At 60.4% G+C, this 55537-nt stretch carries 58 protein-coding genes (1 of these 58 running past the window's edge); 24 read left to right on the top strand and 34 right to left on the bottom strand.

All coding sequences use genetic code 11. The features are described 5' to 3' along the window. Positions 1 to 153 precede the first annotated feature (153 nt). Positions 154 to 2037, top strand: coding sequence for a DEAD/DEAH box helicase (locus ACYZT0_RS27620; protein WP_462043855.1), 1884 nt, complete (start codon positions 154 to 156; stop codon positions 2035 to 2037). A gap of 67 nt (positions 2038 to 2104) precedes the next feature. On the opposite strand, the gene ACYZT0_RS27615 is transcribed toward ACYZT0_RS27620, so the two are convergent. The 3 genes from ACYZT0_RS27615 to ACYZT0_RS27605 all read right to left on the bottom strand — a co-directional run bounded on the left by ACYZT0_RS27615 (position 2105) and on the right by ACYZT0_RS27605 (position 5300). Next, positions 2105 to 2698: a YceI family protein gene (locus ACYZT0_RS27615; protein ID WP_462043854.1), complete on the bottom strand. Its 594-nt coding sequence runs from the start codon at positions 2696 to 2698 to the stop codon at positions 2105 to 2107. A 32-nt stretch (positions 2699 to 2730) separates the two neighbouring features. Further along, positions 2731 to 3282: a cytochrome b gene (locus ACYZT0_RS27610; RefSeq protein WP_462043853.1), complete on the bottom strand. Its 552-nt coding sequence runs from the start codon at positions 3280 to 3282 to the stop codon at positions 2731 to 2733. 260 nt (positions 3283 to 3542) lie between these two features. Continuing rightward, on the bottom strand, positions 3543 to 5300 hold the full coding sequence (locus ACYZT0_RS27605; RefSeq protein ID WP_462043852.1) for a flavin monoamine oxidase family protein: 1758 nt from the start codon (positions 5298 to 5300) through the stop codon (positions 3543 to 3545). A gap of 223 nt (positions 5301 to 5523) precedes the next feature. Here ACYZT0_RS27605 and ACYZT0_RS27600 point away from each other — a divergent pair, with 223 nt between their 5' ends. Both ACYZT0_RS27600 and ACYZT0_RS27595 read left to right on the top strand, forming a co-directional pair. Next, positions 5524 to 6930, top strand: coding sequence for an adenosylmethionine--8-amino-7-oxononanoate transaminase (locus ACYZT0_RS27600; protein WP_462043851.1), 1407 nt, complete (start codon positions 5524 to 5526; stop codon positions 6928 to 6930). Positions 6931 to 7076: 146 nt separating this feature from the next. Continuing rightward, a complete protein-coding gene (locus ACYZT0_RS27595; RefSeq protein ID WP_462043850.1) occupies positions 7077 to 7796 on the top strand; it encodes a 16S rRNA (uracil(1498)-N(3))-methyltransferase in 720 nt (239 codons plus the stop codon). Between the two features lie 75 nt (positions 7797 to 7871). Here ACYZT0_RS27595 and ACYZT0_RS27590 read toward each other — a convergent pair whose 3' ends face one another. Genes ACYZT0_RS27590 through ACYZT0_RS27580 form a run of 3 tightly spaced genes read right to left on the bottom strand, consistent with a single transcriptional unit; the run spans position 7872 to position 10412 of the window. Continuing rightward, positions 7872 to 8774, bottom strand: a complete 903-nt coding sequence (locus ACYZT0_RS27590) for a transporter substrate-binding domain-containing protein (RefSeq protein WP_462043849.1) — start codon at positions 8772 to 8774, stop codon at positions 7872 to 7874. A 27-nt stretch (positions 8775 to 8801) separates the two neighbouring features. Then, positions 8802 to 9152, bottom strand: coding sequence for a RidA family protein (locus tag ACYZT0_RS27585; RefSeq protein ID WP_462043848.1), 351 nt, complete (start codon positions 9150 to 9152; stop codon positions 8802 to 8804). Between the two features lie 18 nt (positions 9153 to 9170). After that, positions 9171 to 10412, bottom strand: a complete 1242-nt coding sequence (locus ACYZT0_RS27580) for a D-amino acid dehydrogenase (protein ID WP_462043847.1) — start codon at positions 10410 to 10412, stop codon at positions 9171 to 9173. 107 nt (positions 10413 to 10519) lie between these two features. Between ACYZT0_RS27580 and ACYZT0_RS27575 the strand changes: the two genes are divergently transcribed. Further along, positions 10520 to 11476: a LysR family transcriptional regulator gene (locus tag ACYZT0_RS27575; protein ID WP_462043846.1), complete on the top strand. Its 957-nt coding sequence runs from the start codon at positions 10520 to 10522 to the stop codon at positions 11474 to 11476. A 59-nt stretch (positions 11477 to 11535) separates the two neighbouring features. Here the strand turns inward: ACYZT0_RS27575 and trhA are convergent, their stop codons facing one another. After that, positions 11536 to 12153, bottom strand: a complete 618-nt coding sequence (gene trhA / locus ACYZT0_RS27570) for a PAQR family membrane homeostasis protein TrhA (RefSeq protein ID WP_282483202.1) — start codon at positions 12151 to 12153, stop codon at positions 11536 to 11538. A gap of 150 nt (positions 12154 to 12303) precedes the next feature. Here trhA and ACYZT0_RS27565 point away from each other — a divergent pair, with 150 nt between their 5' ends. Beyond that, positions 12304 to 13218, top strand: coding sequence for a LysR family transcriptional regulator (locus ACYZT0_RS27565; RefSeq protein ID WP_462043845.1), 915 nt, complete (start codon positions 12304 to 12306; stop codon positions 13216 to 13218). Between the two features lie 110 nt (positions 13219 to 13328). Here the strand turns inward: ACYZT0_RS27565 and madM are convergent, their stop codons facing one another. The 12 genes from madM to ACYZT0_RS27505 form a co-directional block, all read right to left on the bottom strand. Next, positions 13329 to 14093 carry a malonate transporter subunit MadM gene (gene madM / locus ACYZT0_RS27560; RefSeq protein ID WP_461956110.1) on the bottom strand — a complete coding sequence of 255 codons (765 nt, stop codon included), beginning with the start codon at positions 14091 to 14093 and terminating at the stop codon, positions 13329 to 13331. A 1-nt stretch (position 14094) separates the two neighbouring features. Beyond that, positions 14095 to 14511: a malonate transporter subunit MadL gene (gene madL, locus ACYZT0_RS27555; RefSeq protein ID WP_462043844.1), complete on the bottom strand. Its 417-nt coding sequence runs from the start codon at positions 14509 to 14511 to the stop codon at positions 14095 to 14097. Between the two features lie 62 nt (positions 14512 to 14573). Continuing rightward, positions 14574 to 15485, bottom strand: a complete 912-nt coding sequence (mdcH, locus tag ACYZT0_RS27550) for a malonate decarboxylase subunit epsilon (RefSeq protein ID WP_462043843.1) — start codon at positions 15483 to 15485, stop codon at positions 14574 to 14576. After that, positions 15482 to 16102 (bottom strand): malonate decarboxylase holo-ACP synthase, encoded by a 621-nt coding sequence (locus ACYZT0_RS27545; RefSeq protein ID WP_462043842.1) that lies wholly within the window; start codon positions 16100 to 16102, stop codon positions 15482 to 15484. The genes mdcH and ACYZT0_RS27545 overlap by 4 nt, the downstream gene beginning before the upstream one ends. Then, positions 16096 to 16899 (bottom strand): biotin-independent malonate decarboxylase subunit gamma, encoded by an 804-nt coding sequence (gene mdcE, locus ACYZT0_RS27540; protein WP_462043841.1) that lies wholly within the window; start codon positions 16897 to 16899, stop codon positions 16096 to 16098. Before mdcE ends, ACYZT0_RS27545 begins: the two co-directional genes overlap by 7 nt. Continuing rightward, complete coding sequence (locus ACYZT0_RS27535) at positions 16896 to 17747, bottom strand: biotin-independent malonate decarboxylase subunit beta (RefSeq protein ID WP_462043840.1); 852 nt, start codon at positions 17745 to 17747, stop codon at positions 16896 to 16898. The genes mdcE and ACYZT0_RS27535 overlap by 4 nt, the downstream gene beginning before the upstream one ends. Continuing rightward, positions 17740 to 18039: a malonate decarboxylase subunit delta gene (locus tag ACYZT0_RS27530; RefSeq protein ID WP_462043839.1), complete on the bottom strand. Its 300-nt coding sequence runs from the start codon at positions 18037 to 18039 to the stop codon at positions 17740 to 17742. The genes ACYZT0_RS27535 and ACYZT0_RS27530 overlap by 8 nt, the downstream gene beginning before the upstream one ends. Next, positions 18039 to 18914, bottom strand: coding sequence for a triphosphoribosyl-dephospho-CoA synthase (locus ACYZT0_RS27525; protein ID WP_462043838.1), 876 nt, complete (start codon positions 18912 to 18914; stop codon positions 18039 to 18041). The genes ACYZT0_RS27530 and ACYZT0_RS27525 overlap by 1 nt, the downstream gene beginning before the upstream one ends. Then, positions 18914 to 20584 (bottom strand): malonate decarboxylase subunit alpha, encoded by a 1671-nt coding sequence (gene mdcA, locus ACYZT0_RS27520; RefSeq protein ID WP_462043837.1) that lies wholly within the window; start codon positions 20582 to 20584, stop codon positions 18914 to 18916. Before mdcA ends, ACYZT0_RS27525 begins: the two co-directional genes overlap by 1 nt. A gap of 142 nt (positions 20585 to 20726) precedes the next feature. Next, complete coding sequence (locus tag ACYZT0_RS27515; RefSeq protein WP_462043836.1) at positions 20727 to 21167, bottom strand: hypothetical protein; 441 nt, start codon at positions 21165 to 21167, stop codon at positions 20727 to 20729. Next, positions 21130 to 21759 (bottom strand): transcriptional regulator, encoded by a 630-nt coding sequence (locus tag ACYZT0_RS27510; protein WP_462043835.1) that lies wholly within the window; start codon positions 21757 to 21759, stop codon positions 21130 to 21132. The genes ACYZT0_RS27515 and ACYZT0_RS27510 overlap by 38 nt, the downstream gene beginning before the upstream one ends. 487 nt (positions 21760 to 22246) lie before the next feature. After that, entirely contained in the window at positions 22247 to 23506 is a 1260-nt protein-coding gene (locus tag ACYZT0_RS27505) for an IS256 family transposase (RefSeq protein WP_462042814.1), read from the bottom strand. A 105-nt stretch (positions 23507 to 23611) separates the two neighbouring features. Here ACYZT0_RS27505 and ACYZT0_RS27500 point away from each other — a divergent pair, with 105 nt between their 5' ends. Beyond that, a complete protein-coding gene (locus ACYZT0_RS27500; RefSeq protein ID WP_462043834.1) occupies positions 23612 to 23986 on the top strand; it encodes a DUF6124 family protein in 375 nt (124 codons plus the stop codon). Between the two features lie 163 nt (positions 23987 to 24149). Here the strand turns inward: ACYZT0_RS27500 and ACYZT0_RS27495 are convergent, their stop codons facing one another. From ACYZT0_RS27495 to pilG, 6 genes are all read right to left on the bottom strand, one after another. Beyond that, complete coding sequence (locus tag ACYZT0_RS27495; protein WP_462043833.1) at positions 24150 to 24608, bottom strand: chemotaxis protein CheW; 459 nt, start codon at positions 24606 to 24608, stop codon at positions 24150 to 24152. Further along, a complete protein-coding gene (locus tag ACYZT0_RS27490; protein WP_462043832.1) occupies positions 24601 to 30507 on the bottom strand; it encodes an Hpt domain-containing protein in 5907 nt (1968 codons plus the stop codon). Before ACYZT0_RS27490 ends, ACYZT0_RS27495 begins: the two co-directional genes overlap by 8 nt. A gap of 51 nt (positions 30508 to 30558) precedes the next feature. Then, positions 30559 to 32616 (bottom strand): methyl-accepting chemotaxis protein, encoded by a 2058-nt coding sequence (locus ACYZT0_RS27485; protein ID WP_462043831.1) that lies wholly within the window; start codon positions 32614 to 32616, stop codon positions 30559 to 30561. Positions 32617 to 32779: 163 nt separating this feature from the next. Next, positions 32780 to 33328, bottom strand: a complete 549-nt coding sequence (locus ACYZT0_RS27480) for a chemotaxis protein CheW (RefSeq protein WP_462043830.1) — start codon at positions 33326 to 33328, stop codon at positions 32780 to 32782. 10 nt (positions 33329 to 33338) lie between these two features. Beyond that, positions 33339 to 33704 (bottom strand): twitching motility response regulator PilH, encoded by a 366-nt coding sequence (gene pilH, locus ACYZT0_RS27475; RefSeq protein ID WP_007897961.1) that lies wholly within the window; start codon positions 33702 to 33704, stop codon positions 33339 to 33341. A 57-nt stretch (positions 33705 to 33761) separates the two neighbouring features. Further along, positions 33762 to 34166 carry a twitching motility response regulator PilG gene (gene pilG, locus ACYZT0_RS27470; protein ID WP_282382370.1) on the bottom strand — a complete coding sequence of 135 codons (405 nt, stop codon included), beginning with the start codon at positions 34164 to 34166 and terminating at the stop codon, positions 33762 to 33764. A 234-nt stretch (positions 34167 to 34400) separates the two neighbouring features. Here pilG and gshB point away from each other — a divergent pair, with 234 nt between their 5' ends. From gshB to ACYZT0_RS27435, 7 genes are all read left to right on the top strand, one after another. After that, entirely contained in the window at positions 34401 to 35354 is a 954-nt protein-coding gene (gshB, locus tag ACYZT0_RS27465) for a glutathione synthase (protein WP_462043829.1), read from the top strand. A gap of 77 nt (positions 35355 to 35431) precedes the next feature. Continuing rightward, a complete protein-coding gene (locus tag ACYZT0_RS27460; RefSeq protein WP_462043828.1) occupies positions 35432 to 36331 on the top strand; it encodes an energy transducer TonB in 900 nt (299 codons plus the stop codon). Positions 36332 to 36585: 254 nt separating this feature from the next. Beyond that, positions 36586 to 37158, top strand: a complete 573-nt coding sequence (locus tag ACYZT0_RS27455; RefSeq protein ID WP_462043827.1) for a YqgE/AlgH family protein — start codon at positions 36586 to 36588, stop codon at positions 37156 to 37158. After that, the gene (gene ruvX, locus ACYZT0_RS27450; protein ID WP_003195067.1) at positions 37158 to 37595 is read left to right on the top strand and encodes a Holliday junction resolvase RuvX; all 438 of its coding nucleotides are present in this window, start codon (positions 37158 to 37160) and stop codon (positions 37593 to 37595) included. Before ACYZT0_RS27455 ends, ruvX begins: the two co-directional genes overlap by 1 nt. A 98-nt stretch (positions 37596 to 37693) precedes the next feature. Next, positions 37694 to 38197, top strand: coding sequence for a bifunctional pyr operon transcriptional regulator/uracil phosphoribosyltransferase PyrR (gene pyrR, locus ACYZT0_RS27445; protein WP_462043826.1), 504 nt, complete (start codon positions 37694 to 37696; stop codon positions 38195 to 38197). 27 nt (positions 38198 to 38224) lie between these two features. Beyond that, a complete protein-coding gene (locus ACYZT0_RS27440; protein WP_462043825.1) occupies positions 38225 to 39229 on the top strand; it encodes an aspartate carbamoyltransferase catalytic subunit in 1005 nt (334 codons plus the stop codon). After that, on the top strand, positions 39226 to 40497 hold the full coding sequence (locus tag ACYZT0_RS27435; RefSeq protein WP_462043824.1) for a dihydroorotase: 1272 nt from the start codon (positions 39226 to 39228) through the stop codon (positions 40495 to 40497). Before ACYZT0_RS27440 ends, ACYZT0_RS27435 begins: the two co-directional genes overlap by 4 nt. Before the next feature lie 32 nt (positions 40498 to 40529). Here ACYZT0_RS27435 and ACYZT0_RS27430 read toward each other — a convergent pair whose 3' ends face one another. Beyond that, positions 40530 to 40961 (bottom strand): NINE protein, encoded by a 432-nt coding sequence (locus ACYZT0_RS27430; RefSeq protein ID WP_462043823.1) that lies wholly within the window; start codon positions 40959 to 40961, stop codon positions 40530 to 40532. A gap of 249 nt (positions 40962 to 41210) precedes the next feature. Between ACYZT0_RS27430 and ACYZT0_RS27425 the strand changes: the two genes are divergently transcribed. Further along, positions 41211 to 41828: a C40 family peptidase gene (locus ACYZT0_RS27425; RefSeq protein ID WP_462043822.1), complete on the top strand. Its 618-nt coding sequence runs from the start codon at positions 41211 to 41213 to the stop codon at positions 41826 to 41828. Positions 41829 to 41974: 146 nt separating this feature from the next. Here the strand turns inward: ACYZT0_RS27425 and ACYZT0_RS27420 are convergent, their stop codons facing one another. After that, a complete protein-coding gene (locus tag ACYZT0_RS27420) occupies positions 41975 to 43009 on the bottom strand; it encodes a type IV pilus twitching motility protein PilT (RefSeq protein WP_462043821.1) in 1035 nt (344 codons plus the stop codon). Between the two features lie 57 nt (positions 43010 to 43066). On the opposite strand from ACYZT0_RS27420, the gene ACYZT0_RS27415 reads away from it, so the two are divergent. From ACYZT0_RS27415 to ACYZT0_RS27375, 9 genes are all read left to right on the top strand, one after another. Continuing rightward, positions 43067 to 43765 (top strand): YggS family pyridoxal phosphate-dependent enzyme, encoded by a 699-nt coding sequence (locus ACYZT0_RS27415; protein ID WP_462043820.1) that lies wholly within the window; start codon positions 43067 to 43069, stop codon positions 43763 to 43765. Positions 43766 to 43798: 33 nt separating this feature from the next. Continuing rightward, positions 43799 to 44617, top strand: coding sequence for a pyrroline-5-carboxylate reductase (gene proC, locus ACYZT0_RS27410; protein WP_462043819.1), 819 nt, complete (start codon positions 43799 to 43801; stop codon positions 44615 to 44617). A gap of 10 nt (positions 44618 to 44627) precedes the next feature. Further along, the gene (locus ACYZT0_RS27405; RefSeq protein WP_461966892.1) at positions 44628 to 45218 is read left to right on the top strand and encodes a YggT family protein; all 591 of its coding nucleotides are present in this window, start codon (positions 44628 to 44630) and stop codon (positions 45216 to 45218) included. Between the two features lie 192 nt (positions 45219 to 45410). Then, positions 45411 to 46553: a homoserine O-succinyltransferase MetX gene (metX, locus tag ACYZT0_RS27400; RefSeq protein ID WP_462043818.1), complete on the top strand. Its 1143-nt coding sequence runs from the start codon at positions 45411 to 45413 to the stop codon at positions 46551 to 46553. A gap of 40 nt (positions 46554 to 46593) precedes the next feature. Next, the gene (metW, locus tag ACYZT0_RS27395) at positions 46594 to 47214 is read left to right on the top strand and encodes a methionine biosynthesis protein MetW (protein ID WP_462043817.1); all 621 of its coding nucleotides are present in this window, start codon (positions 46594 to 46596) and stop codon (positions 47212 to 47214) included. 26 nt (positions 47215 to 47240) lie between these two features. Next, a complete protein-coding gene (locus ACYZT0_RS27390; RefSeq protein WP_462043816.1) occupies positions 47241 to 47675 on the top strand; it encodes a DUF4426 domain-containing protein in 435 nt (144 codons plus the stop codon). Next, positions 47672 to 48268, top strand: coding sequence for an RdgB/HAM1 family non-canonical purine NTP pyrophosphatase (gene rdgB / locus ACYZT0_RS27385; protein ID WP_462043815.1), 597 nt, complete (start codon positions 47672 to 47674; stop codon positions 48266 to 48268). Before ACYZT0_RS27390 ends, rdgB begins: the two co-directional genes overlap by 4 nt. Further along, positions 48265 to 49470 carry a radical SAM family heme chaperone HemW gene (gene hemW, locus ACYZT0_RS27380; RefSeq protein WP_462043814.1) on the top strand — a complete coding sequence of 402 codons (1206 nt, stop codon included), beginning with the start codon at positions 48265 to 48267 and terminating at the stop codon, positions 49468 to 49470. Before rdgB ends, hemW begins: the two co-directional genes overlap by 4 nt. Before the next feature lie 22 nt (positions 49471 to 49492). Continuing rightward, a complete protein-coding gene (locus ACYZT0_RS27375; RefSeq protein ID WP_090178584.1) occupies positions 49493 to 49816 on the top strand; it encodes a DUF3392 domain-containing protein in 324 nt (107 codons plus the stop codon). A gap of 124 nt (positions 49817 to 49940) precedes the next feature. Here ACYZT0_RS27375 and trmB read toward each other — a convergent pair whose 3' ends face one another. The 4 genes from trmB to ACYZT0_RS27355 all read right to left on the bottom strand — a co-directional run bounded on the left by trmB (position 49941) and on the right by ACYZT0_RS27355 (position 52193). Continuing rightward, entirely contained in the window at positions 49941 to 50666 is a 726-nt protein-coding gene (gene trmB, locus ACYZT0_RS27370; protein ID WP_462043813.1) for a tRNA (guanosine(46)-N7)-methyltransferase TrmB, read from the bottom strand. Between the two features lie 9 nt (positions 50667 to 50675). Continuing rightward, entirely contained in the window at positions 50676 to 51470 is a 795-nt protein-coding gene (locus ACYZT0_RS27365; RefSeq protein WP_007897902.1) for a thiazole synthase, read from the bottom strand. Positions 51471 to 51530: 60 nt separating this feature from the next. Beyond that, the gene (thiS, locus tag ACYZT0_RS27360; protein WP_167394879.1) at positions 51531 to 51731 is read right to left on the bottom strand and encodes a sulfur carrier protein ThiS; all 201 of its coding nucleotides are present in this window, start codon (positions 51729 to 51731) and stop codon (positions 51531 to 51533) included. Positions 51732 to 51821: 90 nt separating this feature from the next. Beyond that, positions 51822 to 52193 (bottom strand): DUF423 domain-containing protein, encoded by a 372-nt coding sequence (locus tag ACYZT0_RS27355; RefSeq protein ID WP_462043812.1) that lies wholly within the window; start codon positions 52191 to 52193, stop codon positions 51822 to 51824. Between the two features lie 74 nt (positions 52194 to 52267). Between ACYZT0_RS27355 and mtgA the strand changes: the two genes are divergently transcribed. Beyond that, the gene (gene mtgA / locus ACYZT0_RS27350; protein ID WP_462043811.1) at positions 52268 to 52990 is read left to right on the top strand and encodes a monofunctional biosynthetic peptidoglycan transglycosylase; all 723 of its coding nucleotides are present in this window, start codon (positions 52268 to 52270) and stop codon (positions 52988 to 52990) included. A gap of 111 nt (positions 52991 to 53101) precedes the next feature. Here the strand turns inward: mtgA and rpoH are convergent, their stop codons facing one another. From rpoH to ftsE, 3 genes are all read right to left on the bottom strand, one after another. Next, positions 53102 to 53956, bottom strand: a complete 855-nt coding sequence (rpoH, locus tag ACYZT0_RS27345; protein ID WP_462043810.1) for an RNA polymerase sigma factor RpoH — start codon at positions 53954 to 53956, stop codon at positions 53102 to 53104. Positions 53957 to 54069: 113 nt separating this feature from the next. Further along, positions 54070 to 55092: a permease-like cell division protein FtsX gene (gene ftsX, locus ACYZT0_RS27340; protein ID WP_462043809.1), complete on the bottom strand. Its 1023-nt coding sequence runs from the start codon at positions 55090 to 55092 to the stop codon at positions 54070 to 54072. After that, positions 55089 to 55537: the 3' portion of a cell division ATP-binding protein FtsE gene (ftsE, locus tag ACYZT0_RS27335; RefSeq protein ID WP_008152655.1), read on the bottom strand. It continues 223 nt past the right edge of the window; the window shows 449 of its 672 coding nt (coding positions 224-672); the start codon falls outside the window, past its right edge; its stop codon occupies positions 55089 to 55091. The genes ftsX and ftsE overlap by 4 nt, the downstream gene beginning before the upstream one ends.

Raw genomic sequence — 55537 nt, 5'->3', positions numbered from 1 at the left:
ACACCGCTACAGCGCAGCTTTTCAGCCCGCGCGAGCACTCCAGATGAGCCTTCGAGGCCCAGCAGGACCGGACGGGATTGCGTTCTTCTTAAACGCCATTCGCGCCAGGCAAGACTCCCATTGGGCCAAGCCCTAACTAAAACAGGATTACTCATGTCCTTTGCTTCCCTCGGTCTCTCCGAGGCTTTAGTCCGCGCCATCGAGGCAGCGGGCTATACCGAGCCTACTCCGGTGCAACAGCGGGCCATTCCCGCCGTGTTGCAAGGTCGCGACCTGATGGTCGCGGCTCAGACAGGTACTGGTAAAACCGGCGGCTTCGCCCTTCCGATTCTGGAGCGGTTGTTCCCCAACGGTCACCCGGACAAATCCCAGCGTCACGGCCCGCGCCAACCGCGAGTACTGGTCCTGACCCCTACTCGCGAACTCGCCGCTCAAGTTCACGAAAGCTTCAAGGTTTATGCCCGTGACCTGAAGTTCGTCAGCGCCTGCATCTTCGGCGGCGTCGGCATGAACCCACAGGTTCAGGCCATGTCCCGTGGTGTTGACGTGCTGGTGGCCTGCCCTGGCCGCCTGCTCGACCTTGCCGGGCAAGGCAGCGTCGACCTGTCCCACGTAGAAATCCTCGTGCTGGACGAAGCCGACCGCATGCTCGACATGGGCTTTGTCCATGACGTGAAAAAGGTCCTTGCCCGTCTGCCGAGCAAACGCCAGAACCTGCTGTTCTCGGCGACCTTCTCCAAAGACATCACCGACCTCGCCGGCAAGCTGCTGCACAACCCGGAACGCATCGAAGTCACGCCGCCGAACACCACGGTCGAGCGCATCGAACAGCGCGTCTTCCGCCTGGCTGCCAGCCACAAGCGTTCGCTGTTGGCGCACCTGATTACCGCTGGCGCCTGGGAACAGGTTCTGGTTTTCACCCGTACCAAGCACGGCGCCAACCGCCTGGCCGAGTACCTGGACAAACACGGCCTCAGCGCCGTCGCAATCCACGGTAACAAGAGCCAGAACGCTCGCACCAAAGCCCTGGCCGACTTCAAGGCTGGTGAAGTGCGCATCCTGGTAGCGACCGACATCGCCGCTCGCGGCCTCGACATCGATCAGTTGCCACACGTGGTCAACTTCGAACTGCCGAACGTCGACGAAGACTACGTGCACCGTATCGGCCGTACTGGCCGTGCCGGTCGTTCGGGCGAGGCGATCTCGCTGGTGGCTCCGGACGAAGAAAAGCTGCTGAAAAGCATCGAGCGCATGACCAGGCAGAAAATTGCCGACGGCAATCTGATGGGCTTCGATTCCAGCGCTGTAGAAGCCGAGAAACCAGAAGTTCGCGAGCGTCCGGATGTGCGTAACCCGCGCAACCCACGTGGCCCGCGCGGCGATGGTCCGAACGGCACTGGCGGTGGCGGCGGCCGTAAAGACAAAGGCAAGGACAAGGGCGGCAAGGAAAAACCTGCAGCCACTGGCCGTGGAGATCGCCCGGCGCGTGAACACAAGCCACGCGAAGGCACCCCGGCTCGCGAGCAACAGCGCCCGGCACCTCGCGCCGCCGCTGATCGTGCACCGGACGAGTTCCTGGACGACGATGTCGATAACTTCGGTAACCGCGCCGACTACGTGCCGCAGGCCAAACCCGCTCAAGGCCGTGTTCGCCGTCCGGGTGCTCCGGCACAAGGCTCGACCGCAGGCGCCGGCGCAGGTGCTCCGCGCCCTACCGGCAAGCCACAGGGTCGTCAAAGCGGCCCGCGCAGCAGCGATGGTGCCACCACCGGCACGCCGCCGGCCAAGCGCAGCGGCCCACGCAACGGTGCTCCACGTGACGGCCAGGCCCGTCGCGACGAGACCCGCGACCGCCGCCCGGCTCGCACCGACGATCAGCCACGTTCGGAACCGGCCGTGCAAAACCCGCGCGGTCCGGCACCGAAGATCATTCACAAGGAGTCGAAAACCGATCGGTTCCCGACTCCTGAGCAACTGGATCAACTGCCAGGCCGTCCTCGCGGTGAGAAACCAGCCTTGCTGACCCGCAATCGCTAATTTAACGCCGCCATAAAAAATGCCCCTGATCGCGAGATCAGGGGCATTTTTGTTTTAGCGGCGAAAATTACTTCGCTTTGACACCTTCAAACGAAACATACAACTCTACCGCGTCTGACTGTGGGCCCAGGTCTTTCTGCTTGCCGAAATCAGAGCGCTTGATGCTGGTGGTGCCTTCGAAGCCGGCACGGTAGCCGCCCCATGGATCCTTGCCTTCACCCAGGAAAGTGGCTTTGACCACGATTGGCTTGGTCACGCCCAACAGGGTCAGGTCGCCGGTTACGTCGGCAGTGTCTTTGCCAGCGGCGTTTTTGCCGGTGGATTTGACGCTGGTGGAGACGAACTTGGCGTCCGCGAATTTGCTCACGTCCAGGAAGTCACCGCTGGCGATGTGCTTGTCACGTTCAGCGTGGTTGGTGAACACGCTGGCGGTTTTGACATTGAACTCGATCTTGCTGTCTTCTGGCTTGGCAGCGTCGAAGCTGAACTTGCCGTCGATGTCCTTGAAGGTACCGGTGATGAAGCTGTAGCCCAAGTGGCTGATCTTGAAGTCAACGAAGGCATGTTGGCCTTCTTTGTCGACGACGTAGTCAGCCGCCATTACGTTGGCGGACAGCAGGGCCGAACCGATGGCCAGAGCAGCGAGGGTCTTTTTCAACATGCTTTCTATTCCTATGGAGTCGAGGTTGAACTTCATGCTTTGCGGCCCAGCATTCGCGCCAAGGTCGCATCACGATCGATAAAGTGGTGTTTCAGTGCTGCCAACGCATGGAGGCCGGAAAAAATTACCAGCACCCACGCCAGATACAGATGAATCACACCAGCGGTGTCTGCCTGGTCCGGTAGTCCGGAAACCAATGCAGGGACTTCAAACAGGCCAAACACCGGGATCCCGACACCTTCTGCGGTGGAAATCAGGTAACCGGTAATCATCACAGCGAACAGAGCGAGGTACAGAAACGAATGGCCTAACTTGGCGCCAATGCGCGTCATGCGGCTATAGCTTTGCAGTGCCGGCGGTGGCGGGCTGATAAAGCGCCATAAAACCCGTAGAGCCATGACAGCTAACAGCACCAGACCAATACTTTTGTGCAAGTCCGGCGCGTCTTTGCGCCAGACGCTGTAATAGTCGAGACCGACCATCCACAAGCCCAACGCAAACAGACCGAAGACCGCCATCGCCACGCCCCAGTGCATGAAAATGCTGACCCAACCGTAGCGCGAAGAAGAGTTACGTAGCTGCATTGCCAAATCCTGTGAGAACTGCGACCAAGACTATCGAGTTATCTATCGAATTAAAGCGGAAAATTTCGCTTTGAAATATCGAGAAATACGATCAAGAGTCTGAAATGGATGAGTTAAGGAAAGATTAAAGACCCCTGTGTAAACGAAAGAACTCCAACTAAAGAACACCTCCGCCATAAGGTTTATTCGAATCTTAATATTGGTTTTCTTCAGGCATAAAAAAACGCGGCATTTCTGCCGCGTTTTTTTAATCCCAAAGCTTACTGCGCTTTGGTATCAGTTGCCGGAGTCGTAGTGGGTTTGGCCGCTGGTTTCTTCGCTGGCTCAGCCTTCTTCGCGGGCGCTTTTGCCGGAGCCTTTTTGGCCTCGGTTTTGGCAGCAGGCTTTTTCGCCGGGGCTTTTTTGGCCGGCTCGGCTTTCACCGGTGCCGCTGGTTTCGGTGCTTCGACCGGAGCTGGCGCTGGGGTCGGGACTGGCGTTGGAGCCGGTGCAAGAGCAACCTGAGCCACTGGCTCTGGCGCCTTGACCGGTTCCGGTTTGTCGTCAGAACCACCAAACAGGTTGGTGAAGAAGTTACCTTTCTTCGCCACCGCTGCGCCGGCCACCGCAGCGGTCGCCGCCGAAACAACCTTCACAGGTTCAAACGACTTGCCGGCCGCCAGATCTTCTACCTGACTGGCTGCACGCTGACCGGTGCGAAGTGCGCCTTCCAGCGTGCCTGGGTACAACGTGTCAGTGTGTTCACCGGCAAAGGCTACACGCTGAATCGGACGTTCCCACAGGCGCCAGTACTTGCTGATCTGGCCAGGGCCGAACGCCAGGTAAGCGCCGCCCATGGAAGGGTCGGTGCTGTAGCGGCGGATTTCATAACCGGTGAACGCACCACGTGCCTGTGGATAAAAGGCGTGCAGACGGATCAGCACCTGATCGACCATCTGCTTGTCGCCGAAGGCCTGCATCACGCGTGCGTTGTCACCGGACAGGTTGATCACCACGTTGGCGCCGCCCTTCAAAGCCGGCTCAACCCACAACATGCCCAGACCGGTGTTGCTGTAAATCTCACCGGTCATGCGCGCCTTGCTTTCCCATACCGGAGTCTTGAACTTCAGCATGATCTGGTCGCGCCAACCGTAGTTGGTGCCCTTGATCGCGCCCATGTGCTGGGTGTCCAGCGACGGGGTCATCTGGATCTTGTTCAGTGCGCGTAATGGCACGGCCACGACGACGTAGTCCGCCTGATAGCCAACGCTGCCGACTTTGACAGTGACGCCGTCCTTGTCCTGGGTGATAGCCGAGACCGGGGAGCTAGTCTTGATGGTTTTCAGCTGTTTGACGAAGGCCTGAGCCAACACCGGGCTACCGCCGAGCAGACGCGAAGCGCGCAGGTCACGGTCGGCAACGCCACGATAAACGCGGCTTTGCTGTGCGAAGTACAGCAGCGACAGGCGCGATGGTTCGTCATAACGGGTACGAATCTGCTGATTCACCAGCTGACGTGCCGTGGCCGGCAAATTCAGACGGTCGAGCCAGTTGGCCACGTTGATCTGGTCCAGCGCGAACAGCGTACTGTTGGCCGCCGGGTTCTGCGGGTCTTCGATCGAGCGCGCCAGATCGTCCAGGGTCTTTTCGTAGCGCTTGAGCGCGTCGCTGGTGGCCGGTTGCTTGGTTGCCAGATCGGCGGCAGTGAAATACTCACCGTCAATCAGATAGCCCGGGGTCCGCACGAACTCAGGGGCTAACGTGGTGCTCAACTTGAAGGTCGAGACGTACTTGTTCAGAACCGGTTGGGTCTTATCGTTGCCGATCCACTCACTGGTGGCCATGCCGGAGCGACCGCCCATGCTCGGCTTGGCTTCCAGCAGGGTCACCTGCCAGCCTTTGTTTTGCAGTTCGTAAGCAGCGGTGAGGCCAGCCAGCCCTCCCCCGATCACGATCGCCGTTTTATCCTTGGCCAGCGCAGACACGCTGAACAGCCCTAACATCACCAGCGCACAGGCGCGCAGCCAACCAGCAGACATTCAGCGAACTCCGGAAATACAAGTAGGAAAAAGCGGTTTTGCGAGTCAGACGACTCAAAGAACCGCGAAGAATACGTCAGCCATCAAAAGGCCGCCAGCGACGTCTATCCACCTATACAAAGTAGCTCAATCGACACAATGGGTTGTCCCCACGCCACGCATTGCATAGGCTTGCGCGATTGTTTGCCCGCGCACCAAGCGAGCCGCCTCGAGGAGACTGAAAATGGGCCTGAATAATCAGTGGATGCAACGCGATCTCGCGGTGTTGTGGCATCCCTGCACCCAGATGAAAGACCACGAACAGCTGCCGCTGATCCCGATCAAACGCGGTGAAGGCGTGTGGCTGGAAGACTTCGAAGGCAAACGCTACCTCGACGCCGTCAGTTCCTGGTGGGTCAATGTGTTCGGCCACGCCAACCCGCGGATCAACCAGCGCATCAAGGATCAGGTGGATCAGCTGGAACACGTGATTCTCGCCGGTTTCAGCCATCAGCCAGTGATCGAGTTGTCCGAGCGCCTGGTGAAGATGACGCCGGAAGGTCTGACCCGGTGCTTCTACGCCGATAACGGCTCGTCCTGCATCGAAGTCGCGCTGAAAATGAGCTTTCACTACTGGCTCAACCGCGGCCAGCCGAACAAGAAGCGCTTTGTCACCCTGACCAACAGCTACCACGGCGAGACCATGGCAGCGATGTCGGTGGGCGACGTGCCGCTGTTCACCGAAACCTACAAGGCCCTGCTGCTGGACACCATCAAGGTGCCGAGCCCCGATTGCTACCATCGTCCCGAGGGCATGAGCTGGGAAGAACACTCGCGCAACCTGTTCGCAGCCATGGAACAGACCCTGGCCGAGCACCACGACACCGTGGCCGCGGTGATCGTCGAGCCATTGATCCAGGGCGCCGGCGGCATGCGCATGTACCACCCGGTGTATCTCAAACTGCTGCGCGAAGCCTGCGACCGCTACGGCGTGCACTTGATCCACGACGAAATTGCCGTCGGCTTCGGCCGCACCGGGACGATGTTCGCCTGCGAACAGGCAGGCATCCGCCCGGACTTCCTCTGCCTGTCCAAGGCCTTGACCGGTGGTTATCTGCCGTTGGCGGCTTGCGTCACCACCGAAGATGTCTACAGCGCGTTCTACGACGACTACCCGACCCTGCGCGCCTTCCTGCATTCCCACAGCTACACCGGTAACCCTCTGGCGTGCGCGGCGGCATTGGCGACTTTGGATATCTTCGAAGAAGACAACGTCATCGAGAACAACAAGGCCCTGTCTCAGCGCATGGCCACCGCCACTGCGCACCTGGCCGATCACCCGAACGTTTCGGAAGTGCGTCAGACCGGTATGGTACTGGCCATCGAGATGGTCAAGGACAAGGCCACCAAGGAAGCCTATCCGTGGCAGGAACGTCGCGGCTTGAAAGTGTTCCAGCATGCGTTGGAGCGTGGTGCTTTACTTCGACCGCTGGGCAGCGTGGTGTACTTCCTGCCACCGTACGTGATCACCCCGGAGCAGATCGACTTTCTGGCCGAGGTGGCCAGCGAAGGCATCGACATCGCGACCCGTGACAGCGTCAGCGTATCGGTACCAAAAGACTTTCATCCGGGTTTCCGCGATCCGGGCTGATTGAATAGCGCTCGTTCCCACGCTCCGCGTGGGAATGCATCCCGTGACGCTCTGCGTCACATCAAGAGCTGACGCGGAGCGTCCGTGGCGGCATTCCCACGCAGAGCGTGGGAACGATCAAACATCAGATTCAGTAGAGACCCAGCATGAGACTGTCCCGCTTCTTTATCGACGCCCCCTTGAGCACTGGCGAACACGAGTTGCCCGAGGCCCAGGCCCATTACATCAGCCGCGTGCTGCGCATGGCCGAGGGCGATGCGCTGCAACTGTTCGACGGTTCGGGCCATGAGTTTCGCGCCACGCTGGTGGAGGTCGGCAAGAAGCGCGTCGTCGTGCAGATTGATGAAAGCTTTGCCGGGCAGGTCGAGTCGCCATTGTCGATCCATCTCGGCCAGGGCTTGTCCCGTGGCGAGCGGATGGATTGGGCGATTCAGAAAGCCACTGAACTGGGCGTCACTGAAATCACCCCGATCTTCAGCGACCGCTGTGAAGTCCGCCTCAAGGACGAACGCGCCGACAAACGCCTGATGCACTGGCGCCAGGTTGCGATCAGCGCGTGCGAGCAATGCGGGCGTTCACGGGTGCCGGTGATTCACCCGCCGCTGCTGTTGGCGGACTGGTTGAAGCAGACTCAAGCAGAATTGAAGTTGGTGCTGCATCCGGTGGCCGAGCCGCTGGTGAGTCACGCCAAGCCTGCGACTTTGGCTTTTTTGATCGGACCGGAAGGCGGGTTGTCGGAGGCTGAAGTGGATCAGGCCAAGGGCGCTGGTTTCCATGCTGCTCGGCTGGGTCCGCGAGTGTTGCGGACAGAGACCGCGCCGGTGGTTGCGCTTGCGGTTGCCCAACAGTTGTGGGGTGACTTCTAGGTCCCTATCGCGAGCAAGCTCGCTCCCACAGGGGTATGCATTCCAAAGTGGGAGCGTGCAAGGATCAAGAGGCGATTACTTCACCGGATCACTTACCGGTTTGGCGATGATTGCCTTCAGCTCGCTGGTCATCGGGAATTCCAGGTTCAGCCCTTTGGGTGGAATCGGTTGCTCGAACCAGCGCTGATAGATGCCGTTGATCTCGCCCGAGCTGTACAGATCGGCGAGGGTCGAGTTTACCAACTCGAGAAACTGCGGATCGCCCTTGCGCACCATGCAGCTGTAGATTTCCCGCGATTGCTCCTCGCCCACCACGACCCAATTATGCGGATCGCGGGCCTTGGCGCGTTCGCCGTAAAGCAACGCGTCGTCCATATAGAACGCCGCCGCCCGACCTGACTGCAACATCTGAAAGGCTTCGCCGTGGTCCTTGGCGCTAATCACGAACATATCGATCTTGTGATCGAGGTTGTAGCTCTTCAGAAATCGCTCGTTGGTGGTCCCGGCGGTGGTCACGACGTTCTTGCCGCGCAAGTCGGCGAAACTCTTGATGCCGCTGTCCTTCGCCGTGAGCAACTGCCCCTTCACGTAGATAAACCCGTAGGAAAACGCCACTTGCTGCATGCGCTCGGCGGTCACGCCGGTGGAGCCGCACTCAAGGTCAACCGTGCCGTTCTGCACCAGTGGAATGCGTGTTTGCGAGGTCACCAGGTTGTACTTCACCTGCAGATCCGGCAGTTCAAGCTTTTGCTTGATGCGCTCGACAATCTTGCTCGCCAGGTCCACCGAATAGCCCATCGGCTGCCCCGTGTGATCACCCACGTAGGAGAACGGCACCGACGCGTCGCGATAGCCCAGCGTGATGCTCTTGGCATTGGCAACCTTGTTCAGCGTACCGGTCAGCGGTGCTTCATTGGCCTGGACCTGGCTGGCGAGCAGCAGGCCGAGGGTGCAGCCGATCAACGTGATTTTTTGCATTGTTATTCTCCGTTGTGGGTTAAGCGATTAGCGGCGGGCGGCGATCACGGTGATTTCCACCAGAACCTCTGGACGGGCCAGTTGCGCCTGCACAGTGGTGCGGGTCGGTGCCTTGCCCGGTGACAACCACTGCGACCAGACCTCGTTCATGGCGGCAAAGTCGCGGCCAATGTCGTTCAGGTAAATGGTCGCGTTGAGCAGATGATCCTTGTCGCTGCCAGCCTCGGCCAACAACGCATCGATTTTTGCCAGCACCTCGGCGGTTTGGCCGGTGACGTCGGGGCTGTCACCCGGAACCTGCCCCGAGAGAAACACCAGATCGCCAAAGGTCACCGCACCCGAGAGTCGGCTGTTGCTGTTGATTCGGTTGATGTTCATCCGTTCTTCCTTTTCAAGTCAGGCGACGCGAGGTGCGAGGCCGTGCATTTCAATCGACGGTGCGCGCCCGGCGATCAACTCGCTGAGCAATCGGGCGCTGCCACAGGCCAGGGTAAAACCCAGGGCGCCATGGCCGAGGTTGAGCCAGAGATTGCCGTACGCCGTGGCCCCAATCAACGGCACGCCGCTGGGGGTGGCCGGGCGCATGCCGGCCCATTCAATGGCGGCGTCGTAATCGCCGGCATTAGGCAAGGTTTCCTGCGCCTGGCGCTTGATCAGCGCCAGACGTTTGGGGTCGAGCGCCGAGTCGAAGCCGACAATGTCGACCATCGCCGCCACGCGCAGTTGTTCACCGATGCGGGCATAAACGATCTTGCGGTTGTAATCGGTGATGCTCAGGTCTGGCGCGCGATGTTCGGCGCGGATGGGCAACGTCAGGCTATAGCCCTTGAGCGGATACAGCGGCAGGTTCATGCCCGGCAATGCCAGCGCCGGACTGCGATGACCGGCAGCAATCACCAGTTGCTCGACCGGCAGCACCTGTGAACCCATCTCTATGGCCTGCACCGCGCCGTCCGCGTGGCGAATGCCGGTGACCTTGCGGCCGAGCAAAAACTCGCAACGGCCCGACGCTAGGAGTCGAGCCAGCAATTGCTGGCAGAAACCATGGCAATCGGCGACTTCTTCATCAGGGGTATAAATCGCGCCCACAAACGGCGCCTCGGCGAGAGCAGGCTCCAGCTGTGCGCATTCGGCCCGCGACAGCACTTGCTGCTGTCGAGGATCAGCGAGGCCATGGCGAGCATGCTCGAAACTCGCGGCTTCACGAAACGTCACCAGTTTGCCGTTGCGCCGCCAGTCGAAACCGTCGAGGCGGTCTTCGTCGCGCCAGCCTTGCAGCGTGGACTGGCTCAGCAGCGCCAGGCGCAACAGGTGAGCGCCGTTACGCTGATTCACCGAACGACGGCAGGCCGCCAGGAAGGACGCCATCCAGCGCCACTGCGCCGGGTCCAGGCGCGGACGCAGCTTCAACGGCGAGTCACCGCGCAACATCCAGCCAAGCGCCTGCAACGGTACGCCGGCATCGGCCAGTGGCGCGACGTAACGGTAGGACAACTGGCCGCCGTTGGCGAAACTGGTTTCGCTGCCCAGCGAATCCCGGGCCTCGATCAGCGACACGTCAATGCCCTCGCGAACCAGTGCGTAAGCCGTCGTCAGTCCGATGACGCCGCCACCGATGATGCAAACCCGCTGAGCCATGTCTGTCCTTAACCGTTGTAGAAACAGGCTTCAGGTTAGGACCAGGTGACAGACGTTGAACAATGCATAAAGATGCCTACCCCATAAACAAAGGTTATGGACTTGCCATGCGACTGCGACACATCGAGATTTTCCAGGCCATTCGCCAGACCGGCTCGGTCAGTGGCGCCGCACAGTTGCTGCACGTATCGCAACCAGCGGTGAGCAAAGTGCTGCAACACGCCGAGCAGCAACTGGGCTTTGCGTTATTCCTGCGGGTGCGCGGTAAATTGCAGGCCACGCCCGAAGCCCTGGAGCTTGAGCGCGAAGTCGATAAGGTTACCGAAAGCTTGCAAGGCGTGCGACGTCTGGCCCAGAGCCTGCGCCGCGAGCCGGGTCACAGCGTACGGATCGGCGCGATCCCGGCGCTGGCCTTGTCGCTGCTGCCGCCGGCAATCAACGAGTGGACGCAACGCTACCCGGACATTGTCTGCGAGCTGTCCAGCGCCCACAGCCGTGAGCTAATGCAGAATTTGTTGATGCGCGAAGTGGATGTCGCTCTGACCTTGCAACCGCCGGATCACCCGGGCCTGAAGGCGCAGGCCCTGGCCTGCGGGATGCTGGTGGCGCTGGCACCGACAGCTTACTGGGCCGCCGACACTCTGGGCCAACCGTTGCCGTTGAGCGAACTGGCGGGTGCGCCGCTGATCGGTCTGTCCAGCGCCGACCCGCTGGCGGCCAGACTCGACAGCTACCTTGAGGCGGTCGATCCGCCGCCACGAGTACGCATCGCCGTGCAGACCTATTCGCTGGCGCGGGCGATGGTTGAATCCGGTGCCGGGCTGGCGGTGATCGATCCGTTTACCGCGCTCGGCGCGTCCCCCGCCACCACGGCGATTCGACCTCTGGCACCTGCATTACCGATCACGTTGTATGCGGTCACCCGCGCCGACGAACCGCCGCCCCATACCTTGAACGACTTGCTGCAGGTGTTCAGCCGACGGGCGCAGTCACAACTGGATCGCCTGTGTGGGAGCGAGCCTGCTCGCGAAAGCGTCAGGTCAGTTGACATCATCGCTGACTGATCCACCGCATTCGCGAGCAGGCTCGCTCCCACAGGTTTTTCAAATAGCTGCAGTGCAATCTACAAAACATAAAACAGGATCGCCACAAAGTGCAGCAAACTCCCGGCGATCACGAACAGATGCCAGATCCCGTGGGCATGGCGCAATCGATGATCGAGGGCAAAAAAGACAATCCCCACGGTGTACAACACACCGCCCGACGCCAGCCAGGCGAAACCTGTACTGCCCAACGCCGCCAGTAACGGTTTGACCGCCACCAGTACGATCCAGCCCATCACCGCGTAGATCACGATCGACAGAATCCGTGCTTCCGACCGCGGCTTGATCTCTTGCAGGATGCCGATCAGCGCCAACCCCCAGACAATCCCGAACAACGTCCACCCCCACGGCCCGCGTAGCGTCACGAGACAGAATGGCGTGTAGCTGCCGGCAATCAGCAGGTAGATCGAAAAGTGATCGACCTTCTGCATGATCGCTTTCTTGCGCCCACGCACGCTGTGGTAAACGGTCGACGCGCTGTAAAGCACCAGCAAGGTGAACCCGTAAATCGCCACGCTGACGATCTTCCACGGGCTGCCGTCCATGCCGGCGATCACCAGCATCCACACCACCCCGACAACCGCTGCCACCGCCCCGACCAAATGCGTCCAGGCGTTCAATCTTTCCCCGTGATACATGGGTTACTCACCTCAACATTCGTTACAACATTCGTTACAACATTGCGCAAGGCTCAGGCCTTGAGATTAAAAGCGCAATGTTTCAGAACACAAATCCCCCAAGAACCTACATACGTGCACAATCGAGCCATTCGAATAAGAGCCACGCCCATGCTGATCGATGAAGAGTTGACCCTGAAAAAACTCGAGGTGTTCCTGGCCTTCATGCGCACCGGCAACCTGGCCCGGGCTGCCGCCGAGTTGCAGACCAGCAACGTCAGCGTGCACCGGGCGATCCATTCCCTGGAGAGCGCCCTGCGCTGCCCCCTGTTCAAGCACGAAGGCCGCAATCTCACGCCGCTGGAAAGCGCTTATGTGCTGGAAGAACGAGCGCAGAAGCTGATTCAGGACGTGGTCGAAACCGTGCGCCTGACCCGCGAAGCCGCCGGGTTCTCCGCCGAGCGCTTCAAACTCGGTTCGTTGTATTCGCTGACGGTGAAGACCGTGCCGCAGCTGATCATGGGCCTGAAGATCCGCCGCAGCGAGCTCAATATCGACTTGATCCTCGGCTCGAACTTTGACCTGCTGTACAAGCTCAAGAACATGGAAGTCGACGCGATCCTGGTGTCCCTGGACGACAGCGTCAACGACCCGGACTGCGAGCAAATTCAGCTGTTTTCCGACGACATCTTTCTCGCCACACCGGCTGATTCAAAGTTTGCCCAACGGACCGAAGTCGACCTTGCCGAAGTGCGCGATGAGACCTTCATTACGCTGACTCAGGGCTTTGCCACGCACCAGGACGGTAAACGGGTGTTCAAGCAGGCGGGGTTCGAACCGAAGGTGGCGATGCAGGTCAACGACATCTTCACCCTGCTGAGCATGGTCAGTTCGGGCGTAGGTTATGCGTTGCTGCCGGGGCGAATTGCGGCGGTGTATGAGAACCGGGTGAAGCTGATTCCGTTGCAGGAACGGTATCGGTTGCAGCAGCACATTGGGGTGGTGTTTTTGAAGGCCAAGGAGCGGGACCCGAATCTGCTGGCGTTGTTGGCGGAGTGTCGGATGTATGCCAATCGCCAGGCTTGAAACCGCTGCGCGCCCTTCGCGGGCAAGCCTCGCTCCTACAGAGATCGCGTAAATCCTGTAGGAGCGAGGCTTGCCCGCGAAGGCGTCAGAACAGTCGATACAAATTCTAGTTAACCGACAATCCCGCGAACAATGAAGTACAACAACGAAGGCCCCAGCAAGCACCCAAGCCCGGTATGAAACGTCGCCGTCAACGCGCCATAAGGCACCAACCGCCGATCCGTCGCCGCCAACCCCGCCGTCACACCGCTGACAGTGCCAGCCAACCCGCCAAACACCATCGCCGAGCGCGGGTTATCCAGCCCCATCCAGCGCGCCGCCATCGGTGTGCCGACCATCACCAGAATCGCCTTGATCAACCCGGTGGCAATCGACAACGCGACCACATCCGAACTGGCGCCAATCGCCGCACCCGTCACCGGACCGACGATGTACGTCACCGCACCCGCGCCAATGGTGGTCATGCTGATCGCATCGCGATAACCAAACGCCCAGGCCATGCTCGCGCCGACAATGAACGGCAGAATCGTGCCCAGCAGCAGCGCAATCACACCGATCAAACCGGCCTTTTTCGCTTCGGTGGCCTGCACCTCAAACGCGGTGGCGACGATGGCGAAATCACGCAACATCGCGCCGCCCATCAAACCGATGCCGGAAAACAACGTCAGGTCCGCCAAGCCCTTTTGCCCGCCGGTCATGGTGCCGCCGACCCAGGCCAGAAAAAGCCCAATGACAATGGCAATCGCCGAGCCGTGAATACGTCCGAACGTCAGGCGTTTGGACAACACCACCGACACCCACATGATCACGCCAACGAACGCGAACGCCGTGACCAGACTGTTATTGGCCAGGCCTTTCTCGATGAGTTCCCACATATCAACGACCTCCTACTGGCGTGCCGACCGAGTTTATTTCCACCGGCTCATCGGGCAACGGTTCGCCCTTGTGGGTCCGGCTGATCAAGGCAATGGTGCAGCCGCAAATCACCACCGAACCGATCGCCGCCAGCACCGCCACCGGGCCGCCGTGCAGAGCGGTGACGACGTTCTGTTGCGCGGCCATCGCGACCACCACCGGAATGTACATGGCGCCCCAGAAACCGACGCCCATCTCGCAATCCTTGGTCATGCCGCCGCGTTTTTGCATCCACAACCGCGCGCAAATCAGCAGAATCATTGCGATCCCGACGCCGCCGACGTTTGATTTCACGCCCAGCAACACGCCGAGCATGTCTCCCAGGATCACCCCCGCCAGCGTACAAATCGCCAACAGCGCCACACCGTAAATAATCATTGTTGTCGTCCTCAAAGTGCATCGTCGAATGTTGTTTTTGTTGTTCGAAGCCTGGGGGCGTTCTAGGGTTGGCGGCTTCCCTCCTCACGCAACAGCGCTTGCAAGGTATCGAGCCGCGCACCGTCGAAGGCAATGATGGTGCCTTGCTCGAACACCCGGCGCGCCAGCCCGGTCAGCACCGCACCGGGCGGCAGTTCGATCTGTAGACGCACGCCGCGCTCGTAGGCGCTTTGTACGGTGCCGCGCCAATCGACGACGCGGCACATGTTGAAGGCCAGGTCGTCGCGCAAGGCTTCAACGTTGATAACGGGTCGGGCGCGACTGCCGCTCAGGTAGCCCAGCATCGGTGTTTTCAGCTGCACCTTGGCGAAGGCTTCGGCCAGGGTTTTCGCAGGTGTTTCCAGCAGCGGGCAATGGGACGGAACGCTGACGGCCAGGCGTTTGGCCAGACCGGCGCCACAACCTTTCGCCAACTCGGCCACCACCTTCATCGCGCCATCGCTGCCGGCAATCACCACTTGGTTATCGGCGTTGATATTGGCCAGGTAAACCGGCGTGTCGACGCTGTGAACCTGCGCCAGCAACCCTTCTACCGTGGCCAGGTCCAGACCGATGATCGCGGTCATGCCGAAGCCTTGTGGATAAGCCTGTTGCATCAACTCACCACGCAGGCTCACCAGATGCAGCGCATCGCTAAAGCTCAAGGCACCTGCGACCACCGCCGCCGGAAAGGCACCGATGGACAATCCCGCCACGTAATCCGCCGTCATTAACAACTGACGTGAAGCCGCGACGCCGGCGATCAGCAGGCAGAGCTGGACCGCCCTTGTCGACTTCAACGCCTCGGCGGAGTCCAGCAGCAAAACGTCTTCCCCGAGGACCTCACTCGCCTCGATCACTGTTTCCCGAGGCAAACGATGGAGCATGCCCGGCTGCTGCGCACCTTGGCCTGGGAACACCAGCAGGCTGCTCACGCTGCTTGCTCCTGCGGGGTCCAGGGGTTGGTGACCAGACAGGCGTCACTGGCGTTTTTGAGCAGGACTCGTTGCGAGGGACCGGCCCATTCGCGCAAGGCGACGGCGCCGAAAGGTGTCTGCAATTGCATGTCCACCTTGCAGAAAGACGCATCAAACACCCTCAGCATTTCCTGTGCCTGAGAACGGTCCAGCGGTTGCGGTGTGCGCAGGATCAAGTCGAGATCACTGCCCTCGTGCAATGCCTGAAAACCGCTGGCCAATTCAAACCCGGCGCTGCCGCTGACACCCCACACCAAACCGCAGGCGTCGAGTGTTGGCCGCAGTTGATTGAGCGCGCGCGATGCTGGCAAATCCCGATCAATCGAGACATGACAAAGATCCTCCGGTCTCACACGACGCTGAATCGCAGCCATGTCCATCACCGTTGCAAAACGCTGCTCACGCAAACGTCCACGCACGCCGACCGCGACTTGATCCGCCGCGCTCAACGCACGCCGAACCACAACCGGTTGCCCTGCCCTGATCGAGTCGATCACCCACGAAGGTGCATCCGCAGGCAACTGCTCCGGGGTCAGCCCCCAAAGCAGGTCGTGGGCCAGAAACGTGTTCACCACTGTTCTCTCAACAGTTGACGGACCTGGCTCGACGCCGCGCGGTTGCTCGCGCCCAAGCGGCTGCTCAGGTCTCGACCACTGGCGGCGACATCGCCAATCGCCTGGTTCAGGCATTCAGTCACGCGTGTCAGATCGGCTGTCGTCGGCTGCTCGATCTGCTCCACCGACAAGGTTTCCCAGAGCAAACCAAGGCTCGCGTAGCTGTCGATGTCATACGCCATCGGCGGCACGCTGGCAGCCAAGGCTTCGAGTTCTTCAACACTGCGCAACGTCACCCGCGCGGCCGAAGCCTTGCCCATCGCGTGAACCATCACGCCCGGATCGCGCAAGGCAATCAGCCGATTAGCCTGATACCCGTGAGCCAGAAACGCCCCGGACATCGCCTTGCCCACCAGCAAACCGATCACGGCATGGCCGGCCAGTCGGGCACGGGCATAACTGTCCGCGGCACCGGCCAGCGCCAGATGAATGCCGAGCGCTTCTTCGCGCCGACCGTAGGCCTGACTCGGCACGTCGACGATGGCGATCAAGGCGCGTTTTTGCGGTTTATCCAGATCGGCTGCGATGACTTCATCCACCGCTTGGGCCAGCCCCCAACCTTCCAGCAGACCGACCTCGCCATTGCGGGCGCGGACGAAACGGTTGTCGGGATCAGCCACCACCGCGATAAACCGAACAGGTTGGTCGCCCAACACACCATCCGCGACTTTCAACGAAGCCGGTAAACCATCGACCGGTTTTGCGCCCGCATTCAAGGCGTTGAACCAGTTCAAACCCCTCAGGGAAGACGAACTCATGAGCGCTCTCCTTGATACAGATCGCGAACCGTCGCCGGCTCGATTTGCGGCTCGGCGTCCAGACGGGCCAGCCGTTGCAGGAACAGCTCGGCTTGACGGCTGCGTTGTTGCGCAGGCAAACCTTGCTTGAGCAAATCACCGACCTGCTGCTGAACCTGCGCCACGTCGTCAGCGACAAAACGATCCACCAAACCGCTGGCAAACCGTTGCTCGCCACCGGTCAGGCTCCAGATGAAAGGACGATCGCGGGAGTCGTATTCCTCAAGCCCGGCTTCCTGTTCGATCACTTGCGGACCGTTCAGGCCTAGCCGCGCTTCCTGAGTCACCAGCAAATAGCTGCACAACCCGGCAGCAATCGACATCCCGCCAAAGCAGCCGACGCTGCCGGCGACCACGCCAATCACTGGCTGGTATTGGCGCAGATCGACAATCGCCGCATGAATATCGGCAATCGCCGCCAGCCCAAGGTTGGCTTCCTGCAAACGCACGCCACCGGTTTCCAGCAGCAGCACGGCGCGAGTGGGAACACCGTTGCGGTTGTCTTCGGCGGCCAACTCCAGCGCGCCGGCAATCTTCGCCCCGCCGACTTCACCGAGGCTGCCACCCTGGAACGCGCCTTCGATGGCAGCGATCACCACCGGCAATCCACCGATGCGGCCCTTGGCGATGACTACGCCGTCATCCGCTTGCGGCACCACACCCTGGCGCGACAGCCATGGCGACATGACACGCTGAAACGGGTCGAGCAATTCGCGGAAGGTGCCGGCGTCGAGCAAGGCCTTGGCACGTTGCCGGGCGCCGAGTTCGACAAAACTATGTTTGTGACGGAGCGCTGCATTGTCAGTCATGGCCGATCTCCTCAAAGCCTTGTTCCATACGCAAGCGCACCACACCCGGCGTCGCACCGAAATCGTGGATGTCGATGATCATCGCGGGCGGTGTCTGACCATCGAACATCCGCGCGAACAGATGCTGCCAACGTTGTTCCGCGCCATTGACCGAGGTCTGCACCTTGATCGTCAGTTTGCCGGCCTGACCCGGTTCGATCAGCACTTCCAGATCGCCCGAGCCGACACAGCCCACCAGCGTCCGGCCGCGTGGCGGCTGCCCGGCGGGGAATTCAAAAGATAAGGTTTCCATCAAAAAGCTCCCTGGATGAGGCCATCGCCAGACTCGATGCGGTCGATGAACAGGCAGGCGGCGAGCAAGTCGGCAGCGCCGCCGGGCGAGGCATTCAACGCGATTAATTGTTGGTCCAGTTCATGCAAGCGCCGGCGACCGGTGAGGCTGGCACTGCCGCCGGCGTCGAGCACCGCATGGGCGCCGAGTTGCATGGTCTGCAGGCCTTGTTCGCCCGCGCGGTAGAGCACGCAGGTGTCCTCAAGCGCCGTCATGATCGCCAGCAAGGCATCGAGCCGGGCGTTCTGCTCGCCATGGCCCAAGGCGCGGCTGTGTTTGAGTTGTGGCAGCGCGCGTTGAATGACGGCAGGGAAACCGAGTTGCGCTTCTTCACGGGCACCGCGAACACCGTAACGCTGGGCGACTTGCGCGCCGTGGCTCAGAGGACGCGGCGCGTAACGGTCGTCGAGCAAGGCCAGACGTGCGGCACGCAACACGATGGAGCCTGCAGCAGTGGATTCGGGTTCCAATGCAACCGCGGCGACCAACAGACCCAAGGCCCAGATGGCTCCACGATGGGTGTTCACGCCGCCCGTGGTGGCGAGCATCGTTTGTTCGCCTTCGCGCCCCATCAGCCCGATGGCTTCGCGCAGCGGCAGACCGACTTCGCCGAACTCGATGGCGGCTTGCGCCATTTCCTTGAACGCAGGCCACAGGGACAGCGCCGAAGCGTGCATCAACCCGAGGTGCAAATCGGTATGTGCGCCATTGCCGCGACGGTCGACCAGCGCCGGTTTCGGCGACAGGTCTGCTTCGTCGATCAGCGCGTCCACGGCCAGATCCGCCAGCCGTTCGGCCAACGACAGTGTTTTCGGTTGCAGGTTGAATGCGTGCATTACCAGCTCCTGAACTTGGCGGGCGGGTTGTAGAGGCCACCGGACCACTCCACCAGATCGGCCACGCTTTTGGCCGCCAGCAATTCGCGGGTGGCGTCGGTGCGGCGGATGCCGAGGTCTTCGGGCAAGGCAATCAGGCCTTCACGGCGCATGCGCGCGGTGTCTTTCGGATTGTGGCGCAGGCCGATGACGGTGACCCCGGCGACGGCAGCGATCATTGCCTGACGTTCTTCCAGCGACCGCGCCTTGTACAAATAGGCGATGCCTTCTTCGGTGAGCAGGTGGGTCACGTCGTCGCCGTAGACCATGATCGGCGCCAGCGGCATGCCGCTTTTTCTCGCCACTTCTACCGCGTCGAGGGTTTCGACGAAGGTCGGTTTGCCGCCCTCCTGGAAGGTCTCGACCATTTGCACCACAAGTTTCTTGCCCCGTTCCAGCAGCGGTTCGGGCGCATCGTCGTGGCGCATATCGAGCCAGGCCGGCGTACCGTGACGACGGCCGCGTGGGTCGTGGCCCATGTTTGGCGCACCACCGAAACCGGCGAGGCGTCCGCGCGTCACGGTGGAGGAATGCCCGTCGCCGTCGACTTGCAGGGTGGCGCCGATGAACAGGTCTACCGCGTATTGTCCGGCCAGTTGGCAGAACATCCGGTTGGAACGCAGCGAGCCGTCGCGCCCGGTGAAGAACACGTCGGGCCGAGCGGCGATGTAGTTTTCCATGCCCAATTCGGTGCCGAAGCAATGCACGCTTTCAACCCAGCCGCTTTCGATGGCGGGAATCAGGGTTGGATGCGGATTGAGCGTCCAGTTGCGGCAGATCTTGCCTTTCAGGCCGAGGGATTCGCCGTAGGTCGGCAGGATCAATTCGATGGCGGCGGTGTTGAAACCGATGCCGTGGTTCAGGGACTGGACGTTGTGTTTTTCGTAGATCCCACGGATCGCCATCATCGCCATCAACACATGCACTGGCTTGATGTGGCGTGGGTCGCGGGTGAACAACGGCTCGATGTAGAACGGCTTGTCGGCCACCACCACGAAGTCCACCCAGGATGCCGGGATGTCGACGCGTGGCAAGTCACTGACATCGTCGACCAGTTGATTGACCTGGACGATGACGATGCCGTCGCTGAAGGCGGCTGGTTCGATCAATGCCGGGGTGTCTTCGGTGCTCGGGCCGGTGTAGATATTGCCGGCGCGGTCGGCCATGAAACCGGCCGAGAGCACGACGTTGGGAATCAGGTCCACCACCAGCCGCGCATAGAGCTCGATGTAGGTGTGGATCGCGCCGATTTCCAGCAGACCGTCTTCCAGCAGCTGGCTGATGCGCAGGCTCTGGGTGCCGGCAAAGGAGAAATCGAGTTTGCGGGCAATGCCGCGTTCGAACAGGTCCAGGTGCTCGGAGCGACCGACGCTGGGCATGATCATGTGCAGGTCGTGAAGCTTCGCTGGGTCAGCCTTGGCCAGGGAGCGGGACAGGAAATCTGCCTGCTTCTGGTTATTGCCCTCCAGCACCACACGGTCGCCGGGCAGAATCAACGCCTCCAGCGCCGCAACGATCTTGTCGGTGGGTAAGACCACACCGTCGGCGAAACCCCGCACCAGCTCGAGACGCCGCTGCTTTTCGCTGCGCCGCCGCGTCCATCGCGAGTCGGGGGATATTGTTGTTGTCATGACCACTCCACGGGTTCGCTGTCGTGGGAGTCACATTAGGAGCGTTGGGTGGGGGCATCAATCAAGCAGAGAGACGGATCGTTACGATCACCGTAACGATCAAACACCGCCCCGATCGTTCCCACGCTCTGCGTGGGAACGATCAGGTCCGCGATGAACTGAAGGACGCCATCTGTTCCTGCACTCGAATCAGAAGCTGTTCAGCACTTTCCAACAACTGCGCCAACAACGCCGGATCTTCATCCATATAGCCTTCGTACTCCGCCAGGTTTCGTCGCTCATGACACAGGGCGAATAGCCGAACCTGTACTTTGCCAATATCAGCGGTATGACCCAGGCATTGGAACACCAGATATCGCTTGTCTGAACGGTAGCCACACAAGCGAAGAGCCGTCAGTGCAAGGGCATGGGCAGCGTTGTAAGCCAGGTCGAAACGACTCGCGAAGGAAAGCGCAGACGTTTGCGCGTCTTTCAATCGATCCACAGCCGAACGCATCAGCCCTTCGCATTCCTTGCGATCCGGCGGCTCAGCTTTCAGTCCACCGCTACGTAACAGGTTTTCCAGATTCTCGTTGCTGCCCATCCTTGGACTCCAAAGGGTTTCCCCCCATCAGATTGATCTTGTCCTGCTGCGCTACCCGCACGACGAAGCTATTTTCAGCGGCCAGTTTTGCGGCCCAGTCGTCGGGGGTGTAGAGGGTTGGATTGAGGACGCGGCCCAGTTGTTCCTCCAGAGGCATGAGCCGCTCCATCACTTCACTGTAGTGGAGGCTTTCGCCGATCAGCATGAGATCAATGTCACTGGATGCGTTTGCCGAATCCTTGGCGATAGAGCCGTACACAAATGCCCAAGTGATCTGTTCGGCAAAGGGTTGGAGCGCCTGACGCAGAGGTTCGGCAATACCAAAGGTTTTGCGGGCGATGCCCAGCAGTTCCGCATAGATCGGGCAGTCGGGATTGGCTTGATAGTGGGTTTGGTTGCCCTGACGGGTCATGGTCAGCACGCCTGCCCGCTGCAACCGATCCAGCTCGCGCATGAGGCTGCCTTTACCCACTTGAGCCCAGCGGGCGATCTCGTTGGTGTAAAAACTCCGGTCGGGTTTACCAAACAGCAGGCCGAGCACTTTTTGCTGGGTGGTCGTGAACAGGGCTTCGCTGAGGGAAAGGTTTTTCACAGTGGCAACCGATGAGTCCCAAAAAGGGAACGATAGGTCCCTTTTTGGGAATCTTCAACCTAGAGCAGAAACCTTTGTGGCGAGGGGGCTTGTCGGAAGGTCCGACAGCCTGGGGTTTTGTGTTTAAAAGTTTGTCCGCAGGAACGGTGAGAGGCTACGCAGTCTGGCGTCGCTGCCTACAGCATTGCCGGAACCCGCCGACTGGTGCGGTTTTGCGTTGATCTTTATCGTTTCCGGGTCGCTGCCAATTCAGCGATCGGGTCTGGAAAACCCGAAGAACAGGATCAATGCACATGACATAATGCGGCGCTCTTTTTGCTCCGTAGTTCTAAGTTATGGCGGCTGTGCGTGGGAGACCTTCGGGTCTGCCGGGTTTGATCCTTTCTCGGTTTTTCCAGTCCGCGTACAGCTGCCACCCTTTTCGTCGAGAGTGTCAGATTTTTTGTGTGCGGGCCGGTAAGGGCCTGCCGTCAGGCAGGCCTTCTTTTCAACAGCTCGGCCTGATGAATCGATCTCCGTACAAGATCGCAAATTGATTCATGGCGCTCTTCCAATCATGGGCCGCACTGCCCCAATTAGCAGTGATATTTTGCAGTGCCAGCCAGATCAATTTCGTCGCTGCATCGTCGGTTGGAAAGTGACCTCTTGTCTTGATGATCTTGCGCAACTGAGCATTGATGCTCTCGATGGCGTTAGTGGTGTAGATCACTTTTCGTATGGCTGGCGGGAAGACGAAAAACGGGATGACTCGGTCCCAGGCACGTCTCCAGGCGGCAACCACCGTCGGATATTGCTTGCCCCAAGGTCCAGCTTCGAACGCATCTAGAGCTTGCTCGGCAACTTCAGCGTTGAGCGCTTGATAGATCGGCTTCAGGGCTTTGGCCAGTTCGCGACGCTTGTCCCACGCCGCGTAATCAAGACTGTTACGGATCAAGTGGACGATACAGGTCTGCAACGTCGTCTGAGGAAATACCGCATTCAAGGCTTCTGGCATGCCTTTAAGTCCGTCAGTTACAGCAATCAAAACGTCTTCGACGCCTCGGGTCTTGAGGTCATTGAAGACCTTCATCCAGAACTTGGCGCCCTCAGTGCTCTCAATCCAGATGCCCAAAATATCTCGGGTGCCGTCCGGTAATACGCCCAGGGCCAAATAGATTGCCTTGTTGCGAACCACCCCTTCGTCACGGATTTTGACCCGCAGAGCATCGAAGAAAATGACCGGGTACATCGGCTCTAGTGGCCGCTGCTGCCAGGCACTGACTTCTTCCAGGACAGCATCGGTGACGGAGCTGATGAAGTCATGGGAGACGTCTGTCCCGTATTGCTCCGAGAGAAATGCACGAATCTCGCGAACGCTCATGCCACGGGCATACATGGCAATGATCTTGTCATCGAAGCCTGTAAAACGGCGCTCGTGCTTGGGGATCAGGATAGGAGCGAAGCTGCCATCCCGGTCTCTGGGGATGTCCAGGCGCAGCGGACCGTCATCGGTGAGCACGGTCTTGCCGCTTTTACCGTTGCGCTGGTTGCTCGAATCCTCAGGGCGCTCCGCGCCCTGAGGATAGCCAAGGTGGTGGCCGAGCTCGGCACCAAGGGCTCGCTCGATCAGCGCTTTTTTGAACGCCATCGAAGCGTCCTGAATGGCTTCCGCGCTCATTGGGCCGCTGACGAACTGATCAATCAGCTCTTTTGGAATGGCTGGAAGGTCTCGCGTGGCCTCACGGGCCGGTTTTTTCTTGATCGGCATACATGCACCTCTGCAACATGTTATGCCCGAACACAAAATTTATGACACTCCCTTTTCGTCTGGAAAACGAAAAACGGCAGCTCCATCACTACAAGGATCTTTGCCATGTTCAAACCAACTCCCAACCCGCCGGAAACCGACACCGATTCCCAAGCATCCCTCGAAGCCGAGAAACTCAAGGAAGCCGCCGACCGCGTCTTTTCCTACTACTTCCCACCCCATGAAAAACCGGGCAAGCGCCGCAAACATCACCTCTTCAGCGTCTCCCCCGATATCGACACCGAAGCCCTTCTGGCCAATGCATCCGAAGACCTGCTGTCCATCAGCGCCATTGCTGCCGATCTGGCGGACGATGTGGAAGGCTCACGCCGGTCGGTAGCCTTGGCGCTCAGCCGCATGGCGGATGGCGTGCAGTTGTTGGTTGAGCGGGCGCTGGATCACCATGAGACGGCGCAGATGAAGGCTCAGCCCAGGATTTAGCGCAGAAACCCTTGTCATGATCGTTCCCACGCTCTGCGTGGGAATGCAGCCCGGGATGCTCTGCGTCCCATCCAGAGCCGAACGCGGAGCGTCCGTTGAGGCATTCCCACGCGGACGGTTCGACGCCTCGACGTGGGAACGATCAGTTAGGGCCAGTCAACGATCAGTTGGCTAAACCCGCCTTTACGAGCAACTCCTCCAACGCCAGCAAGTCAGGGACTTTGGCCACTTGCTCCCCCACCTGCACCGCCGCCTGTTCCAGCGAACACAACGGCACATCGACATAACTCAACTGACTATCAAGCTTGTACGACCGCGGAATCCCCTGCACCAACAACGCAATAAACTTCAGCTCAGGCCGCCCACCGAGCGCGTTGAGGATGACGATCCGCGCCCGCTCGCCGATCACGATTTTCTGCCCACACGCCGACTCGAAACTCAGCAACGGAATCTGCCGATTCCTCCACGTTACCCGCCCGAGGTACCACGGCGGGGTGTCGAGGTCGAAGGCACTGGGTTGGTAATCAATGAGCTCCGCAACAGCAACGTTGGGCAGGATCAGGTTGCGGTCGGCCAAGGGCAGCAGCAGGCCGGTGAGGTTGCTGGTGCGGTGCTCACGCATGGGTTTTGCTCCACAGGGCAATGCTTTCGAGCAGCACCGATTCCTGGTACGGCTTGCCTAGGTAGTCGTTGACGCCAATGGCCATGGCACGGTCGCGGTGCTTCTGTCCGGTGCGGGAGGTGATCATGATGATCGGCAGATGCTGCAGACGTTCGTCGGCGCGTACCTGGGTCGCCACCTCGAAGCCGTCCATGCGCGGCATTTCGATGTCCAGCAGCATCAAGTCAGGCCTGTGTTCTTCAAGCAGCAGCATGGCGTCGACACCGTCCTTGGCGGTCAGCACGTTCATGCCGTGGCGTTCCAGCAGACGGCTGGTGACCTTGCGCACGGTCACCGAATCGTCGACCACCAGCACCAGCAGCGGTTTATGCGGCTCGACCTCCGCCTCCTGAGTCACTGACTGTTGCGGCACACGGGCCTGCATGGCGCGGATCGGCGCCAGCAAATCGAGAATCAGCACCACCCGCCCATCGCCGAGAATCGTGGCCCCGGACAACCCCTGCACCGCCGCAAATTGCGGGCCGAGGCTTTTGACCACGATCTCGCGAGTGCCGGCCATGGAGTCGACTTGCACGGCGATGTGCCGCTCGTTGCACTGCACCAGCAATACCGGCAGCGGCAGGCTCTGGCCCAGCAGTTTCGGGCGGTGACTGGTTTTCAGCAGTTCGCCGAGGTAGCACAGTTCATAGAGTTGCCCGGCGTACTTGTAGGTCGGCGGATCGAGCCGGTAGTGCCCTTCAAGTTCGTTGGGCAGCACGCGAACGATGCCGTCGATGGTGTTCAGCGGGATCGCGTACTGATCATCAAAGCATTGCACCATCAGCGCCCGGTTGACCGACACGGTGAACGGCAGGCGAATCCGGAAGTGCACGCCCTGCCCCGGCACAGAGTCGATGCTCATGCTGCCGCCGAGTTGCCGGACCTCTTCGTGGACCACGTCCATGCCGACGCCGCGCCCGGAAATCTGGGTGATTTTCTCGGCGGTGGAGAACCCCGGTTGCAGGATGAATTGCAGCACATCGCGGTCGCTGATGTCGCTGTCCGGGGCCAGCAACCCGCGCTTGATCGCCTTGCGCCGCACCGCGTCCAGCGGCACGCCGGCACCGTCGTCGCGGATATCGAAAATGATGTCGCCGCCCTCTCGCGACAGGTCCAGTGTGATTCTCCCCTGAGCCGGTTTACCCGCCGCGATACGCACCTCGGCCGATTCCAGGCCATGATCCACGGCGTTGCGCAGCATGTGTTCCAACGGCGCGGCCATGCGTTCAAGGACGTTGCGGTCCATCTCGCCTTCGGCATTGCCAACGATGAATTCCACGTCCTTGCCCAGTTCGCTGGAGACCTGACGGACGATCCGCTTCAAACGCGGCAGCATCCGCTCGAACGGCACCATGCGCGTACGCATCAGGCCTTCCTGCAATTCGGTGTTGATGCGGCCCTGCTGTTGCAGCAGGTTTTCCGCGTCCTGATTGCGTCGGTCGAGGGTTTCCTTGAGGTCGAGCAAGTCGGAGGCCGATTCGAACAGCGCGCGCGACAGTTGCTGCAACTGTGAGTGGCGGTCCATTTCCAGCGGATCGAATTCTTCGTAGCCCAGGCGTTCGGCTTCGACTTGCTGGCGGCTGAGAATCCGCCCCTGGGTTTCAGTGTCGAGACGACGCAACTGGTCGCGCATGCGCTCGATGGTGGTTTCCATCTCGCTCAGGGTCACGCGTGCATCATTGACCTGTTGTTCGATCCGGCCACGGAAGATCGACGTTTCGCCGGCCAGGTTCACCAGGTCGTCGAGCAGTTCAGCCGAGACCTTGACCATGTCCCCGCCGGCATCGGGTTGCGGTGCGGGCGTCTCGATTTTCGGCGTTGCGGACACCGTGACCGGTGCCGGTGTTTCGGGCACTGCCGGATGACAGAAATTCTTGATCGCGTCGATCAGTCGATCGGCCGGCGGCAAAGGCTGACCGGCACGGGCCGCATCGAGCATCTGCGCCAGTCGGTCGTGGCTGCTTTGCAACAAGTCGAATAACGCGGCGGTGGATTGCAGTACGCCAGCCGAGAGGCCTTCGTAGAGAAATTCCAGCTCATGAGCGAGGTCGCCAATCGGCGCGATTTCCACCATCCGCGCACCACCCTTGAGGGTGTGCAGGTCACGCAGCAGGGTTTCCACTTCCTGACGATTCGAAGGCTCGGCCTGCCAGCGCACCAGCGCCGCGCCGGAGTTTTCGATGATGTCGAAACCTTCCTCGAGGAAGATATCCAGAAGCTCCGGATCATGGCCCGGCGAATCCTCGGCCCGTGCAGGTTCGATCGTTTCAACAGCGATGACATTGCCCTGGCGAAACGCGCGAATGGCCTCGATCAGCTCGTCCGGATCGCCCAATGGCTGCTGGTTCTGCAACTGATCAAGCAGCTGTGCGAGCCGGTCATGGCTTTGTTGCAGCAGTTGCGCCAACGCTTCGCTGTAGGCGTAGCGGCGGTCCACCAGACCTTCGTAAAGGCTTTCCAGGTCTTGGGCCAGATCACCGACCGGCTCGACCTCGGCCATCCGCGCGCCACCCTTGAGGGTGTGTAGATCACGCTGTAACGACAACAACGGAGCGCCGTTGTCCGGGTCGCTCAGCCAGCGCTGCAAAGCCTGGCCAGTGCTTTCGAGGATATCCACCGCCTCTTCGAGGAAGATCGAAACGATCTCATCGTCCAGCTCAACCTGAGTCGCGCTCTGGGCCAGTTCGGCCGTGGCGCTGCCCAGTTCCCGAATGCTCAAGGTACGGCTGCCGTCACTGCGAATCAGCCCCATCGCCGACGGATCGAGACTCGCATCCAGCAAACCACGCAAGGCCCGAACCCGCTCCGGTTGCGCGCTGACTTCCTGCCCCGCGGCCAGTTCGTCGAGCATGTTGATCAGCGCTTCGTGGGCACTTTGCGCCTCGTGGAAAAACGCCTCGCTGACCGCCAGGCTACTTTCTTCCACCGCACCGTAGAGATCGAGCAACGCTTCGCACAGCTCATCCACCGGATGCAGGTCGGCCAGGTGAGCGCCCTCGCCCAGGGTGGTCAATTCATCCAGCAGCGCGCTGAGTTCCTGACGCTCGCCGGGATGTTGCTGCCAGCGCTGCAACAGGCTTTCGGCGTCGAGCAGGATGTCCATGCCTTGCGCGAGGAAGTTATTGATCAGTTGCGGATCACGCCTGATGCGCAACCCGGTATTCGGTGCACTCAGGAGGGTTTCCAGACGCTCGGCCAGCAATGCCTGGGTTCGTTCGATCAAGGAGCGGGCGCCGGGAATCTCCGCCAGTGGATCAGTCTTGAGCTGGCGGAGCCCGAGACGGAACAGTCCTTCGGCTTCCAGCAACAGTTCGACTTCGTCCAGGTCCAGGGCGATCTGGTGCGCCTTGTACTCCCGGGCCAGATGATCCAGTGGCTTCGCCAGCTCGGCAATCGGCAGTACGCCGGCCATGGAGGCGCTGCCCTTGAGGGTATGCAGTGCCCGCTGCAACTCGTCGCTGGCCTGCAGTGGCACGTGCTCGGCGGCTTGATCGAGGAAGCGGTTGAGGCTGCCCAAGTGGGTTTCGGCTTCGTTGCGGAAGATCTCAAGCAGCAGCGGATCGAGGGCTGCGACGTCCTGTGCGTCTTCATCGAGTATCGATTCATCGCCCTTGGCCAAGGCATGGGCGCGTGCGGCCAATTGGTCGACATCGTTGCGCTGGCGCTGGGTATTGCCAGCAAACTCGGCCACCAGTTCCGGTAGCAGATTCAGCGCATCGCCCAGCAGTTGCTGCACCGCCGGCCCCGGTGAAACGCTGTGTTCCAGTACGCGGTTGAGCAGGTTTTCCATCGCCCAGGCCAGTTCGCCCAGCACCAAAGCGCGGACCATCCGGCCACTGCCTTTCAACGTATGGAACGCCCGGCGCAGTTCGCTCAAGGCCGATTGACTGTCGGGATTGGCCGACCAGCGCGGCAGGTATTCCCGGAGGATTTCCAGGACTTCATCGGTTTCTTCGAGGAAGACTTCCCGCAGTTCATCGTCCACCGGCTCTTCACCGGCGGGTGGCGGCAACAGGCTTCCCGGGGTGGTCAGGGCGGGCGGGTTGACGCAAGACACGGGGCTGGCCAAGACATCGGCCAGAGACTGGACGGTGTCAGGGTCGTCCAGTTCCTGCAGATTCTGCATGACCTGCGCTTCACTCGGGCTGAGCACATCCTCAAGCACCGGAACCTGCTGCTCGCTGGGGAAAAAGCCGAGTGATGCCAGGCTTTTTTCCGCGACATCGAGCAACTGCTCACCGGGCGCTTCGGGGTCGTCGCTGAGGCGCTCCAGGTAATACTCGATGCTGGTGACGACGTCGGCCAGGTTGTCCAGTTCCTGCCAGCCGGGGTGATCCGGATCCAGCAACAGGTGCTCGCGGATGAAGTGGTTGCACGTTTCGATCAGGCTCGCCGCACGGCTCAACGGAATCATCGCCAGCGCACCGCGCACCTGGGTCAGCAAGGCCGGTAGCGGCTGCAAGTGCTGGCGGTCCCAGTCGGCGTCGATGTAGTCGACGATCATGTCCTTGGCCTGTTGCAGGCAGATGCGCGCTTCCTTGATCACGATCTGATGGATCTGTGTCAGGTCGATGGTCGGCAGGCGGCTTTCTTCCTGGCTTTCCGGTTCGACGGTGCCGACCATGCCGGCGAGGGTCGCTTCGACGTAGAGCAAGGCACCGGCGACGTCCATGAGGATCGCGTCGTTGGGCTCACGCTGGCCCTGGGCGAGGCTCAGCACCACCGCCAGTTGATCAATGATGACCTTGCGTGGCTGTCCGAAACCGAGCACCGCCAGGGTGTCGGCGATTTGCCGCAGTGGCGCCAGCAGGCTTTCGAGGTCAGAAGTGTGTTGGCGGTCACTGCGCACGAACAGGTCCAGGCGCTCCTTGACCCTCACCAGCTCTTCGCACAGCGCGGCCAGCACCGAACGCATGGCATCGCGGTCGGGACCGGCCAGCCGTGCTCGTTCTTCGTCGACCATCGCGCTGTCAGGCAGCGCGTCGTCCAATCCGTAGCGATCTTTCATGGTCAGCATCTGCCCGGTGGGATGTTCGGCCTTGGCAATGTAGAACAGCAAACTCTTGAGTAGATCCAGCGGCGCCGGCTGATTGATTCCGCGCATGCCCTGCTCGAGCAGGCGCTTCAGCTCTTTGTCGGCGTCCTTGAACAGGCTGCGCAACGCCGGACTGTTGGCGATCGAGCCGCCGCGCATGCCTTCGACCAGCGCCGAGGCGACTTGCCACAACGGGCTCAGCGGTGCGTTGCCGCACAATCCTTCGAGATGCGTAAAAACCCTGGTCAGATAATCGAGGTTGGTTTCGCCGTCCTGCTCACGCAGCAATCCGACCAGGGCCATCTGCAACATTTGCCGCAACTTGCGCAGCACGTTCGGTAAATCGGCCGGCTCCAGCAGCGCCAGCGACTCTTGGTCCAGCGGTGGCAGGTCCGGCAATTGCGGGCTGAACAGGCTGGTTTCCGTCAACAGGCTTTCGCCACGGGCGCTGCGCAGATCGTTGAGCAGCGGCAGCACCACCAGCGGCAAGTCGCGACGGGCGCTTTGCACCCGGTCGAGGTAAATCGGCAGCTGCCCAAGCGCTTGCAGCAATAGATGGATCGACTCATCGCGATGACTGACGCGGTTCTGCTGCAAGGCGATGGTCAGCTGTTCCATCTCTTCGGCGAGCAGCGCCGCGCCGTAGAACTCGACCATCTGCAAACTGCCGTGAACCTGATGGACGCAGGCCAGGCACTCACTGAGGGCATACGTCGCCTGCGGGTCATCAAGCAGGGTTTCGATGGCCTGATGAGCCACTTTCAGCGTTTCGGCAATTTCGCCTTTGACCCACTCGAGGGCCACATAGTCGTGCCGATCACCCATAACCACTCCGCTCACTGCTCTACTCAAAAAAAGCAAACGCCCGCGGGCGTTTCACACTTTATCCGCGGCCTGCGCCTTGGCGGCCGGCAAGGTGAAACCTGACACCGAACGCCGCAGCTGGCTGGCCATTTTCGCCAGGTTACCAATGCTCTCGGCGGTGGCGGTGGAGCCGGACGAAGTCTGCGTGGTGATCTGCTGGATCACGTTCATCGTCAGGGAAATCTGACCGGCCGAAGACGTCTGTTGCTGCGCTGCGTTGGAAATACTCTGGATCAACGCAGCGAGGGTCTTCGACACGCCTTCGATTTCTTCCAGGGCCACTCCGGCATCCTGCGCCAGTCGCGCGCCGCGCACCACTTCGGTGGTGGTCTGTTCCATGGAAATCACGGCTTCGTTGGTGTCGGTCTGAATCGCTCGCACCAGGGTTTCGATCTGTCGGGTGGCGGCAGAGGAGCGCTCGGCCAGCCGCTGGACTTCATCGGCGACCACCGCAAAACCGCGCCCGGCATCACCGGCCATGGAAGCCTGAATCGCCGCGTTGAGCGCAAGGATGTTGGTCTGATCGGCAATGTCATCGATCAGGCTGACAATGTCGCCGATTTCCTGAGAGGACTCGCCGAGGCGCTTGATGCGCTTGGCGGTGTCCTGAATCTGCTCGCGAATATTGTCCATGCCGTGGATGGTGTTGTGCACCACCTCATTGCCCTTGTTGGCGATTTCCACCGAACGCTCGGCCACCGCTGAGGATTCGGCGGCGTTGGCCGAGACCTGGTCGATAGACTGGGCCATGTCGTTGATCGCGGTGGAGGCTTCGGCAATCTGCTGCGCCTGATGCTCCGAAGCCTGCGCCAGGTGCATGGCGGTGGCCTGGGTTTCCTGCACGGCGGCAGCGACCTGGCCAGCGGTGAGGTTGATGGTCGCCACCAGATCGCGCAATTGGTCCACCGAATAGTTGATCGAGTCGGCGATGGTCCCGGTGAAGTCTTCGGTCACCGAGGCGGTCACGGTCAGGTCGCCGTCGGCCAGGTCTTCGATCTCGTCGAGCAGGCGCATGATCGCGTTCTGGTTGCGCTCGTTTTTCTCGGCCGTTTCGCGCAGCTGACGATTGGTTTCACGGACCATCACCAGACCAATGAGGATGATCGACATCAGCGCCAACAGACCCAGCACGTAGCCGCCAATGGTGTCGGTGTCGCGCCCGCCGGCCAGGTTTTCGAAACGGCTGGCCAGGTGCGAGGCTTCGTCGAGCAGGGTTTGCGACAGGCTGAAAATATTGGTGGCCGATTCGCGGACCTTGAACAGCTCCGGCGAGGTTTCGAGGATTTCATCCACCGAACCCGAGACGAATTCGAACAGCTCGGAAATTTCGGTCAACCGCGCGCGCGCGTCACGGTCTTCAACCTGGCTGACCTTTAGTGACGGATTGCCCTGGAGCATGCCGTTGAGCACCTGGCCGAATCGCGCAGCATCGCGACCGAAGGCGTCGGCGGCCTGCTGCGAATTTTCATCGCCGGACAACACGGTGTTCACCGCACCGAGAATCCGCTCAGCCAAAAGCGATTGTCGTTGGGCCACAGCGACCTGTGCGGCCGGGGCACCGCGCTGGAGGAGAATTTCGACGACCTTTTCGTACTCGACCTGCAACTGCGGCACCGTTTCGGCCAGGGTCGCGGCGACTTGATGCAGCGACAGTACGGTCTGTTCGCTGGAGAGGATCGCGTCAGTGTTTTTCAGCAGGCGTTCCCAGTCCAGTTGCACGGCGCGCATTTCCGGGCGCACGGTGGAAGGTGCCGGTGGCAGGCCGGTGGAGGGATCGCCTTTCTTCAAATAGCCCCAGCGTTGGGCAAAGTCATTGCGCGCATCGCTCAGCAGTTTGAACGCCGCTGCCTTGCCTGCAGCGGCTTCGGTGGCGTTCTTGGCAATGCGCTGAGACAGCACGCGCAGCTCACCGGCGTGGCCGATGTACTGTTTGTCGTACGTGGCCTGGGTATTGAGGTAAGCGAAGTTGGCGAACAGCAGCATGATGAAAACGATCAGCGCGATAAACAGCGCGATGATCTGTGACCGGCTGCGCGACCCTTCTGGCTTGCCTGTTTTTGCTTTTATCATCAGTCCTCGCCTGTGCTGCCCAATTCAACCCACGCCCCTGTAGGAGCGAGCGGTGCGGCGATCCGACTTGCCCGCGAAGCAGGCGCTGCGGTCTTACAGGAACACCGCATTATCGTTCTTCGCGGGCACGCCTCGCGCCTACAGGATTGCGGCGCCACCGTGGTTACACCGCTACATGCATAAAGCTTTGTGACTGCGCCAATGCAAACGGGCTGAACACCTGCCAGTTCTGCTCGCGCTGAAACCGGCCTTTGATGAACGGGGCAATCGGGCCGCTCAAGGTATCTACCCGCTCCAGACTGTCCTGGGCAAAGTGCTGCAAGCCGAAAACCTCATCGACCATCAACCCGGCAAACACGTCGTTGTGCTCCACGACCAACACCCGCCGCTGCCTACGCACCGCCGACAGTTCATGGCCAAGCTCATGACCAGAAAAGAAGCCACACAGATCAATGATCGGTAACAGACGCCCGCGCAAGTTGGCCACGCCCTTGACCCAGGTTCTGACCCCTGGCAGCTGGGTGAACCGCGGCTCATGCAAGACTTCACTGACTTCGCCCATGGGCGCGACGTACCAGTGCTCGCCCAGCCGAAAGCCGATGCCGCTCCAACTGTCTTGTCGGGTCGGCTGGGACGGCAAGTCCGCCGCCAGCAGACGACAACGCTGGTCGATCTGCAGCAGCAGTTCGAAGGCAGTCAGCGACTCGGTCATGGCTGGACGATCAACCGGCCAGCACGTTGTTCAGGGTCTTGATCAGGGTGTCTTCGTCGACCGGTTTGGTCAGGTAATCCTTCGCGCCCTGGCGCGTGCCCCAGACTTTGTCGGTTTCCTGATCCTTGGTGGTGATGATGATCACCGGGATGTGCCCGGTTTCCGGGTCTTTGGTCAGCTGGCGGGTCGCCTGGAAACCATTGAGGCCGGGCATGACGATGTCCATCAGCACCGCGTCGGGTTTTTCCTGACGGGCCAGCGCCACGCCGTCGGCACCGTTTTCGGCTTTCAACACTTCATGACCGTGCTTTTCCAGCATGCCGGTCAGTTTGTACATTTCAGTCGGCGAATCATCGACGATCAGAATACGTGCCATGGTCTTCCCCATTCTTGTCGACGCCGGGCCCGCTGGCCGAGCATCACTGTGCGTGTCCTAGTGCGGCAAAACGGCGGCGAAGCCCGGTACATGGGCCTGGATCGCGTTCAGCAGTTCTTCCTTGCTAAAGGGCTTGGTCAAAAACTGGTCGGAGCCGACGATGCGCCCCTTGGCCTTGTCGAACAGCCCGTCCTTGGACGACAGCATAATCACTGGCGTGGACTTGAACGCACTGTTGTTCTTGATTAAAGCGCAGGTCTGATAGCCATCCAGACGCGGCATCATGATGTCGACAAAGATGATGCCGGGGTGATTGTCGGCGATCTTGGCCAGGGCATCGAAACCATCGATGGCCGTGATCACTTCACACCCCACGTTCTTCAACAGCGTTTCGGCGGTGCGGCGAATCGTCTTAGAGTCGTCGATCACCATGACCTTCAAGGCGCTGGAATGCTGTTCCATAAATGCTCTGCCGTCGCCTTTGCGAATCAAATTGTCCGTTTGCGGGTAATCGCGGGCTCGAACCCTTGATGCTCAAGGGCCAGCACGACATGGCAGTCTTTTTAGCACAGTCTCTAGATCCAATCTATCGGGCGACCTTTACGGTGGTTTTTCCTTGACCGGGAACACACCGGGCGCCAATCTGACGCCACTTTTTCATGTCCATTCGGGCACCCAAATTTCGAGGAATAACCCATGAGCGTTCGCGTCGGGATTGTCATGGATCCTATTGCCAGCATTTCCTATAAAAAGGATAGCTCGCTGGCCATGCTGCTGGCCGCACAGAAGCGCGGCTGGGAACTGTTCTATATGGAACAGAGTGATTTGTACCAGGCCGAAGGTGAAGCGCGTGCACGGATGCGTCCGCTAAAAGTCTTCGCCAACCCGCAAAAATGGTTCGAACTTGAAGCCGAGACCGACGCGCTGCTGAGCGACCTGGACGTGATCCTGATGCGCAAGGATCCGCCGTTCGACATGGAGTTCGTCTACTCCACTTACCTGCTGGAGCAAGCCGAGCGTGCTGGCGTATTAGTGGTCAACAAGCCGCAAAGCCTGCGTGACTGCAACGAAAAACTGTTCGCCACGCTGTTTCCGCAGTGCACGCCGCCGACTATCGTCAGCCGTCGCCCGGACGTACTGCGTGAATTCGCCGATCATCACGGCGACGTGATCCTCAAGCCGCTGGACGGCATGGGTGGCTCATCGATCTTCCGTCACACCGCTGGCCATCCGAACCTCTCGGTGATCCTCGAAACCCTGACCCTGCATGGCAAACAGCAAATCATGATTCAGGGTTATCTGCCGGCCATCGTTGACGGTGACAAGCGCATCCTGATGATCGACGGCGAGCCGGTGGATTACTGCCTGGCGCGAATTCCTGCCGCCGGTGAAACCCGTGGCAACCTCGCCGCCGGTGGCCGTGGCGAAGCCCGACCGCTGACCGAGAAAGATCGCTGGATCGCCGCACAAGTCGGCCCGACCCTGCGCGAGAAAGGCCTGCTGTTCGTCGGCATGGACGTCATTGGCGAGCATCTGACGGAAATCAACGTCACCAGCCCGACCTGCATTCGCGAGATTGATAATGCGTTTGGCACCGACATCGGCGGCCTGCTGATGGATGCCATCGATCAGAAGCTCAAGGCTCGTTGATATAGAACAGCCAAGAAACGACCAACATTGCGTTATCATCCGCGGCCTGTGAAAAACGCGATGTTGGTTTTTTTGTCATGACACTCCCGTCCGATCTGCCCGCCGAACTCGCCCACCGTGGCGTGCGCCCGGCCGATCGCCTCGGTTTTACCCTGTTTCTCGCGGCGCTGATTCACCTGGCCTTGCTGTTGGGTGTCGGGTTCACCATGGTCGAACCCAAGCAAATCAGCAAAACCCTGGAAATCACCCTCGCCACCTTCAAGAGCGAAAAGAAGCCTGAAAAAGCCGATTTCCTCGCCCAGGAGAATCAGCAAGGCAGCGGCACCCTGGATAAAAAGGCGATTCCCAAGACCACCGAGGTCGCGCCTTTCCAGGACAACAAGGTGCAGAAAGTCACCCCACCGCCGGCAGCCAAGCCCGAAGTGCGGGAAGCGGCGCCCAAGGCAGCCGTGACGACCGTCGCACCGAAGCCGAAAAAAGCCGCAGCCAAAACCGAAGAACCCAAGCCCGTCACCAAACCCGCAGTGGCCGCTCCGACGTTCGACAGTGAACAACTGTCCACCGACATTGCCAGCCTGGAAGCAGAACTGGCCAACGAACAACAGTTGTATGCCAAGCGCCCGCGCATTCATCGCCTGAGCGCCGCGTCGACCATGCGTGACAAGGGTGCCTGGTACAAGGACGAATGGCGCAAGAAGGTCGAGCGGATCGGCAACCTGAATTATCCGGATGAAGCCCGACGCCAACAGATCTACGGCAATTTGCGTCTGATGGTTTCGATCAACCGCGACGGCTCGCTCTATGAAGTGCTGGTGCTCGAGTCATCCGGGCAACCGCTGCTGGATCAGGCCGCCCAGCGCATCGTGCGGCTGGCGGCACCGTTTTCGCCGTTTACCGGGGATTTGTCGGATATCGATCGTCTGGAAATTATTCGGACCTGGAAGTTTGCTCGCGGGGACCGGTTGTCCAGCAACTGACCAGCGCAAAACCCCTGTGGGAGCGGGCTATGTGGTGAGGGGGATTTATCCCCGTTCGGCTGCGCAGCAGTCGTAAAACCATTGCATGCGTTGTGTCAGACACAACGGGGTTGCAAGCTTGGGGTCGCTTCGCGACCCAACGGGGATAAATCCCCTCGCCACACAAGCTCGCCCCCACATTTGATCTGTGTCGACTGTCAAATTGCGGCATCCCCAGCTTGTCAGTTCGCCCCTCCAACGCCACACTAGCGCTCATGAAGAACGTCAGCCCCAGCTACCTCAAGCATCAATTCCTGATCGCCATGCCTCACATGGTCGACCCGAACTTTGCGCACACCTTGACCTACATCGTCGAGCACACGGCCAATGGTGCCATGGGGCTAGTGGTCAATCGTCCGCAAGACCTCAACCTGGCCGATATCCTCGAGCAACTGCGCCCCGACATCGAACCGCCGGTGCTCTGCCAGCATGTGCCGATCTTCATCGGCGGCCCGGTGCAGACCGATCGCGGCTTTGTCCTGCACCCCTCGGGCAAGACGTTTCAGGCAACCGTTGATCTGGAGGGCGACCTTTCCTTGTCCACCTCCCAGGATGTGCTGTTCGCCATCGCTGACGGCGTCGGCCCGGCAAAAAGCGTGATCGCCCTCGGATACGCTGGCTGGGAAGCCGGGCAGCTTGAAGCCGAACTGGCCCAGAATGCCTGGCTGACCTGCCCCTTCGAAGCCGATATTTTGTTCAACACCAGCAGCGAACTGCGCCTGGAAGCAGCGGCCAAGCACCTGGGCGTCAATCTCAGCCTGCTGACCAGCCAGGCGGGGCACGCCTGATGGCCCTGCGTCTGATTTTGGGTTTCGATTACGGCACCAAACAGATCGGCGTTGCGGTCGGCCAGGTGATTACCGGCCAGGCCCGCGAGCTGTGCACCTTGAAGGCACAAAATGGTGTTCCCGACTGGAATCAGGTCGAAGCCCTGATTAAAGAGTGGAAGCCTGATGCCGTGGTGGTTGGCCTGCCCTTGAACATGGACGGCACACCGAGTGACATGTGCCTGCGCGCCGAGAAATTCGCCCGCCGCCTGAACGGCCGCTACAACTTGCCCTTCTATACCCACGACGAACGCCTGACCACGTTTGAAGCCAAGGGCGAACGGCGTGATCGCGGCGGGCAAAAAGGCAGTTACCGCGACAACCCGGTCGATGCCATCGCCGCCGCCCTGCTACTGCAAGGCTGGCTCGACGAAAACACCGCACTGTTCGAGTCCTGACTGCATCTAATTCTAAAGAGCCGCTGTAAGCGACTCTCTATAGCGAAAACCCGAGCCAAACCCCGCACACACCGGCTCGGGCCCAAGAAGGAGCAACCATGAGCCTGCCCAATCCCGCCGAACTGATCAGCCAGATGGCGATCCGTCTCAAGGCACATCTGGAACACCGTGGCATCAGCGAACCGCGTTACATCGGCATTCGCACCGGCGGCGTCTGGGTCGCCCAGGCGTTGCTCGATGAACTGGGCAGCGGCTCGCCCCTGGGTACCCTCGACGTGTCCTTCTACCGCGATGACTTCAGCCAGAACGGCCTGCACCCGCAAGTGCGCCCGTCCGCGCTGCCGTTCGAGATCGAAGGCCAGCACCTGGTGCTGATCGACGACGTGCTGATGAGCGGTCGGACCATCCGCGCCGCCCTGAACGAACTCTTCGACTACGGTCGCCCGGCCAGCGTGACGCTGGTGTGCCTGCTGGACCTGGACGCCGGCGAGCTGCCGATCCGCCCGAATGTGGTCGGCGCGACCCTGTCGCTGGCGGCCCACGAGCGCGTGAAGCTGTCCGGCCCGGAGCTTGCGCTCGAACTGCAAGACCTCGCCCTTTAATTTGCCCTATTGAGAGTCCCCCTCGCGATGACGCCTCTAGAAACCAAGCGCCCGCTGCAGCTCAATGATCAGGGCCAGCTGCGCCACTTCCTCTCGCTCGACGGTTTGCGCCGCGAGTTGCTGACGGAAATCCTCGACACCGCCGACTCGTTCCTCGAAGTCGGCGCCCGGGCGGTGAAGAAAGTCCCGTTGCTGCGCGGCAAGACCGTGTGCAACGTGTTCTTCGAGAACTCCACCCGCACGCGTACTACTTTTGAACTGGCGGCCCAGCGGTTGTCGGCGGACGTGATCACGCTGAACGTGTCCACGTCGTCGGCGAGCAAGGGCGAAACGCTGCTCGACACCCTGCGCAACCTTGAAGCCATGGCCGCTGACATGTTCGTCGTGCGCCACGGTGATTCCGGCGCGGCGCACTTCATCGCCGAACATGTCTGCCCGCAAGTGGCGATCATCAACGGTGGCGACGGACGTCACGCCCACCCGACTCAGGGCATGCTCGACATGCTCACCATCCGTCGGCACAAGGGCGGCTTCGAAAACATCTCGGTGGCCATCGTTGGCGACATCCTGCACTCGCGGGTGGCGCGCTCGAACATGCTGGCCCTGAAAACCCTCGGTTGCCCGGACATCCGCGTAATCGCGCCGAAAACTCTGCTGCCGATTGGCGTCGAGCAATACGGCGTGAAGGTCTACACCGACATGACCGAAGGCCTGAAAGACGTCGACGTAGTGATCATGCTGCGCCTGCAACGCGAGCGCATGACCGGCGGCCTGTTGCCGAGCGAAGGCGAGTTCTACCGCCTGTTCGGCCTGACCACCGCGCGCCTGGCCGGCGCCAAACCGGATTGCATCGTCATGCACCCGGGGCCAATCAACCGCGGGGTGGAGATTGAGTCGGCAGTGGCCGACGGCCCGCATTCGGTGATCCTCAACCAGGTCACCTACGGCATCGCGATTCGTATGGCCGTGTTGTCCATGGCCATGAGCGGGCAGACTGCCCAGCGCCAATTCGAGCAGGAGCACGCCCAGTGAAGCTCAGCATTCTCGGCGCCCGCGTCATCGATCCAAGCAGTGGCCTGGATCAAGTTACCGATATTCATGTTGAAGCCTGCAAGATCGTCGCCCTTGGCGCGGCACCGGCCGGTTTTGTCCCCGTCGAGACCCTCGACGCCAAAGGTCTGGTGGCCGCGCCTGGCCTGGTTGACCTGAACGTCGCCCTGCGCGAGCCGGGTTACAGCCGCAAAGGCTCGATTGCCAGCGAAACCCGCGCCGCCGCCGCCGGTGGCGTCACCAGCCTGTGCTGCCCGCCGAAAACCAAACCGGTGCTGGACACCTCGGCCGTGGCCGAACTGATCCTCGACCGCGCCCGCGAGGCCGGCAACACCAAAGTCTTCCCGATCGGCGCCCTGAGCAAAGGCCTGGACGGCGAACAGCTTGCAGAGCTCGTTGCGCTGCGTGATGCCGGCTGCGTGGCTTTCGGCAACGGCCTGGAGAGCTTTCGCAACACCCGCACGCTGTGCCGGGCGCTGGAATACGCCGCCACATTCGACCTGACGGTGATTTTCAACTCTCAAGACCATGACCTGGCCGAAGGTGGCCTGGCCCACGAAGGACCGACCGCCAGCTTCCTCGGGTTGCCGGGCATTCCGGAAACCGCTGAAACCGTGGCCCTGGCCCGGGACCTGCTGCTGGTCGAGCAAAGTGGCGTGCGCGCGCACTTCAGCCAGCTCACCAGCGCTCGTGGCGTGGAGCTGATCGCTCAGGCCCAGGCTCGCGGGCTGCCGGTGACCGCCGATGTGGCCTTGTATCAGCTGATCCTGACTGACGAAGCGCTGATCGACTTCAGCAGCCTCTATCACGTCCAGCCGCCGCTGCGCACCCGCGCCGACCGCGACGGGCTGCGTACAGCTGTGAAATCGGGTGTGGTGTCGGCGATCTCCAGTCATCACCAACCCCACGAGCGGGACGCCAAACTGGCGCCGTTCGGTGCCACCGAGCCGGGCATCAGCAGCGTTGAACTGCTGCTGCCGTTGGCGATGACACTGGTGGAAGACGGTTTGCTGGACCTGCCAACGCTGTTGGCGCGCTTGAGCACCGGACCTGCCGAGGCATTGCGCCTGCCGGCGGGCAAACTGGCGGTGGGTGGACCGGCGGACATCGTGCTGTTCGATCCGGCGGCTTCGACCGTGGCCGGTGAAACCTGGCTGTCCAAGGGCGAAAACTGCCCGTTCATTGGCCACAGTTTGCCGGGTGTGGTGCGCTACACCCTGGTGGACGGGCGGATTAGCCACCAGGCGTAAGACCTGTGGCGAGGGGGTTTCCTCGCCACAACTTACTGGAAGGCGCCTCTGTTCTGCGCATTGCGAATCGACACCTGGTCATTCAGCGTCCAGAAGTCATACAGCACCCCTAGAAAGAACAAGCCGCCCGTCACCAGGTACAGCAATCCGCTGATCCACTTCCCCTGATACATCCGGTGTACGCCGAATACCCCAAGAAACGTCAGCAGAATCCACGCCACGTTGTACTCGATAGGTCCGGCGGTAAAACGCAGGTCTGCTTCACGATCCATGGCCGGGATCAGAAACAGGTCAATCAGCCAACCGATACCCAACAAACCGAAGGTGAAGAACCAGATAGTCCCGGTCACCGGCTTGCCGTAATAGAAGCGGTGAGCGCCGGTAAAACCCAAAATCCACAGCAGGTAACCGATCACTTTGCTGTGCGTGTCTTGATGCGGAACGGGCTGTTGATAGGTGTTCATGAATGACCTCGATTCTCACGATAGATAAATATTCTTGAATTCTTTGTGACTTTTTTACAGGTGGCCGACGTATGGCAGATGTTACCTTGTCTCCCGCCAAAGCCTTGTGGCACCTGACTTGTGTCCGACAATTGCGTCCATTTGCAGCTTATTTGGTTCCGTTGCCCTCAAGTTGAATCGACCAACGGCCCCGGAAGGGACAAAAAAGCTGTTATAAAGTTGCGCGCTAACTTATATGAGCCCTGCCTAATGCGTCCATTTTTCAAGACATGGCTAACCATTTGCCTTTTGATGCCACTGGCCGCCCACGCCACCAATCGTGAGCAACGTCTTCCTGACGTTAATGGTTACACCCAAAAATCCCATGTTTCTGCTCCTTCGAGCAAAAACAAACAGTCCGTAAAACGCTCTCCCCAACTGAGCAGCAAAAGCAGCCTGGTACCGCCGATGGCGACCAAGGAAAGCAGTAACGTGCTGAGCCGCGCAGTGAACGTCCTCGGTACTCCGTACCGTTGGGGTGGCAGCAGCCCAAGCAAAGGGTTCGACTGCAGTGGCCTGGTGAAATACGCGTTCAACGACGCTACGTTTGACCTGCCGCGCACCTCCAACGCCATGGCCAGCGGTCATGGGGAGAAAGTCGATCGCAAGGACCTGAAGCCTGGCGACCTGATTTTCTTCAACATCAAGAGCCGTCGGGTCGATCACGTTGCCATCTACCTGGGCAACGACCGCTTCATCCACGCACCACGCCGTGGCAAGTCGGTAAGCATCGACACTCTGAAGAAACCCTACTGGGAAAGCCACTACGTGGTTGCCAAGCGGGTTATGCCGAAAGAGAAGAACACCTTACAGGTTGTTCAGCGCTGATTTTATATCCTGGGTCTGACCCGGGATTTGCTTTGATCATGACGGCCTCTTCGCGGGCAAGCCTCGCTCCTACAGGGATCGCGTAAATTCTGTAGGAGCGAGCGGTGCGGCGATCCGACTTGCCCGCGAAGGCGTTTCTGGATCGATCAAAAATTATCCGGCGAACGCGCCTTCTCCCGCGCTTGCTCGCGGCTGATCAACCCCTTGGTCACCAGCTCCTTCAAGCACATATCCAGCGTCTGCATTCCCAGATTTCCCCCGGTCTGAATCGATGAGTACATCTGCGCCACCTTGTCTTCGCGGATCAGGTTACGGATCGCTGACGTGCCGAGCATGATTTCGTGCGCTGCGATCCGCCCGCCGCCGATCTTCTTGACCAGCGTCTGCGACACCACCGCCAGTAATGACTCGGAAAGCATCGAACGGACCATCGACTTCTCGTCCCCCGGAAACACGTCCACCACCCGGTCGATGGTTTTTGCCGCCGATGTCGTGTGCAGCGTGCCAAACACCAGGTGACCGGTTTCGGCGGCGGTCAACGCCAGGCGAATGGTCTCGAGATCGCGCATCTCACCGACCAGAATCACGTCCGGGTCCTCCCGCAGGGCCGAGCGTAGAGCCGTGGCGAAACTGCGCGTATCACGATGGACTTCACGCTGATTGATCAAGCATTTGCGCGACTCGTGGACGAACTCGATCGGGTCTTCGATAGTGAGAATGTGCTGATGGCGATGGGTGTTCAGGTGATCGATCATCGCCGCCAGGGTGGTGGACTTGCCGGAACCGGTCGGACCGGTCACCAGCACCAGCCCCCGCGGCGCCTCGGTAATCTTGCGAAACACTTCCCCCATACCGAGGTCATCCAAGCTCAGGACCTTGGACGGAATGGTCCGGAACACCGCGCCGGCACCACGATTCTGGTTGAACGCGTTAACCCGAAAGCGTGCCACGCCGGGTACTTCAAAGGAGAAGTCGGTTTCCAGGTGCTTTTCGAAGTCCACCCGCTGAGTGTCATTCATGATGTCGTAGATCAGCGCCTGAACCTGCTTGTGGTCCAGGGCCGGCAAATTGATGCGCCGCACATCGCCATCGACGCGGATCATCGGCGGCAGGCCGGCGGACAGGTGCAGGTCGGACGCGCCTTGTTTAGCGCTGAAGGCCAGCAGCTCAGTGATATCCATAGCGCTCCTCAATTCCAGTAGAATGCCGCGAACCTCAGACCCGCTGGCGCACATTGAATGTCCACGATAGCAGACAACATCGCTCACGTTAGTTCACGCATCCATGCTGCTACCGTCGCCGCAAAGCGCGACGAAGACAGCGTCCAGCTGCTGGCCGTGAGCAAGACCAAGCCGGCCGAGGCCCTGCGTGAAGCGTATGCCGCCGGCATCCGCGACTTTGGCGAGAACTACCTGCAGGAAGCCCTGAGCAAACAGCTCGAATTGGCCGACCTGCCCTTGATCTGGCACTTCATCGGCCCCATTCAATCGAACAAGACTCGCGCTATCGCCGAGCATTTCGCCTGGGTGCATTCCGTGGATCGTTTGAAAATCGCACAACGCCTGTCCGAACAACGTCCTGCCGATTTGCCGCCACTGAACATCTGTATCCAGGTCAACGTCAGCGGTGAAGCCAGCAAGTCCGGCTGCACCCCGGCCGACCTGCCAGCCCTGGCCAATGCCATCAGCGAACTGCCACGCATCAAGCTGCGCGGCTTGATGGCAATCCCCGAGCCGACTGAAGATCGCGCCGCCCAGGATGCCGCTTTTGCTGCCGTGCAGCGCCTGCAAGCCAGCCTGAACCTGCCCCTCGACACACTTTCCATGGGCATGAGCCACGACCTCGAGTCGGCCATCGCCATGGGCGCCACTTGGGTCCGCATCGGCACGGCCCTGTTTGGTGCTCGCGGCTCTCAACAAATGCATGGCCAGCCATAACGTGGCTGACTCCTCTCTTTATAAGGACCTGACATGAGCAAGACTCGTATTGCCTTTATCGGTGCCGGCAACATGGCCGCCAGCCTGATCGGTGGCCTGCGCGCCAAAGGTCTGGACGCCGCGCAGATCCGCGCCAGTGATCCGGGCGCTGAAACCCGCGCCAAAGTGAACGCTGAACACGGCGTTGAAGTATTCGCCGACAACGCCGAAGCCATCCAGGGCGCCGAAGTCATCGTACTGGCGGTAAAACCCCAAGCGATGAAAGCCGTCTGCGAAGCGATTCGCCCAAGCCTCAAGCCGAATCAACTGGTGGTCTCGATTGCTGCCGGCATCACCTGCGCCAGCATGAACAACTGGCTCGGCGCCCAACCAATCGTGCGTTGCATGCCGAACACTCCGGCGCTGCTGCGTCAGGGCGTGAGCGGTTTGTTCGCCACCGCCGAAGTGAACGCCGAACAACGCCAACAAGCCGAAGAGCTGCTGTCGGCCGTCGGCATTGCTCTGTGGCTGGGTGAAGAGCAGCAACTAGACGCGGTCACCGCCGTTTCCGGCTCGGGCCCGGCGTACTTCTTCCTGCTGATCGAAGCCATGACCGCCGCCGGCGTGAAACTTGGTCTGCCGCCGGAAACCGCTGCACAACTGACCCTGCAAACCGCTTTGGGCGCTGCTCACATGGCGGTAGCCAGTGATGTCGACGCGGCTGAACTGCGTCGCCGCGTGACGTCGCCTGCGGGCACGACCGAAGCGGCGATCAAGTCGTTCCAGGCCGGCGGCTTCGAAGCCCTGGTAGAAAAAGCACTCGGCGCCGCTGCGCACCGCTCGGCCGAGATGGCCGAACAATTGGGTCAATAAGGAGCCTTACATGATTGGATTGAACACTGCAGCGGTCTACGTGCTGCAAACCCTCGGCAGCCTGTACCTGCTGATCGTGCTGCTGCGCTTTGTGCTGCAACTGGTACGCGCAAACTTCTACAACCCGCTCTGCCAGTTCGCTGTAAAAGCCACTCAGCCGCTGCTCAAGCCACTGCGCCGGATTATCCCGAGCATGTTCGGCCTGGACATGTCCTCGCTGGTGCTGGCGATCCTCGTGCAACTGGCGCTGATGGCCCTGACCCTGCTGCTGACTTACGGCACCATCGGCAACCCGCTGCAATTGCTGATCTGGTCGCTGATCGGCGTGACCGCGCTGTTCCTCAAGATTTTCTTCTTTGCCCTGATCATCAGCGTGATCCTGTCGTGGGTCGCACCGGGCAGCCATAACCCTGGCGCCGAGCTGGTGAACCAGATCTGCGAACCGGCCCTGGCGCCGTTCCGCAAGATCGTGCCGAACCTTGGTGGCCTGGATATCTCGCCAATCCTGGCGTTCATGGTGCTCAAGCTGATCGACATGCTGGTGATCAACAACCTCGCCGCCATGACGATGATGCCGGAAATCCTCCGTCTACTGATCTGACCCTTGGCGCATGATCGTTCCCACGCGCAGCAAAGGAATGCAGCCCGGGACGCTCCGCGTCCCTGCCGAAGCGGACGCAGAGCGTCCATTGAGGCATTACCACGCAGAGCGTGGGAACGATCATGGGTAGTCGCTTGCTGCTAAAGGCAGCGGTCTTTAGACTTACGCCTCATTTCAACGAGAGCAGGGTCGATGCCAGCTGCCTTTCCCCCCGATTCTGTTGGTCTGGTGACGCCGCAAGTGGCGCACTTCAGCGAACCCCTGGCCTTGGCCTGCGGCCGTTCGCTCCCAGCTTATGACCTGATCTATGAAACCTACGGCACGCTGAACGCCACGGCGAGCAACGCCGTGCTGATCTGCCACGCCTTGTCCGGGCACCACCACGCTGCCGGTTTCCACAGCCCCGACGACCGCAAACCCGGTTGGTGGGACAGCTGCATCGGCCCCGGCAAGCCGATCGACACCCACAAGTTCTTTGTGGTCAGCCTGAACAACCTCGGTGGTTGCAATGGCTCCACCGGCCCGAGCAGCGTCAATCCGGAAACCGGCAAGCCGTTTGGCGCCGACTTCCCGGTACTGACCGTAGAAGATTGGGTTCACAGCCAGGCGCGCCTGGCTGATCAGCTCGGCATCCGCCAATGGGCCGCCGTGATTGGCGGCAGTCTCGGTGGTATGCAGGCCATGCAGTGGAGCATCACTTACCCTGATCGCATTCGGCACTGCCTGGCCATCGCCTCGGCACCCAAGCTGTCGGCGCAGAACATTGCCTTCAACGAAGTGGCGCGCCAGGCGATCCTCACCGACCCCGAATTCCACGGCGGTTCGTTCCTGGAAGCGGGCGTGATCCCCAAGCGCGGTTTGATGCTGGCGCGGATGGTCGGGCACATCACGTACCTGTCCGACGACTCGATGGGTGAGAAATTCGGTCGCGGCCTGAAGAGTGAAAAGCTCAACTACGACTTCCACAGCGTCGAATTTCAGGTCGAAAGCTACCTGCGTTATCAGGGCGAAGAGTTCTCCGGTCGTTTCGACGCCAACACGTACCTGCTGATGACCAAGGCGCTGGACTACTTCGATCCGGCGGCGAACTTCGACGATGACCTGGCGAAAACCTTCGCCAATGCCCAGGCCAAGTTCTGCGTGATGTCCTTCACCACCGACTGGCGCTTCTCCCCTGCCCGCTCGCGGGAACTGGTGGACGCGCTAATGGCGGCCAAGAAAGACGTCTGCTACCTGGAGATCGACGCTCCGCAAGGCCACGACGCCTTCCTGATTCCGATCCCGCGCTACCTGCAGGCGTTCAGCAACTACATGAACCGGATTTCGCTTATATGAGCCCCTATCACTTGGGTAAAAAGCACTTGGGGAGAAAGCCATGAGAGCCGATCTGGAAATCATCCAGGAATGGATCCCCGCCGGCAGCCGCGTGCTCGACCTCGGTTGCGGCGACGGCGAATTGCTGACCTGGCTGCGTGATAACAAGCAAGTCACCGGCTATGGCCTGGAAAACGACCCGGACAACATTGCCGAGTGTGTGGCCAAGGGCATCAACGTCATCGAGCAGGACCTGGACAAGGGCTTGGGCAACTTTGCTAGCAACAGCTTCGACGTTGTGGTCATGACCCAGGCACTGCAAGCCGTGCACTACCCGGACAAGATCCTCGACGAAATGCTGCGGGTCGGTCGCCAGTGCATCATCACCTTCCCCAACTTCGGTCACTGGCGCTGCCGCTGGTACCTGGCGAGCAAGGGCCGGATGCCGGTGTCCGATTTTCTGCCGTACACCTGGTACAACACACCGAACATCCACTTTTGCACCTTCGAAGACTTTGAAGCGTTGTGTCGCAAACGTGAAGCGAAGGTCATTGATCGGCTTGCCGTGGATCAACAGCACCGCCACGGGTGGGCCAGTAAGCTATGGCCTAATCTATTAGGTGAAATCGGTATTTACCGCGTCAGCAGCCCCGGGCTGCAAGACCACAAGGTCGCGGTCTGAGTCACGACACTACGAGGAGAACGATTATGGGTCGTCTAGCGCTGTTTGTACTTACTGCCTGCCTGAGCGTCACCGCCATGGCCGCCGACGCCATCAAAGGTGAGCGCCAGGAAACCTTTGGCGACGTGACGGTGCACTACAACACCTTCAACTCCACCTTCCTGACACCGGACATTGCCAAATCGGCGGAACTGGTTCGCAGCAAAAACCAGGGCGTGATCAACGTTTCCGTGATCAAGGAAGGCAAGCCGCTGGTGGCGCAAGTGAGCGGCTCGGTCAAAGACCTGACCAGCCAGACCGTACCGTTGAAGTTCAAACAGATCACCGAACAAGGCGCGATCTACTACATCGCCCAGTTCCCGGTAGATCAGCAGGAAGTTCGCACTTTCGAGATCAAGGTGCAGAACGGTGACAAAACCAACACCATCAATTTCAACCAAGAGCTTTTCCCCGGCGAATGATGAATTTCACGCAACTCGTACTGGCCAGCCATAACGCCGGCAAACTCAAGGAACTTCAGGCCATGCTCGGCGAATCGGTGCAACTGCGCTCGATCGGCGAGTTCAGCAGCGTCGAGCCTGAAGAAACCGGCTTGTCGTTCGTCGAGAACGCCATCCTCAAGGCCCGCAATGCCGCGCGCATCTCCGGCCTGCCGGCGCTGGCCGATGATTCCGGGTTGGCCGTGGATTTCCTCGGCGGTGCGCCGGGTATCTACTCGGCCCGTTACGCCGACGGCCAGGGCGATGCGGCGAACAACGCCAAACTGCTCGCTGTGTTGAAAGACGTGCCGCAAGACGAGCGCGGCGCGCAGTTCGTCTGTGTGCTGGCGCTGGTGCGTCATGCCGACGATCCATTGCCGATCCTCTGCGAAGGCCTGTGGCACGGGCGTATCTTGCCGGCGGCCAGCGGTGAGCACGGTTTTGGTTACGATCCGCTGTTCTGGGTGCCGGAGCGCGATTGCTCGAGTGCCGAGTTGAGCCCCAGCGACAAGAACCTCATCAGCCACCGCGCCCGTGCAATGGATCTGCTGCGCCAGCGTCTGGGCCTGAAATGATCCACGACTCCTCCGCATCGCCGCTGATCTTCGGCGGCGACGCACAATCGCCTCGGACCGCGCTGCCAACGCTGCCGCCCTTGGCGCTGTACATCCACATCCCGTGGTGTGTGCGCAAATGTCCTTACTGTGACTTCAACTCCCACACCGCAAGCCCGGTGCTGCCAGAAGAAGACTATGTGGACGCGCTGCTCGCCGACCTCGATCAGGACCTGCATGCAGTCTATGGCCGTGAGCTGAGTTCGATCTTCTTTGGAGGCGGCACGCCGAGCCTGTTCAGCGCCGAAGCGTTGGGCCGCTTGCTCAAAGGCGTCGAGCAACGCATCCCGTTTGCCAGCGACATCGAGATCACTCTAGAAGCCAATCCGGGAACGTTCGAGCAAGAGAAGTTCGTCGCCTACCGAGCGCTGGGCATCAATCGCCTGTCGATCGGCATCCAGAGCTTTCAGGAAGAGAAACTCAAGGCCCTGGGGCGGATTCACAACGGTGACGAAGCGGTACGTGCCGCCGGCATGGCCCGTCAGGCCGGGTTCGACAACTTCAATCTGGACCTGATGCACGGTTTACCCGATCAGTCCCTGGACGACGCCCTGAGCGACCTGCGCCAGGCCATCGCCCTGAAGCCGACCCACTTGTCTTGGTATCAGCTGACCCTGGAACCGAACACGGTGTTCTGGAACCAGCCGCCGACGCTGCCGGAAGACGACACGCTATGGGACATTCAGGAAGCCGGTCAGGCGTTGTTGGCCGAGCACGGTTACGCGCAATACGAAGTCTCGGCTTATGCGCAGCCCGATCGTGCGGCGCGGCATAACCTCAATTACTGGAGTTTCGGCGACTTCATCGGCATCGGTGCCGGCGCCCACGGCAAGCTCAGTCATCCGGACGGACGCATCGTCCGTACCTGGAAGACCCGTCTGCCGAAGGACTACCTCAACCCGGCCAAAAGCTTCAAGGCCGGGGAGAAAGCCCTGACCAATGAAGAGCTGCCGTTCGAGTTCCTGATGAACGCCTTGCGCCTGACGGCAGGTGTTGAATCGCGGTTGTACCCTGAGCGCACCGGACTGAACCTGGAAAGCCTCGCCGAAGGCCGCCGGGGCGCCGAACAAAGTGGCTTGTTGCAGGTCGAACCGTCACGTCTGGCGGCCACCGAGCGCGGACAACTCTTTCTCAATGACTTGCTGCAGACATTTCTGAGCTGATTTCAGCCTTAAGGGAAAACGAATGGATTTGATACTCGACCTGCTCGCCACCGCGTCCCGCTGGAGCCGTAGCAACCTGTCGGAAATCGCTCTGGCACTGGTGGGCTGCCTGCTGGTGTTGTTTGGCGCCGATATCAAAGGTTGGGTCGATCAACGCCTGGGCAGCATCGCCGGCGCCTTGCGCGTCCCGCTAATGGCCCTGCTGTGCATGGTCGGCAGCGGCGTGGCGCTGATCTACGCCACGCCGTGGATCATCAAAGGCCTGAGCCAGTTCAACAACTACAGCCTGGCGCCGGTTTTGTTGGTGGTGCTGGTGTTGATAGGCGTAGTCGCCGACCGCCGCTGATTTCAGCCACAACACAAATCCCGTAGGAGCGAGGCTTGCCCGCGAAAAAAGATCACGCGGTGTACCTGTTACACCGCGGCGTCCCCTTCGCGGGCAAGCCTCGCTCCCACAGGTTTCACGTCGTTCAGGACTGTTTTTCGAACTTCAGGTCCCACACGCCATGCCCAAGTCGTTCGCCGCGGCGTTCGAACTTGGTGATCGGGCGCTCGGCCGGGCGCGGGACGCATTTGCCGTCTTCGGCCAGGTTGCGGTAACCCGGCGCAACGTTCATCACTTCCAGCATGTACTCGGCGTACGGTTCCCAGTCGGTGGCCATGTGCAGCACACCGCCGACCTTCAACTTGCTGCGCACCAGTTCAGCGAACGACGCCTGAACGATACGACGCTTGTGGTGACGGCTCTTGTGCCATGGATCCGGGAAAAACAGCATCAGGCGATCAAGGCTGTTGTCGGCCACGCAGCGGTTGAGCACTTCGATCGCATCGCAATCGTAGACCCGCAGGTTGGTCAGGCCCTGAGTCAGCACGCCATTGAGCAGCGCACCCACACCCGGACGGTGCACTTCCACGCCGATAAAATCCTGTTCCGGCGAGGCCGCGGCCATTTCCAGCAGCGAATGGCCCATGCCGAAGCCGATTTCCAGGGAACGCGGCGCCGAGCGGCCGAACACCCGGTCGAAGTCCACTGGCGCATCGGCCAGCGGCAGGACGAACAGCGGCGTGCCCTGCTCCAGGCCTTTTTGCTGGCCTTCGGTCATGCGTCCGGCGCGCATCACGAAACTCTTGATGCGGCGGTGTTGGCGCTCTTCGCCTTCTTCCGGCTGGATAGGCGTGTCGTTTGATTCAGTCATCAATGGCTCTTACTTGATCAGACCATCCAGCGGCGAGGAGGCGCTGGCATAGAGTTTTTTCGGCATGCGGCCGGCGAGGTAGGCCAGGCGGCCCGCAACGATGGCGTGTTTCATGGCTTCAGCCATCATGATCGGCTGCTGGGCATGGGCGATGGCAGAGTTCATCAGCACCGCTTCGCAACCCAGTTCCATGGCGATGGTGGCGTCGGAAGCGGTACCGACACCGGCGTCCACCAGCACCGGAATCTTGGCTTCTTCGAGGATGATCTGCAGGTTGTACGGGTTGCAGATCCCAAGGCCTGTACCGATCAGACCGGCCAGCGGCATGACCGCGATGCAGCCGATTTCCGCCAGTTGACGGGCGATGATCGGGTCATCGCTGGTGTAAACCATCACGTCGAAACCTTCCTTGACCAGCACTTCGGCGGCTTTAAGGGTTTCGATCACGTTGGGGAACAGGGTTTTCTGGTCCGCCAGCACTTCCAGCTTCACCAGGTTGTGGCCGCCGAGCAGCTCACGGGCCAAGCGACAGGTGCGCACAGCCTCGGTAGCGTCGAAGCAACCGGCGGTGTTAGGCAGGAAGGTGTAGCGATCCGGCGACAGGACTTCGAGCAGGTTCGGTTCGCCCGGGTTCTGGCCGAGGTTGGTGCGGCGCACGGCGAAGGTGACGATCTCGGCACCCGAGGCTTCGATGGCCAGGCGGGTTTCTTCCATGTCGCGGTACTTGCCGGTACCTACCAGCAAACGCGACTGGTAAGTACGACCGGCCAGGACGAAGGGCTTGTCGCTACGAACGATGCTCATGGGAAATCCTCTGTTGGGGTGAGGTTCTTGCAGAATTCTGTGCCCTTGCGGGCCGGGCGACTAGCCGCCGCCGATGGCGTGTACCACTTCGACATTGTCGCCGTCGTTCAGCGTGGTGTCGGCATGCTGGCTGCGCGGGACGATATCCAGATTGAGTTCGACCGCCACCCGGCGCCCGGTCAGATCCAGACGGGTCAGCAGGGCCGCAACGGTTTCGCCGTCGGGCAGTTCAAGGGATTCGCCGTTCAACTGAATGCGCATACCGAATGCCGCCATCATTTTTAGGGGCTGGCATTCTAGCCCGATCAGTCTTGGTGACCCAAGCCATTCGTCATGAAATGGACTGCTCGGTCAGCTCAACCGCCAAGCGGCAAGCCCCAGGCAGAACCAGCCCACCAGAAAAGCCAACCCGCCGAAGGGGGTGATGATCCCTAACTGACTGACGCCGGTCATGGTCAACAGGTACAGACTGCCGGAGAACAGCAGTATGCCGATGACAAACGATGCACCCGCCCACGTGATCAGGCGACCGGGAATCTGCGTGGCCAACAGTGCCACGCCCAGCAAGGCCAAGGTGTGCACCAATTGGTAGGTCACGCCGGTGTGGAAAATCGCCAGGTATTCGGGCGTCAGACGGTTTTTCAGGCCGTGGGCGGCGAACGCGCCAAGGGCAACACCGGTGAAGCCGAAAAAAGCGGCCAGCATCAGAAAGCCACGCAACATGAAGAACTCCAGTCAGACTCGATCAACAGGGTCTGTATAATGGCCCGCTCAACGGGTTCGGCCAAGCCATCTCTATGCTGCGTTTATTTTTGCGACGATTCACGAAGGCCCTGCTCTGGTTCGCGGGTGGCAGCGTATTGCTGGTTCTGATTTTTCGTGTGGTACCGCCACCTGGAACGGCCTTGATGGTCGAGCGCAAGGTCGAATCCTGGTTCGACGGCGAACCCATCGACCTGCAACGCACCTGGAAACCCTGGGATGAAATCTCCGATGACCTGAAAGTCGCGGTGATTGCCGGCGAAGACCAGAAATTCCCGGAGCATTGGGGTTTTGACTTTGGCGCGATCCAGGCCGCACTGGCCCACAACGAGCTCGGCGGATCGATTCGCGGCGCCAGCACCCTGAGTCAGCAGGTCTCGAAGAATCTGTTTCTGTGGTCCGGCCGCAGCTGGTTACGCAAAGGTCTGGAAGCCTGGTTTACCGGGCTGATCGAAGTGCTCTGGCCCAAGCAGCGAATTCTCGAGGTGTACCTCAACAGCGTTGAGTGGGATGACGGTGTATTTGGCGCCGAAGCAGCGGCCAGGCATCACTTTGGCGTCGGCGCTCGTTCGTTGTCCCGGCAGCAGGCCAGTTTGTTGGCTGCGGTGCTGCCTAACCCGCGGGTTTGGAGTGCCGGTCATCCAACCAACTATGTCGCACGGCGAGCGGGATGGATTCGACAACAGATGAGTCAGTTGGGTGGCGACAGTTATCTGGTGGGGATCAACGATTCACGCCGGGCGCCTTGGACCCAATGACTGGTCTGCGACGACGCAATCCCCTGTAGGAGCGAGCGGTGTGTCACTAGTGAGCACAAACAAAAACGCCCCGATCAATGATCGGGGCGTTTTTTATTGCCGGTTCTCAGCTTATGCAGCAATCGATACCTTGAGCTTGTTCATCGCGCTCTTCTCGAGCTGACGAATACGCTCGGCCGACACGTTGTACTTTTGCGCCAGGTCGTGCAGCGTGGCTTTTTCTTCTGCCAGCCAGCGCTGGTAGAGGATGTCACGGCTGCGGTCGTCCAGCACTTCAAGCGCTTCGTGCAGGTTATGGTTCGAGTTTTCGCTCCAGTCAGCATCTTCCAGCTGACGGGCCGGGTCGTACCGGTGGTCTTCCAGATAGTTGGCCGGCGATTGGAAAGCGCTGTCATCGTCCGCTTCCGCGGCCGGGTCGAAGGCCATGTCATGGCCGGTCAGACGACTTTCCATCTCGCGTACTTCCCGAGGCTCTACACCGAGGCTTTCCGCCACACGGTGGACTTCCTCGTTGTTAAGCCACGCCAGACGTTTCTTCTGGCTGCGCAGGTTGAAAAACAGCTTGCGTTGAGCCTTGGTGGTCGCGACTTTCACAATGCGCCAGTTGCGCAGAATGAACTCGTGGATTTCCGCCTTGATCCAGTGCACGGCAAAGGACACCAGGCGTACACCCATTTCCGGGTTGAAGCGCTTCACGGCCTTCATCAGGCCGACGTTGCCTTCCTGGATCAGGTCAGCCTGAGCCAGACCGTAGCCGGAATAGCTACGGGCGATATGTACAACAAAACGCAGGTGGGCGAGCACCATCTGCCGAGCCGCCCCCAAATCCTGCTCATAATAGAGACTCTCGGCCAGTTCACGCTCCTGCTCCGGCGTCAGCAATGGAATGCTGTTCACCGTGTGCACATAGGCCTCCAGGTTTGCACCCGGGACCAGCGCATATGCAGGTTGCAAAGAATTGGTCATACGAAAAAACCTCCGACTTACATAACTCGTGCAGTTCAGCACTGCGAAAATTGACCGGAAACCGAAAGACAAGTTCCCATAAACGCTGAAAGGTCAATACGAGCAAAATGATACTACTTAGGCGCAAGCTCCCTCAGGTGGCGTGCGACTGCAATCCATGCCCCGATATACCCCAACAGCACCGCGCCAAGCAAGAGCGACAGACCATCGGCAACTGGCACTCCGGCCAGCGCGAAATCACTGCCGTACAAACCGGCCAGCCCCACTACCGCGTCGTTCAGCCAATCAAGGCCAAACGCCAATACGCCCCAGGAAAGAATCCCAGCACCGAAGCCATATAGCGCCCCCATATACAGAAAAGGCCTGCGCACATAGCTGTCAGTGCCGCCGACGAGTTTAATCACTTCTATCTCTGTGCGGCGGTTTTCAATATGAAGACGAATGGTATTGCCTATCACCAAAAGTAATGCAGAAACCAAAAGCACGGTCAGACCAAAGACAAAACGGTCGCCCAGCTTGAGGATCGCTGCCAGACGCTCGACCCAGACTAGATCAAGTTGCGCCTGTTGTACCTTGGGCAACTCGGAAAGTTTTTGTCGTAATGATTCAAGGGCGGGCTTGTCGACTTCATTCGGCGTCACCAGAACCACGCCTGGCAGCGGGTTCTCCGGCAGCTCCTTGAGCGCCTCGCCCAGACCGGACTGCTGCTGAAACTCTTCCAGCGCTTGATCGCGGCCGACATATTCAGCATCGGCGACGCCGGGCATCCCCTTGATCTGCTCGCGCAGCGACTCACCCTCAGCGGGGCTGGCCTCGATTTGCAGGTACAGGGAAATCTGCGCCGCACGCTGCCAGGAACCGCCGAGGCGCTCGACGTTACTTAGCAAAAGTGACAGGCCCATAGGCAAGCTCAGAGCCACCGCCATTACCATGCAGGTAAAGAAACTACCGATTGGCTGCTTGCCCAAACGACGCAAGCTATCGAGCAGACTGGCCCGATGACTCTCGACCCAGGCGCGGAACAACGTGGCGAAGTCCGGACCGTCATCATCGTCGCGTTTTTTCTTCTGCGGCTGCGGGTCGGCGGCCTTTGGGGCCACGCGCTCGGAAACCTTGGGGCTGCGTGTCGCACTCATACGCCAGCCTCCCCGTCGCCGATCAATCGGCCGCGCTGCAGGGTCAGCATACGGTGACGCATACGGGCGATCAGCGCCAGGTCGTGACTGGCAATCAGCACACTGGTGCCCAGACGGTTGATGTCTTCGAACACGCCCATGATTTCTGCCGCCAGACGCGGATCGAGGTTACCGGTCGGCTCATCTGCCAGCAGCAAGGCCGGACGGTGAACGATAGCGCGGGCGATGCCGACGCGCTGTTGTTGACCGGTGGACAGGTCGCCGGGGTACAGATCGGTCTTGTCCGAGAGCGCTACGCGCTCCAGGGCCGAATCCACGCGCTTGGCGATCTCGGCCTTGGACAGCCCAAGGATCTGCAAGGGCAGCGCGATATTGTTGAACACCGTGCGATCGAACAGTAACTGGTGGTTCTGGAACACCACGCCGATCTGCCGGCGCAAGTACG

Source organism: Pseudomonas sp. ZS1P83 (assembly GCF_054897825.1).
This window is presented reverse-complemented; position numbering and strand designations above follow the sequence as displayed.

Coding starts and splice junctions, on each gene's coding strand:
- ACYZT0_RS27585 (WP_462043848.1), bottom strand. CDS start 9,152: ATGAACATCAACCGAATCAACAGCAACAGCCGACTCTCGGGTGCGGTG.
- ACYZT0_RS27580 (WP_462043847.1), bottom strand. CDS start 10,412: ATGGCTCAGCGGGTTTGCATCATCGGTGGCGGCGTCATCGGACTGACG.
- pyrR (WP_462043826.1), top strand. CDS start 37,694: ATGAGCCTGCCCAATCCCGCCGAACTGATCAGCCAGATGGCGATCCGT.
- proC (WP_462043819.1), top strand. CDS start 43,799: ATGAGCAAGACTCGTATTGCCTTTATCGGTGCCGGCAACATGGCCGCC.
- trmB (WP_462043813.1), bottom strand. CDS start 50,666: ATGACTGAATCAAACGACACGCCTATCCAGCCGGAAGAAGGCGAAGAG.
- ACYZT0_RS27590 (WP_462043849.1), bottom strand. CDS start 8,774: ATGCAAAAAATCACGTTGATCGGCTGCACCCTCGGCCTGCTGCTCGCC.
- ACYZT0_RS27440 (WP_462043825.1), top strand. CDS start 38,225: ATGACGCCTCTAGAAACCAAGCGCCCGCTGCAGCTCAATGATCAGGGC.
- ACYZT0_RS27600 (WP_462043851.1), top strand. CDS start 5,524: ATGGGCCTGAATAATCAGTGGATGCAACGCGATCTCGCGGTGTTGTGG.
- ACYZT0_RS27430 (WP_462043823.1), bottom strand. CDS start 40,961: ATGAACACCTATCAACAGCCCGTTCCGCATCAAGACACGCACAGCAAA.
- ACYZT0_RS27615 (WP_462043854.1), bottom strand. CDS start 2,698: ATGTTGAAAAAGACCCTCGCTGCTCTGGCCATCGGTTCGGCCCTGCTG.
- hemW (WP_462043814.1), top strand. CDS start 48,265: ATGATCCACGACTCCTCCGCATCGCCGCTGATCTTCGGCGGCGACGCA.
- pilG (WP_282382370.1), bottom strand. CDS start 34,166: ATGGAACAGCATTCCAGCGCCTTGAAGGTCATGGTGATCGACGACTCT.
- gshB (WP_462043829.1), top strand. CDS start 34,401: ATGAGCGTTCGCGTCGGGATTGTCATGGATCCTATTGCCAGCATTTCC.
- ACYZT0_RS27505 (WP_462042814.1), bottom strand. CDS start 23,506: ATGCCGATCAAGAAAAAACCGGCCCGTGAGGCCACGCGAGACCTTCCA.
- madM (WP_461956110.1), bottom strand. CDS start 14,093: ATGTGGGAACTCATCGAGAAAGGCCTGGCCAATAACAGTCTGGTCACG.
- mdcA (WP_462043837.1), bottom strand. CDS start 20,584: ATGACAACAACAATATCCCCCGACTCGCGATGGACGCGGCGGCGCAGC.
- trhA (WP_282483202.1), bottom strand. CDS start 12,153: ATGTATCACGGGGAAAGATTGAACGCCTGGACGCATTTGGTCGGGGCG.
- ACYZT0_RS27495 (WP_462043833.1), bottom strand. CDS start 24,608: ATGCGTGAGCACCGCACCAGCAACCTCACCGGCCTGCTGCTGCCCTTG.
- ACYZT0_RS27365 (WP_007897902.1), bottom strand. CDS start 51,470: ATGAGCATCGTTCGTAGCGACAAGCCCTTCGTCCTGGCCGGTCGTACT.
- mdcE (WP_462043841.1), bottom strand. CDS start 16,899: ATGAGTTCGTCTTCCCTGAGGGGTTTGAACTGGTTCAACGCCTTGAAT.
- ACYZT0_RS27420 (WP_462043821.1), bottom strand. CDS start 43,009: ATGGATATCACTGAGCTGCTGGCCTTCAGCGCTAAACAAGGCGCGTCC.
- ACYZT0_RS27620 (WP_462043855.1), top strand. CDS start 154: ATGTCCTTTGCTTCCCTCGGTCTCTCCGAGGCTTTAGTCCGCGCCATC.
- ACYZT0_RS27500 (WP_462043834.1), top strand. CDS start 23,612: ATGTTCAAACCAACTCCCAACCCGCCGGAAACCGACACCGATTCCCAA.
- rdgB (WP_462043815.1), top strand. CDS start 47,672: ATGATGAATTTCACGCAACTCGTACTGGCCAGCCATAACGCCGGCAAA.
- ACYZT0_RS27355 (WP_462043812.1), bottom strand. CDS start 52,193: ATGTTGCGTGGCTTTCTGATGCTGGCCGCTTTTTTCGGCTTCACCGGT.
- ACYZT0_RS27485 (WP_462043831.1), bottom strand. CDS start 32,616: ATGATAAAAGCAAAAACAGGCAAGCCAGAAGGGTCGCGCAGCCGGTCA.
- ruvX (WP_003195067.1), top strand. CDS start 37,158: ATGGCCCTGCGTCTGATTTTGGGTTTCGATTACGGCACCAAACAGATC.
- ACYZT0_RS27480 (WP_462043830.1), bottom strand. CDS start 33,328: ATGACCGAGTCGCTGACTGCCTTCGAACTGCTGCTGCAGATCGACCAG.
- ACYZT0_RS27460 (WP_462043828.1), top strand. CDS start 35,432: ATGACACTCCCGTCCGATCTGCCCGCCGAACTCGCCCACCGTGGCGTG.
- ACYZT0_RS27490 (WP_462043832.1), bottom strand. CDS start 30,507: ATGGGTGATCGGCACGACTATGTGGCCCTCGAGTGGGTCAAAGGCGAA.
- ACYZT0_RS27515 (WP_462043836.1), bottom strand. CDS start 21,167: ATGGGCAGCAACGAGAATCTGGAAAACCTGTTACGTAGCGGTGGACTG.
- ACYZT0_RS27525 (WP_462043838.1), bottom strand. CDS start 18,914: ATGCACGCATTCAACCTGCAACCGAAAACACTGTCGTTGGCCGAACGG.
- rpoH (WP_462043810.1), bottom strand. CDS start 53,956: ATGACCAATTCTTTGCAACCTGCATATGCGCTGGTCCCGGGTGCAAAC.
- ACYZT0_RS27535 (WP_462043840.1), bottom strand. CDS start 17,747: ATGACTGACAATGCAGCGCTCCGTCACAAACATAGTTTTGTCGAACTC.
- madL (WP_462043844.1), bottom strand. CDS start 14,511: ATGATTATTTACGGTGTGGCGCTGTTGGCGATTTGTACGCTGGCGGGG.
- mtgA (WP_462043811.1), top strand. CDS start 52,268: ATGCTGCGTTTATTTTTGCGACGATTCACGAAGGCCCTGCTCTGGTTC.
- pilH (WP_007897961.1), bottom strand. CDS start 33,704: ATGGCACGTATTCTGATCGTCGATGATTCGCCGACTGAAATGTACAAA.
- ACYZT0_RS27415 (WP_462043820.1), top strand. CDS start 43,067: ATGTCCACGATAGCAGACAACATCGCTCACGTTAGTTCACGCATCCAT.
- thiS (WP_167394879.1), bottom strand. CDS start 51,731: ATGCGCATTCAGTTGAACGGCGAATCCCTTGAACTGCCCGACGGCGAA.
- ACYZT0_RS27375 (WP_090178584.1), top strand. CDS start 49,493: ATGGATTTGATACTCGACCTGCTCGCCACCGCGTCCCGCTGGAGCCGT.
- ACYZT0_RS27575 (WP_462043846.1), top strand. CDS start 10,520: ATGCGACTGCGACACATCGAGATTTTCCAGGCCATTCGCCAGACCGGC.
- metW (WP_462043817.1), top strand. CDS start 46,594: ATGAGAGCCGATCTGGAAATCATCCAGGAATGGATCCCCGCCGGCAGC.
- ACYZT0_RS27605 (WP_462043852.1), bottom strand. CDS start 5,300: ATGTCTGCTGGTTGGCTGCGCGCCTGTGCGCTGGTGATGTTAGGGCTG.
- metX (WP_462043818.1), top strand. CDS start 45,411: ATGCCAGCTGCCTTTCCCCCCGATTCTGTTGGTCTGGTGACGCCGCAA.
- ACYZT0_RS27565 (WP_462043845.1), top strand. CDS start 12,304: ATGCTGATCGATGAAGAGTTGACCCTGAAAAAACTCGAGGTGTTCCTG.
- ACYZT0_RS27610 (WP_462043853.1), bottom strand. CDS start 3,282: ATGCAGCTACGTAACTCTTCTTCGCGCTACGGTTGGGTCAGCATTTTC.
- ACYZT0_RS27455 (WP_462043827.1), top strand. CDS start 36,586: ATGAAGAACGTCAGCCCCAGCTACCTCAAGCATCAATTCCTGATCGCC.
- ACYZT0_RS27425 (WP_462043822.1), top strand. CDS start 41,211: ATGCGTCCATTTTTCAAGACATGGCTAACCATTTGCCTTTTGATGCCA.
- ACYZT0_RS27530 (WP_462043839.1), bottom strand. CDS start 18,039: ATGGAAACCTTATCTTTTGAATTCCCCGCCGGGCAGCCGCCACGCGGC.
- ftsX (WP_462043809.1), bottom strand. CDS start 55,092: ATGAGTGCGACACGCAGCCCCAAGGTTTCCGAGCGCGTGGCCCCAAAG.
- ACYZT0_RS27390 (WP_462043816.1), top strand. CDS start 47,241: ATGGGTCGTCTAGCGCTGTTTGTACTTACTGCCTGCCTGAGCGTCACC.
- ACYZT0_RS27405 (WP_461966892.1), top strand. CDS start 44,628: ATGATTGGATTGAACACTGCAGCGGTCTACGTGCTGCAAACCCTCGGC.
- ACYZT0_RS27595 (WP_462043850.1), top strand. CDS start 7,077: ATGAGACTGTCCCGCTTCTTTATCGACGCCCCCTTGAGCACTGGCGAA.